The sequence below is a fragment of the Rhodococcus sp. 114MFTsu3.1 genome (genome assembly GCF_000383555.1).
Taxonomy (GTDB): domain Bacteria; phylum Actinomycetota; class Actinomycetes; order Mycobacteriales; family Mycobacteriaceae; genus Rhodococcoides; species Rhodococcoides fascians_E.
Genome location: NZ_KB911554.1, coordinates 57,672 through 115,342 on the forward strand (window position 1 = coordinate 57,672; position 57,671 = coordinate 115,342).

Below are 57,671 nucleotides of genomic sequence, written 5' to 3' on the forward strand. Positions count from 1 at the left end.
CGACCACGACGGTCATCGGGTCACCGGCGTCGTGAGAGTTCCGTTCGCCAGGAACTGGTCCAGGTTCTGCAGCGTCAGCGCTTCCATGGCTGCGCGTGTTTCCACCGTTCCACTGCCGACGTGAGGCAGCAGGACCACGTTGTCGAGGCCGAGAAGCTTCTCCGGTACCGACGGTTCGTCGGCGAAGACGTCGAGCCCGGCGCCTGCCAGCCTGCCGTCGGCGAGCCGTTCCACCAACGCGTCCTGGTCGACGACGCTTCCCCGGGCGACGTTGACGAGGTATCCCTGGGGGCCCAGTGCGTCGAGCACGTCACTGTCCACGAGATGCTTGGTGCCCGAACCTCCCGAGGCAGCGACGATCAGGATGTCCACGCTCCCGGCAAGCCCTGCGGCCGTGGGCGAGTACGTGTACGGGGAGTCGGCGATCTCGTTGCGGTTGTGGTAGCCGATGGAGCAGCGGAACCCGGTGAGCCTGTCCGCGATTGCGCTTCCGATGCGGCCGAGACCGATGATTCCCACTCGCTTTCCGGTGACCTGCGACGTCAGCGGCGAGTTGCCCTCGGCGGCCCAGCGGCCTGCGCGGACGTAACGGTCGTTGAACGACACCTGCCGGAGTGCGTCGATCACGAGGCCCACCGCGAGGTCGGCGACGCAGTCGGTCAGGACATCGGGGGTGTTGCTGACCACGACACCGCGCGCGGAGGCAGCGTCGACGTCGGTGGTGTCGTACCCGACGCCGAAGTGCACGATCGCACCCAGGTTCGGAAGCTGCTCGATGAGTGTCGCGTCCACTCCCGTTCGGCCGGACGTGACCGCTGCGGTGATCGACTCGCCGTGCCGAGCCAGGAACTCGTCACGCTCGGCCGCATCGGGGAGCACGAGGGCGTCGTAGTCGCCGGCGAGGGTGTCCATCAGAGACGGCTTGAGCGGCCCGACCCGAAGCACCCGTCCGGATTTCTTCGAATCACTCTGCACCGCAGATGATTCCGTGGCTCCAACCGTTGCCATAACTCAGCTCCTCACAGGACTCGCCGCGTGCGCGTTTTCCAGTACGCTATGCCGCTTTTCGGATACCTGTCCAACACGTAAATAACATGGATTGATACTCAAACGGCATTGTCGACGTACTTACTACACCCTATCTCCTGCTGCTCGATGCCGTCCGACCAGGTCAGACGCATCGTACTGTGATTCACACCTCTCGATTCGACTCGATGTGACCCACAAAACTCCCTGGTTACGGCCGATTGTCGTGTTGACGCCGATATGCGCCACTCCTACCGTGTGTCTACCGTCACAGATATGCGCTGCACCCGGTGCAGTCGCACTCCCCATCCACTTGGAGGTCACCATGAGCCCTGCACGAGCAGTGCAGCAGGGACGGACCACGCGCAGCGCGATCATCATCGCTGGCGCACTGAGCTTTTCGATGATCGCGAGCGGTTGCACGGTGGCGAACTCCGGCAGCGGTACCGCCGCGAGCGCGGACACCCTCCGCATCGTCCTGCAGGAAGAGCCGCCGACCCTCGAAGCGTGCGACGTCTCCCTCACATCGGTCGGAGTCGTCACGCGGTCCAACATCACCGAACCCCTGATGGAACGGAACCCGAGCGAGGGAACACTCGAGCCGAAGCTGGCCGACTCCTGGACCCAGGTGTCGGACCGTGAATGGACCTTCCAGCTGCACCCCGGCGTCACCTTCAGCGACGGCAGCCCGTTCGAGGCGGAGGACGCAGCGCACTCGATCGATCGAGCTGTGAACTCGGACCTCGGATGCAACGTCGAGGGATACGTCTTCGGCGACGCCGACCTGGACGTGAAGATCATCGATCCACTGACCGTCAGCGTCGCGGCACCGAGTGCGGACCCGATCCTTCCGCTGAAGCTTTCGTTCGTCGAAATGGTGCCGAGGACCTACAGCCTCACCGAACGCGTGCGGGAGCCGATCGGCACCGGACCGTTCGCGATCGACAACTGGGATTACGGTCAGCGTCTGTCGCTCGTCCGCAACGAGACGTACTGGGGCGACAAGCCGGACTACGCCCGCGCGACGTACCAGTGGCGAAGCGAGGGCAGCGTCCGCGCGTCGATGGTGTCCAACGGGGAAGCCGAGATCGCCACCTCGCTCGGACCGGAGGACGGTGCAGGAGACCTCGGAGTCGCCTACCCGAACAACGAGACGACCGCGGTCCGCATCCAGCTCGAGGAGACTCCGCTCGACGACATGCGGGTACGTCAGGCGATCAACTACGCGATCAACCGCGAGGGAATCGTCGACGCCCTGTTCCAGGGGCTCGGAAAGCCTGCGGCACAGCTGGTCTCGGACGGAGTGATCGGATACAACGACGAACTCTCACCGTGGCCGTACGACCCCGCCCGCGCCCAGGAGCTGATCGACGAAGCGCGTGCGGACGGCGTACCCGTCGACACCCCGATCCGGCTCATCGGCCGTACCGGTCAGTTCCCGAAGGTCAACGAAACCCTCGAGGTCGTGCAGTACGCCCTGTCTCAGCTGGGGATGAACGTGTCGATCGAGATGACGGACTCCGCCGGAACAGCGGAGTACCAGGAACGCCCGTTCCCCAAGGTCGGCCCGTACCTCCTGGTCATTCAGCACGGAAATCAAGCAGGCGACGCCGCGTTCACCGCCGACCAGTACCTCATGAGCGAAGGGTTCCAGAGCGCAGGCGGAACACCGGAGTTCGACGAGCGCGTCCGTCAGGCCGCTGTTCTCACCGGCGACGCTCGGCAGGACGCATACGCACAGCTGTTCGCGGAGGAGCCGAAGGAGATCATGCAGATGGCGTTCATCGCCCACATGGAAGGTGTTCTCGCCAAGGCGGATTCCGTCGACTACACCCCCAACTCGGCCACTGTCGACGAGATGCATCTCGCCGCGATGACCCGCGCCGACTCACCCGAAACGGACTAGAGGCCCATCATGTTCAGATTTCTGCGACGAAGGATCTACACCAGCCTGGTTCCGCTGATCGTCGTGCTTCTCGGTGTATTCCTCCTGGCCCGTCTCACCGGCGACCCGACGAGTCTCTACCTGCCGGAGTCCGCCACCCAGGCCCAGCGTGAGGCGTTCCGGGCGTCGAACGGGCTCGACCAGCCGCTCCTGACGCAGCTGTTCGATTACCTCAGCGGCGTCGTCCACCTCGACTTCGGTGACTCGCTGCGTACCGGTGAAGCCGCGTCGACGATGGCCCTTCGCGCGTTCCCCGCCACGCTGCAGTTGGCGTTCATGACGATGTTCCTGGCGATCGTCGGTGCCATCGTCATCGGGTGCTGGGCGGCGTACCGACCCAACTCCCTCGCCGACCGGATCTCGAGCCTGCTGTCCATGACGGCGGCGAGCATCCCCGATTTCTGGTTCGCGATCATGGGCGTCTGGCTCTTCGCCGTGACCTTCGGAGTGCTCCCGACGTCGGGAACCGGTGCAGGCATGCTGTCGTGGATCCTGCCGATCGCGACACTGCTCATCCGCCCACTGGGTGTACTGACGCAGGTCGTGCGAGGCGCGATGGTGGCCGCGCTGTCCGCGCCGTACGTCAGGCTGGCACGCAGCAAGGGCGCAAGCGACATCCGAGTGGTCACCCACCATGCACTGCGCAACGCAGCGGCACCGGCGCTGACCGTTGCAGGTGACCTCATGGTCGGTCTGGTCAACGGAGCAGTCGTCGTCGAGGCGATCTTCGGATGGCCCGGTATCGGCAAGCTCATGATCGACGCCATCCTGCAGCGTGATTTCGCGGTCCTGCAGGCGGCCGTGCTGTTGACCGCCATCAGCATCTTCGTGCTCAACATCGTCATCGACGCCTGCTACGCACTGCTCGACGCCCGTGTCCGCGACAAGGCGAAGGTCTAGGAGCCACCATGTCACTCGATTTCGAAGCCCCGAAAACGTCCGAGCCGGAGGATGTTCCGGATCCGACGCCGGCGTCGCGCACCAGCTCCGCGCCGCTGTGGAAGCTCCTTCTCCGCGACCGCGTCGCGACCGTCGCAGCAGGCATTCTGGTCCTGGTCTTCCTGACGGCGATCTTCGGCCCGATGCTCGTCGGCGACGCCGCCACCGCGCAGGACCTGAACCGCTCCAACCTGGCACCGTTCTCCCTCGACACCGGCTGGATGAACATCCTCGGGACCGATCCACTCGGCCGCAGCATGCTCGCTCGTCTGATCGTCGCGTGCCAGACCACGCTGTCGGTGGCGATCCCGGCGGTCATCCTGTCCGCCATCATCGGCTCGATCATCGGAATGTGGGCCGGCTACCACCGCGGGTGGCGTGAGACGACGGCGATGCGCGTCGCCGACGTCATCATGAGCTTCCCGTCGCTGCTGATGGCCGTCGTCGTGCTGTACGTCTTCTCCCCGAGCGCCGCGAACATCGTTCTGGTTCTTGCCATCACCCGCATTCCGATCTACCTGCGTACCGCCCGTGCCGAATCCGCGGAACTGCAGAGCCGGTTGTTCGTCGACGCCGCCCGTACCTTCGGTGCGTCGAGCGGGTCGGTCATTCGTCGGCACGTCGCACCGATCCTGTTGCCGACGCTGCTGACCGTCGCCACCTTGGACTTCTGCTTCGTCATGCTGGCGGAATCGTCACTGAGCTTCCTGGGCATCGGAATTCAGCCACCCGACGTCAGCTGGGGTCTCATGGTCGCGCAGGGCCGCACGTACCTGCAGACCGCCTGGTGGCTGTCGTTCTTCCCCGGCCTCGCCATCGTCATCACCACGGTGTCGGCCACCGTGCTCGCAGCCTGGGCACGCATCGCCACCGATCCCGCTCAGCGCTGGCGTCTGACCGTCCCGCGCTCGGCCAAGTCCCGCCTTCTCCCCGTCCGAAAGGTCGTCTCATGAGTGCACCTGCCCCAGCACGCCCGGACACCGACCGCATCGCCATGGACGTGCGAGACCTGACGGTCGATCTACGCACCCCCTCGGGCGTCATTCGCGCGGTCGACCACGTCACGTTCAGTGCGCGGCGTGGTGAAACCCTGGCTCTGCTCGGTGAATCCGGTTGCGGTAAGTCGATGACGGCACAGGCCGTCGTCGGCCTCCTCGAACCGATCGCCGACGTCACCGACGGTTCCGTGGAGATCGACAGCTCGGATCTCGGCAAGGTCGACCTGGTGTCCGCGAAGTCCAAGGTGCGACGCCACATCGCCGCAACGGAGCTGGCGATCGTCTTCCAGGACGCCCTCACCGCACTCAATCCGGTGTACACCGTCGGCACCCAGCTGGCCGAGCCGTTCCGCATCCACCGCGGACTGAGTGCGAAAGAAGCCAAAGTGGAGGCCATCTCGCTGATGCGCCGCGTCGGGATTCCGCAGCCGGAGTCGAGAGCGGACTCCTATCCCCACCAGTTCTCCGGTGGTATGCGTCAGCGTTTGCTCATCGCGATGGCCGTGGCCCTCAGCCCGTCGGTGCTGCTGGCCGACGAGCCGACCACGGCTCTGGACGTGACGGTGCAGGCACAGATCATGACCCTCCTCCGCGAGCTACGGACCGAACACGACATGGCCGTCGTGCTCATCACGCACGACCTCGCACTCGTCGCCGAGGAAGCCGACCGAGTGGCGATCATGTACGCGGGCAACGTCGTCGAGACGGGCCTGGTGTCCGAGGTGTTCGCCGATCCTCGCCACCCGTATACCAAGGGACTTCTCGATTCCGTTCCCGTACACGCGGTGCGCGGAGAGGACCTCAAGTCCATCGGTGGCACTCCGCCGGATCTGCACTCCGTGCCCGACGGATGCGTCTATCAAGCTCGATGCCCGCTCGCCCGGGACATCTGCATCGACCGACGCCCGTCCCTCGAACCCGTCGGAGACGGCCGATTCTCCGCCTGCCACTTTTCGAACGAGGTGTCTCATGTCTGAAACAGCCCGAGCAGAACAGCTTCTGACGGTCCGCGGATTGAACAAGACGTTCAAGGTGAGCGGAGGTGATCTCCGCGCACTCGATGCCATCGATCTGGATCTGCGTCGAGGCGAGACCCTCGGACTCGTCGGCGAATCCGGTTGCGGTAAGTCGACACTCGCCCGGACGCTGATGATGCTGGAGCGGCCGGACTCCGGAACCGTCGACTTCGACGGTGTCGACCCGTTCTCGCTGAAAGGCAAGGATCTCCTGGGGTTTCGCCGACGCGTCCAGATGGTGTTCCAGGACCCGTACGGTTCCCTCAACTCACGAATGACGGCCGCGGACATCATCAGCGAGCCGTGGCGGAGCCACAAGACCCTGTACAAGACTCGCCGGGATCGGTCCGCGAGAGTCCGAGAGCTGCTGCACCTGGTCGGTCTACGCCCGAGCGACGAGCACCGCTTCCCGCAGGAGTTCTCCGGCGGCCAGCGTCAGCGTCTCGGCATCGCTCGCGCACTGGCACTGAACCCCGACGTGATCATCTGCGACGAGCCGGTGTCGGCATTGGACCTCTCGGTGCAGGCACAGGTACTCAACCTGCTCAACGATCTGCAGAAGCAACTCGGGATCTCCTACGTGTTCATCTCGCACGATCTGTCGGTCGTCCGACACGTCGCCGACCGGGTGGCCGTCATGTACCTGGGCCGCATCGTCGAATCCGGGGCCACCGACGCCGTCTTCGACAGGCCGAGCCACCCCTACTCCGCTGCACTGATGTCCGCAGCGCCCAAGCTCGACGCTGCGTCACGCGGAGAGCGCATCCTGCTGAAGGGCGAGGTCCCGTCTCCGCTGAACCCACCGTCGGGATGCCGGTTCCGCACCCGCTGCTGGAAGGCGACCGAACTGTGCAGCTCGGACGCACCACCGGTTGCCCGCGACCGCAACGAAGTCGACCACATGGCCGAATGCCATTACCCACTCGTCGAGAACGATCTGGGCCTCGTCGCGGCCGGAACATGAGAGGTGTGCGGTGATCGGTGATCTGCCGCTGTCCGGGTTCGCCGTGGTGGCGTGCGCGATCCTGTTCGCGTCGTGCATGCAGGCGTCGATCGGATTCGGCATGGGAATGCTCGCGGCGCCGATCGTCGCGATCGTCGACCCGGGCCTCGTGCCCGGGACCCTGATCATGCTGGCGATTCTGGTCAGCACCATGGTGTTGATCAAGGAGGGAACGTCACTGGATCTCTCCGGCGCCAGCTGGGCGCTCGCCGGCCGGGTTCCCGGCACGATTCTCGGGGCGTTGCTGTTGGTGGCACTGCCGGAGCGTGGATTGGCGTTGATGCTCGCGGGTGTTGTTCTCCTCGGAATCGCGCTGACGTCGTTCGGATGGATTCCCCTGCCGCGCAGGCGGAATCTGATGGTGGCGGGAGCTGCTTCGGGCCTGCTGGGCACCGCCACGTCGATCGGCGGTCCGCCCATGGCGCTGGTGTGGCAGCGCAACACGGGTGCCAAGCTCCGCAGCACCATGAGCGCGTTCTTCCTCGTCGGATCCGTCATGTCGTTGGTCGCTCTCGCAGCCGCCGGGGCGGTGGACGGCCACACGGCCTGGCTGTTCGTTCTGCTCGCGCCGGCCACGATCCTCGGCTACGTACTGTCTCGTTTCGTCAACCGACTGATGGACCGGAGGCGGCTGAGACTCACCGCCATCGCGGTGTCGACCATCGGTGCTGTCGTCCTGATCGGACAGCAGCTCGCCACCCTGTGAGTGTCAACTACTCACCAACTGGGTAGTTACGGGACATGAGCGAACCCCGACACCGCGCCCTGATCGTCGGTGCCACCGGAATCTCCGGTCAAGCACTATGCCGCGAGACCCTCGCGAAAGGCTGGACCACCTACGGGCTCAGCCGCAGCGGAAAGACCCCCGTCGACGGCGTCACGCCCGTGGCGGCCGACCTGCTCGACACCGCAAGCCTGACCGACGCTCTCGCCGAGGTGAACCCCGACATCGTCTTCTTCACGGCATGGATGAAGAAGGACTCCGAGAAAGAGAACATCGAGGTCAACTCGGCCACACTGCGTAACGTCCTCGACGTGCTCGGGCCGTCCGGAACGGTGAAACACGTCGCGCTGATGACCGGCCTCAAGCACTACCTCGGGCCGTTCGACGCCTACGGCGAAGCCGTGATGGCCGAGACCCCGTTCCACGAGTCGGAAGAGCGACTCGACACACCCAACTTCTACTACGCCCAGGAAGACGAATTGTTCGCCGGAGCGGACAAGTACGACTTCACGTGGAGTGTGCACCGTGCGCACACGATCTCCGGCTTCGCCGTCGGCAACGCGATGAACATGGTGCTCACCCTGTCCGTCTACGCCTCGATCTGCGCCGAGTTGGGCACCCCCTTCGTCTTTCCCGGGTCGGACACCCAGTGGAACGGCCTGACCGACCTCACCGACGCGGACCTGCTCGCCGAACAGATGGTGTGGGCATCGTCGAACGACAACGGTAGGAACGAAGCGTTCAACATCGCCAACGGCGACGTGTTCCGCTGGCGCTGGATGTGGCCGCAGTTCGCGGAGATGTTCGGTGTCGAGCCCGAAGGGTACGACGGCGAACCGCGCCCGCTCGAACCTCGGATGGCGGATGCCGCCGAGACGTGGGCACGTATCGCCGCGACGCACGATCTGGTCGAACCCGACGTCACGAAGCTCGCCTCCTGGTGGCACACCGACGGCGATCTCGGTCGCGACATGGAATGCCTCACCGACATGAACAAGTCCAAGAAAGCCGGATTCCTCGGCTTCCGATCGACACCCGACGGCATCGCATCGGTGGTGCAGCGCTACCGCGACGCCCGACTGATCCCCTGACCTACACCCCTTCGGTCAGGTCCCTGACCTCTGCGTACCGTGCGCGGATCGACGGCGTCGGATCGGCCTCGTAGGTGCGGGCGGGCGCCGACTCCCATTGCGGCGGCTCGGGAGTCTGCGCCAACGCCCATGCAGCTTGGCGGGCGGCGCCGTCCGCGACGTACTCGCCCGGCTCCGGAACCACTACGGGCATACCGAGAATGGCAGGCGCCAGCTCACGCAGTGCTGCCGACTTGGCACCGCCGCCGACGAGCAGGACTCGCGTGGTCTCGATTCCGGCATCCCGGAGTGCGTCGATGCCGTCGGCGAGCCCGCACAGCAGGCCCTCGACGGCTGCGCGGGCCAGGTGACCCGGCGTCGAATTACCCAGGCGCAGACCGTGAACGGCCCCGGACGCGGCCGGCCGGTTGGGAGTCCGCTCGCCTTCGAGGTACGGAACGAGAACGAGGCCGTCACTCGGCGTCGCCAATGCGAGCCGGGACAGTTCTGCATGGTCGACGCCCAGCAGCGACGCCGTCGCGTCGAGCACTCTGGCTGCGTTCAACGTGCAGACCAACGGCAGCTGACGTCCGGTCGCGTCGGCGAAACCGGCGATGATTCCCGACGGGTCGGCCGCGGCGACGTCGGTCACCGCCGAGACGACACCCGACGTGCCGACCGATACCACCACGTCGCCTGGGCGAGCAGCCAATCCGAGTGCGGCTGCCGCATTGTCACCGGTACCGGGACCGATCACCACACCGCCTGCCGTCTCGCCGATACGCTCGAACGGCGTTGCAACTCGGGGCAATCGGGGGGTGCGGCCGCGGAATCCCAGTTCCAGCAAATCGTGTCGGTACTGTCCGGTCGCCGCCGAGAAGTACCCGGTACCGCTGGCGTCGCCGCGGTCCGTGGCGAGCGCGTCCAGACCCGGGGCGCCGGCAAGCTGCCAACTCAGCCAGTCGTGCGGAAGACACACCGCTGCAGTGCGATCTGCGTTCTCCGGTTCGTTGTCCGCAAGCCACCGAAGCTTCGTCACCGTGATCGACGCCAGCGGAACCACGCCGACCGCGTCGGCCCACCCCTGCGCGCCCAACTCGTTCACCAGGTCGGCACCCGACGGCGCCGACCGTGTGTCGTTCCACAGAAGGGCAGGCCGAACGACGTCGCCCGACGAGTCCAGACAGACCATCCCGTGCTGCTGAGCGCCGACGGACACGGCGTCGACGTCCTCCAGTCCACCCGCGTCGGCGACAGCGGTGTCGAGCGCCTTCTTCCATTCGGCCGGGTCGATTTCGGTTCCGGACGGGTGCGACGCCCGCCCACTACGAACGAGCTCTCCCGAATCCGCATCGCGTACAAAGACTTTGCACGATTGAGTGGACGAGTCGATACCTGCGACGAGAGCCAAGATCGAAGATCCTTCCAGCGCGAGAAACGGTTCAGTCGACTCTACCGGCCCGGACGAACGACGCAGCCGATTCCGTAGGTAGGAGTTCTCGACACTCGCGAAACTGGGATACCTTCGTCAGCTATGCGTGACACCGAGGACTCCGAGGCCTTTCGTCTGACCGTGGCGAAGGCCGCACTCGACCTGTTCTCCGTCCGCGGATACGACGCCACCTCGGTGGACGACATCGCCGAGGCGTCGGGCATCTCGCGTCGTACGTTCTTCCGTCAGTTCAAAGGCAAGGACGACGTCATCTTCGTCGACCACGAGATCCTCCTCGCTCAGGCCGCCGCGTTCCTCGACGCCGAACACGACGATCCCTGGGTTGCCGTCTGCGACGCCGCCCAGCTCGTCTTCGATCGTTTCACCGACTGGAAGGAGTACGCCCGACTCCGCTACCAGGTGGTTCACCAGAATCCGGCGCTCCGCGACCGAGAGATCGTGACCGTGTTCAAGTACGAGCGATTGTTCGTCGACTACCTGCGCAGCGCCGCCCCCGACCACTCGCACCTCGAAACGATCCAGTTCTGCGCGACGGTCACAGCCACCCACAACTACGTACTCCGGCGCATGATTCGCGACGGCATCGACACCGCGCCCGGCGACCTGCGCGCCGCCTTGAGCACGGTGCGCGAGGGATACGGGTCCTCGGCAAGAGGGGCAGGCACCGACTCTGCCGACTCCGAGGGCCGATCCGACGACGTCGTGGTGGCCGTGTTCCGGCGGGGAACATCGACCGAGGCCGTCGTCGACGCACTCGGGGAGCACCTGGACGGGTGACATCTCGGCTTGTCGGGCGAGCGGAACCTGGCACCCAGTGCCAGGAAACCTTGCTCGAATGTCCAAGTCTGCCGTAGTCTCGACTCATACGTGGCACTGAGTGCCTACCGATCTATGCCGTAGGAGTTGCACCATGGCCGGTAATCCGGACTTCGACCTCTTCCGCCTTCCGGAGGAGCACGACGAGCTGCGCGCAGCCATCCGCGCGCTGTCCGAGAAGGAAATCGCCCCGCACGCGAAGGCGGTCGACGAGGATTCTCGCTTCCCGGAGGAGGCGCTGACGGCTCTCAACAACTCCGGCTTCAACGCCATCCACGTCCCCGAGGAATACGAAGGCCAGGGAGCGGACTCGGTTGCCACCTGCATTGTTATCGAAGAGGTCGCCCGCGTCTGCGGTTCCTCGTCGCTGATCCCCGCAGTGAACAAGCTCGGCACCATGGGCCTGATCCTCAACGGCTCCGACGAGCTGAAGAAGCAGGTCCTGCCGTCGCTCGCCGGCGGCGCCATGGCGTCCTACGCCCTGTCCGAGCGTGAGGCGGGTTCCGACGCCGCCAGCATGCGGACTCGCGCCGCAGCCGACGGTGACGACTGGATCCTCAACGGATCGAAGTGTTGGATCACCAACGGCGGCAAGTCCGACTGGTACACAGTCATGGCCGTCACCGACCCCGACAAGGGCGCCAACGGCATCAGCTCGTTCATCGTGCACAAGGACGACGAGGGCTTCGTCGTCGGCCCGAAGGAGAAGAAGCTCGGCATCAAGGGATCGCCGACGGCGGAGCTCTACTTCGAGAACTGCAAGATCCCCGGCGACCGCATCATCGGCGAGCCCGGCACCGGCTTCAAGACTGCGCTGCAGACTCTCGATCACACGCGTCCCACGATCGGCGCTCAGGCTGTCGGCCTCGCACAGGGTGCACTCGACGCTGCGATCGAATACACGAAGGACCGCAAGCAGTTCGGCCAGTCCATCTCGAGCTTCCAGGCCGTGCAGTTCATGCTGGCCGACATGGCGATGAAGGTCGAAGCAGCGCGCCTCATGGTCTACACCTCGGCTGCCCGCGCCGAGCGCGGCGAGAAGAACCTCGGATTCATCTCCGCCGCATCGAAGTGCTTCGCGTCCGACGTCGCGATGGAGGTCACCACCGACGCCGTTCAGCTGTTCGGCGGCGCCGGATACACCACCGACTTCCCGGTCGAACGCATGATGCGCGACGCCAAGATCACGCAGATCTACGAGGGCACCAACCAGATCCAGCGTGTCGTCATGTCCCGGGCGCTGCTGAAATGAGCACCATCGAACTGGTAGGAGTCATCGGCGGCGGCACCATGGGTGCCGGTATCGCCGAGGTCGCTGCGCGTGCGGGCTCGTCGGTCATCGTTCTCGAGACCAGCCAGGCAGCCGCCGACGCAGCCGAGGCACGCCTGGACAAGTCCTTCGCTCGCGCAGTCAAATCCGGACGCATCGAGGCCGACGCAGCCGAGAAAGCCCGTGCGGCAATCTCGTTGACGCTGGACATCGAGGACTTCGCGGACCGTGACCTGGTCGTCGAAGCCGCACCGGAGATCGAGTCGCTCAAGCTGGAGCTGTTCGGCAAGCTCGATTCCATCGTCAAGCCCGAGGGCATCCTCGCGACCAACACGTCGTCGATCCCGGTCATCAAGATGGCGAACGCCACGAAGCGGCCGGGCCAGGTCGTCGGCGTGCACTTCTTCAATCCCGTTCCGGTGCTCCCGCTCGTGGAGATCGTCGTGAGCCTGGTGACCAGCGAAGACACCGTCGCCGCCGTGACCGAGTACGCGGGGAACACGCTGGGCAAGAAGACGATTCGCTCCGGAGACCGGGCCGGGTTCATCGTCAACGCTCTGCTCATCCCGTACCTGGTGTCCGCGATCAGGATGTTCGAATCCGGCTTCGCCAGCGCCGAGGACATCGACGAGGGCATGGTCAACGGGTGCGCCCACCCGATGGGACCCTTGCGCCTGACCGATACGGTCGGTCTCGACGTCACCCTGGCCGTCGCGGAATCGCTGTACGCAGAGTTCGGCGAGACCCACTACGCACCGCCTCCGCTGCTTCGACGCAAGGTCGAAGCCGGGCAGCTCGGCCGCAAGACCGGTCAAGGCTTCTACACCTACTGATCCACCGCTCCAACGGGGCACGACTGCGCCACTGTGGCTTTCTGACAGCCCTGCACAACGCTCAGACGGTTGCTGTGGCGCAGTCATGCGTTTGCGACGCATGACTGCAGGGAAAGCAGCGGGAGTACTGAATCGAGACACCGGTTCGCATTCACACTCCACGTTTGGGAGACGCATTCACCGTGACGGACCAATACACATTCACCGATCCTGTGACGCAGTACCGTCAGGAGGGGTACCCCGAGCAGCATCAGGATCCGCCGGGTCTGGCCTCGGATCTGGAACCGAAGGCCGATCACGGCGAGGACACCTACCGTGGCACGAACAGGCTGGCGGGACGCAAAGCCCTTGTCACCGGTGCCGATTCGGGCATCGGACGCGCTGCGGCCATTGCCATCGCGCGTGAGGGCGCGGATGTCGTGCTCAACTATCTGCCGTCCGAGGAGAAGGATGCGCAGGAAGTCGCGCAGCTGATTCGCGACGCCGGACGCACTGCAGTACTCGCGCCTGCCGATCTGACCGACGAGCAGGGTGCCCGCGGGATAGTCCGGACAGCCGTCGAGGAACTGGGTGGGCTGGACCTGCTCGTCACGGTGGCTGGGAAGCAGCAGTTCGTCGAGGATCTGGCCGACCTGACCTCCGAGCAGTTCGATGCGACGTTCAAGACCAACGTCTACGCACTGTTCTGGACCATTCAGGAGGCTGTTCCGCACATGCCGCCGGGATCGACCATCGTCAACACCAGTTCCATCCAGGCGTACACCCCCTCGCCCGGCCTGGTGGATTACGCCACGACCAAGATGGCCATCAACACGATGAGCAAGGCCCTCGCGCAGCAGTTGGCGCCCAAGGGAATTCGAGTGAACGTTGTGGCGCCGGGCCCGTTCTGGACGCCGTTGCAGGCGTCGGGCGGGCAGCCGACGTCGGCTCTGCCGGAGTTCGGCAAGGAGACCCCGATCGGCCGCGCCGGTCAGCCCGCCGAACTCGCCGGGGCCTACGTCTACCTGTCGTCCGCGGAATCGGGCTACGTGACGGGTGAGACCCTCAACGTCAACGGCGGAATGCCGACGCCGTAGAGCGGAGGGGAGGTCTGCCGGGTAGGCAGACCTCCCACGGCCGCTAGTCCTTCGGGCCGCCGGCGGCGTAGACGACCTGACCGGAGATGAATCCTGCGCCCTCGCTCACGAAGAACGACGCGAGGTGTGCGATGTCGTCGGGGTTGCCGACTCGGTTGACCGGAATCTGTGACGCTGCAGCGGCTTTGAAGTCCTCGAACGGCACGCCGACGCGTTCGGCCGTGGCAGCCGTCATCTCGGTCTCGATGAAACCGGGAGCGATGGCGTTGGCGGTGACGCCGAACTTGCCGAGCTCGATGGCCAGGGTCTTGGTGAACCCTTGCATGCCTGCCTTGGCGGCCGAATAGTTGGCCTGCCCGCGGTTACCGAGAGCGGAGGTACTGGACAGGTTGACGATGCGACCCCACTTCGCGTCGATCATGTGCTTCTGAACTGCACGGGTCATCAGGAACGAACCACGCAGGTGCACGCCCAGTACGGAGTCCCAGTCCTCGACGGTCATCTTGAACAGCAGGTTGTCGCGCGTGATTCCGGCGTTGTTGATCAGCACGGTCGGTGCGCCGAACTCGGTGGCGATGCGGTCCACCGCGGTCTTGACCGACTCCTCGTCGGCGACGTTCGCACCGATGGCAACAGCCTGCCCGCCCGCAGACTGGATCGCTCCGACGGTATCGGAACATGCTGCCTCGTCGAGGTCGACGACGGCGACGCCGAATCCGTCCTTGGCCAGGCGTTTCGCTACCGCCGCGCCGATTCCCCGTGCTGCTCCGGTCACCACTGCGGTCTTGACTGCATCACTCACGTGCGTCTCCCTGAAGTTGCGATGGATGAAACCTCTGTCACCTGTTCTACCAACAACCGAGTGACCGCTCAGTAAGCGGCCACCGCGCCGTCGAGGGCCTGCTGCATACCGTCGGACACGGTGCGCGTGATGTGCAACGGCTTCTCCGGCAGATCGGTGATCGGAGTGTCGATGTACACGCTCGCCGATTTGAGCTTCTGCGGGTCGCCGTAGCTCAGCCCGATGCAGATCAGAACCGGCTCGACGCCGAGCGCACGAACGCGCGAGACGATGTGGCCGATGCCGCTGCCCACCTTCTGCACCTTCGTCGGATCCTCGAGGTTGCAGGTTCCTTCGGGGAAGATCGCCAAGTCGTCACCGCGTCGCACCCGCTCGGCACTGACGTCCATCATGCGGTTGCCTGCCGCGCTGACGGCCCGCATTCCGTGATTCTTCCCGCGGAACACCGGTATTCCGCCCATCATGTCGATCCGCCTGCGCTGCTTGGGTTCCTGGAACAGCTCGTCCTTGGCCAGCACCCGTGTCCGTCCGATGACCGGGCGCAGCGGCGACGCCCATGCCGTCGCGGCGACGGTGTACGGGTCCGTCTCCGACAGGTGGTTGACGGCAATGATCAGGCGCGTGTCGTCGTAGACGAGGCGACGCAGTTCCTCCCGCGCGCCCTCGGGGTAGCTCACGCGCGGCTTGAAGCGCCTTGCCAGCGTTGCGTAGGCCAATCTCGCGACCTGACGGTTCTGCTGGTGGCGCAGATAGAAGTCGTAAACAGTGGTGTCGTTCTCCAGAATTACCGCGGGTCGATCCATGGAGGGAAGCTTAGCTACCCGAAGATCGGAAACCGACGCTTCGTCGCGAGGTCGTCCATTCCGCTCTGGATGAGCGCGCGCACTTCCTCGTATTTCGCGTCGACGTAGTCCTCGTCCTCGCACCGCGTCGGGTCGTGGTCGACGGTGATCGCCGGCATGAACCTGGTGCGGATCTTCGCCGGAAGCGGAATCTGAGGGAGCGCCGCGGGGGCGATGATCCACGGCAGAGACAGTGCTATCGGGAACACCTTGAGCCGTGCGATCCGGTCGAGTCCCAGCACTCGCGCGAGCCTGTCACCTCGAACGAGCACGGGCATCGCGTCGGCCCCGCCGACCGTCGCGACCGGGACGATCGGAACGCCCATGCGGATCGCCATCTTGACGAAACCCGTTCGCCCGCCGAGGGTTGCGACATCGCGTTCGCTCCACGGCCGCAGCGAGTCCACTTCGCCGCCCGGCCAGACGATGACGTCGCGGCCCTCGGCCAGGGCGGTCGCCATGGAGTCCGGGGCGGCCGGAAGCACACCCATCGCGCGAAACACCGTTCCGATGACGGGGAAAGCCATCAGCGCGTCGTGCGCTGTGCCGTGCAGAGTCCGCTTCTCGCCGAAGCGTCGCCACCACTGGGCACCGACAGTCCACGCGTCCCACACGAACGGTGCTCCGGTGTGAACTCCGACGACGAGCACCGGAGGGTCGGGGATGTTGTCCCATCCGTCGATCTCCATCCGGAACCATTTGTCGGTGACGAACCGCCAGAACCGCACCTGCCGATCCATCGCAGCCGTGTTCTGGTCGTCCAGGTCCCAGTCCCCCGCCCGTTCGGCGACGTATCCCCCCAATCCCCCTTCTTGCCGGTTGCGGCGGTGCTTCATCTTCACCCGTGCCGCCGCGGCCTGCCGCTGAGCTTGCTCCTGCAGTTCCTCACTCCGGTGATCTGCATCACTCATACCCGAACCGTACTCCACCTCGTCAAGAACTAATGTCCACACAAAACGCGGATCGGGAGGTTGTACCAACGGCCATCGCATGGGCGTCGTATCCCTACGCCGAGCACGTGGTCGTCGTGACCGGCGGCGGCTCGGGTATCGGCCGAGCCGTCGCTGTCGCGTTCCTGGAACAGGGTGCGACGGTATGCGTCCTCGGCCGGTCCGACGCCACACTGCGGGAGACCGTCGCCGGCTGGGGAGACCGAGCATCGGCGTGGGTCGTCGACGTGACGCAACGCGACGAGGTCGACCGCGTCGTGGCGAACATCGTTGCGCGACAAGGCCGAATCGACGTCGTCGTCAACAACGCGGGACTCAGCGAACCCACGGTCATCGACGACATCGACCACTCGGCGTGGGACCGGATGCGGGCGGTGAATCTCGACGCGCTCATCCACGTCGCACGAGCCACGGTTCCCCACCTCGAACGATCGGGAGGCAACTTGATCGCGATGTCGTCGGTCGCCGGCCTGGGCGGCGACTGGGGCCAGTTCGCGTACAACGCGACGAAGGGCGGCGTGAACACCTTGGTGCAGAGCCTCGCTCTGGATCTGGGACGACGTGGGATCAGGGTGAACGCCATCGCCCCCGCGTTCACGGCGACCCAACAGACGAAGTCCCGCCTCGACGACCCCACATTCCGCGGCGCACTGATGGACCGCATCGCCCTCGACCGCGTCGGCGAGCCGGAAGACATTGCGCGCGTGGCACTCTTCCTCGCCTCACCCGACGCCGCCTACATGACGGGCGTGATCGTCCCGGTCGACGGCGGCACCACTGCATCCGTCGGGACTCCCCGGCCGCCGGCCTGACGATCGACTCGTCCGCAATCGAGCACAGGTTGTGTGAACGATCTCCCAGCGGGTATCTCAGGCCCAGGCAACCCGAAGGGACTACTCGTCATGGCCAAGAACAAGACCGCGCCCGGTCCGCGTTGGATCAAGACCGCAGAGAACCGCACCGGAATCATCCTGGTGATGTCCGGCATCGTCGCTGCCGCGTTGTTCATCACCGCACTCGCAGGTGGCTTCGAGGGATGGGTATGGATCGCCGGTATCGCAACGATCGTGCTGGTGGCGTCCGGCGTCCTTCTACTACGCGCCGGCGCGAAGCGCGCCACGGCGGCTCGGCCCGTCCTCTACCATCCCGACTCTCCCGACGTGGTGCTCGACATCGATCCCGACACCGGTGAACGGACACCGCACAAGGACTGATTCACCCGAACGAACCACAGCGCCGTCCGCGAACCGCGGATGGCGTTGTGTGCTGTGTCCGGATGTCCCATCCACCGCCTCGACGAAACGGTCGAAAGTGTCGGAGATATTGTCTTAACATTCGCACATGGACTGGTGTAGTCTTCAAGCACCATAGTGACACAGCACACACGACGGCCTCGCACCCGACCGTCCCGAACCGAAGAAGGACACAACCAATGTCCGCATCCACCACGCCTGACCTGACTCCCGCACTCGCCCAGCGAGTACATCGGCATCACGTTGTCATCATCGGCTCCGGGTTCGGCGGTCTCTTCGCGGCGAAACAACTGCGCAAGGCCAACGTCGACGTCACGCTGATCGCGAAGACCACACACCACCTCTTCCAGCCACTGCTGTACCAGGTAGCCACCGGCATCCTCTCCGAAGGAGAGATCGCCCCCTCGACCCGCATGATCCTCAAGGACCAGCACAACGCCTCGGTCATCCTCGGCGAGGTCAACGCCATCGACCTCGAGAAGCGAGTCGTCACCTCCCAGTTCCTCGAGCGCATCACCGAAACCAGCTACGACAGCATCATCGTCGCCGCAGGCGCCGGCCAGTCCTACTTCGGCAACGACCACTTCGCCGAATACGCACCGGGCATGAAAACCATCGACGACGCCCTCGAGCTCCGCGGCCGCATCCTCGGAGCCTTCGACCAGGCCGAACTCGCCACGGACCCGGCCGAGATCGAGAAGCTGCTGACCTTCGTCGTCGTCGGCGCCGGACCTACCGGCGTCGAAATGGCAGGCCAGATCGCCGAACTCGCGAACAAGACCCTCGACGGCACCTTCCGGCACATCGACTCGCGATCAGCGAGGATCATCCTGCTCGACGCCGCACCCAAGGTTCTGCCCCCGTTCGCCGACTCCCTCGGTCAGGCGGCCGCGAAACGGCTCACCACGATGGGCGTCGACATCCAGCTCGGCGCGATGGTCACCGACCTCGACGCCAACGGCTTGACCGTCAAGGACAGTGACGGAACCGTCCGACGCATCGCCTCGCGCACCAAGGTCTGGTCTGCGGGTGTCGCCGCGAGCCCACTCGGCAAGACCCTCGCCGCACAGTCGGGCGCCGAGATCGACCGCGCAGGCCGCGTCCTGGTGAACAAGGACCTCACCCTCCCCGGCCACCCCGAAGTGTTCGTCGTCGGCGACATGATGGCACTGGACAAGCTCCCCGGCGTCGCACAGGTCGCGATCCAGGGCGGCCGCTACGCGGCACGCGTGATCGAAGACGGCGTCGAAGCAGTGCGCGCGGGCAAGCAGATACCCGAGCGCAAGGACTTCAAGTATTTCGACAAGGGCTCGATGGCGACGGTGTCCCGCTTCTCCGCCGTCGCGCAGGTCGGCCCCATCAAGATCACCGGCTTCATCGCCTGGGTCATGTGGCTGCTGGTGCACCTGCTCTACATCGTCGGCTTCCGCAGCCGCCTCACCACCGTCATCTCCTGGCTGACCGCGTTCTTCTCCCGCGGACGAGGCCAGCTCGCGATGACCGAGCAGCAAGTCGACGCCAGGCGCGCGATGTTCTACTTCACCGCACCGGAAACCCCAGGAAGCGACGCCCCGGTCACTGAACCGGAGCCAGAATCCGCCACGCGCCCACTGCAAGACAGCCGGACGTAACCAGCAGGAACAGGCCCACCCAGACGATTCCCGGTAGGAACGTCAGGCGAGCCAACTGATCGGCGTCGGAATCGCGTGCCCGTCCTCGACTGCGTGAGCGTTGCAGTTCGAGGACGGGCCGTGGTCCGGCGATCAGCAAGAACAGGGTGATGAAGTACGCGGCGGCCACCTGCTGCTCGCCGGTTCCCCACCAGGACACCGCGAACAGCGCCGCACCGACCACGACCAACGACAACGCTCCGTAGACGTTGCGGATCATCGACAGCATCAGTGCGATCGAGACGATTCCGATCCACAGCACCGCCGACGCGCGCTGCGTGCCCAGTACGAACGCCGCCCCGAGGCCGAGCAGCGACGGCCCGACATATCCCGCGAAGGTCATCGCGATGACCCCGAGGCCCGTCGGCTTGCCCTTCGAAATCGCGACGCCCGACGTATCCGAGTGCAATCGCAGTCCCACCAGTTGCCTGCCGGTGACCAGAGCAACGAACAGATGAGCACCCTCGTGGGCGATCGTCACGACATTGCGCGCAACCCTCCACGTCTGCGGAATCAACACGATCGCCAGAGCGACCAGCGCTGCTACTTGGACGATCCAGACGGGTGGATCAGGACTCACCGCGGAAATGCGGTCCCAGAATTCGGTCACTCTTCATTATGCGGCTCCGCCGCCAGTGACCCCCGCGTGCGGCTCCGCCGTCAGTGACCCCCGCGTGCGGCTCCGCCGCCAGTGACCCCCGCACGACCACAAAGACCTTTGTGTCCATTGGTTTCCTATGCGTGACGGCGATCACGACGGTGGGTCAAGATGAACGGGCGATGACGAACCGACCGAATCCGATGACGCGTAGACGCGCACTGACCGCTATGGCTTTGTTGCCGATAGCGCTGTCGGCCGGCTGCGCTCTGGCCGCGGACCCGCCGCCGTCGGATCTCCGCATGCTCATCCCCAACACTCCGGGCGGCGGATACGACGTCACCGCTCGCACGGTCGCACGCATCTGCGAGAACCACGAGCTGAGCGGGCCCATCGAGAAGTTCAACGTAGTCGGCGGCGGCGGATCGGTTGCGCTCGCGAGGGTGATGCGTGAAAGCGGAAACGTGTCGCTTCTCGGCATGGTCGGAGTCGGCGTGGTGGGTGCGGCACACGTAGACAGGTCACCGTGGGGTCTGTCGGACACGACGGCGCTCGCGCGGCTCGTCGACGAACCGGAAGCGCTCATCGTTCGATCGAGCGCGCCGCTGCAGACCGTCGAACAGTTCGTCGACCGTTGGCACGCCGACCCCGCCACTCTCACCGTCGGGGTCGGTTCGGCGGTCGGCGGTCCGGACTACGTCTTCGCGTTGGAACTGGCCCGAGCTGTCGGCCTCGACACCAGAGACCTCCACATCGTCGAATACGACGGTGCAGGGGATCTTCTGACGGCGGCGATCGACGGCAGTGTCGATGTCGCCATCGCGGGGGCCGGTGAGTACATCGACCAGATCAGCGCAGGGTCGCTCCGCGTGCTCGCTGCGTCGAATCCGTCCGGCGACACACCGACTCTCATCGATTCCGGCATCGATCTCGTGTTCACCAACTGGCGCGGGTTCGTTGCTCCACCGGACATCCCCGATCAAGTCCGCGCCGACCTGATCGACATGCTCGCCCGCATGCGCGATACCGACGATTGGCACCGCGCAACCGTCGAGCACGGCTGGATCGACTCGTTCCTCGCCGGTGACCGATTCTCCGAATTTCTTGCAGCCGAGGATGTTCGGATGAAGAGCACCCTCGGCGAACTGGGTGTGCCTCGGTAACGAGGAAACCCTGCCCCTCCCCGGCCCGACGCCGGCCGATGAACACTGCCATGCGGACACTCCGCTGCGCCCGAAAAATACGGAAGGACTTCTCGTGGACGACTGGGTCCAAACCCTTTCCACAACGGCACTGCTGTCCATAGCCGTCGTCGCCATCGTGGTTCTGCTGCTGTTGATCATCAAGGTCAAGCTGCATCCTCTTCTTGCTCTCGTGATCGTTTCCATCGCAACAGCTTTCGCGGCTCGGATTCCGATCTCGGAGATACAGGACGTGCTGATCGACGGGTTCGGCACGACGCTCGGCGAAGTCGCACTGCTCGTCGGACTCGGCGCGATGTTCGGTCGTCTCGCGGAGATCAGCGGCGGCGCACAATCATTGTCCGACGCCTTGATTCGACGATTCGGCGACAAACGTGCACCGCTCGCGCTCGGCGTCGCATCACTGTTGTTCGGCTTTCCGATCTTTTTCGACGCAGCGTTCATGGTAATGCTGCCCATCATCTTCAGCGTCTCCCGCAAGCTCGGCGGTAGCGTGCTGCTCTATGCACTGCCCGCCGCGGCAGCACTCTCGACCATGCATGTCTTCCTCCCGCCGCACCCGGGCGCGGTGGCGTCGACCATTCTTCTCGGCGGCGACGTCGGCCTGACCATTCTCATCGGCATAGTCGTCGCGGTCCCCACCTGGTTCATTGCAGGGCACCTGTACGGAACGTTCATCGGCAAGCGAATCAACCTGCCGGTCCCCGATCTACTGAGCGGCGGACCACAGGTGGAGACCGTGGAGAATCCGCCGAAGCCGAGCACCATCGTCGCCCTCCTGATGCTCCCGCTGCTGCTGATCTTCGCCAACACCGCCGTCACCACCGCCGCGCGGACGGGCAGTCTGGACGAGAACTCGCCGTGGGTCACCATCCCTCAGGTCATCGGATCGACGCCGGTCGCACTACTCATCACCGTTCTCGTGTCCATCTACGTGCTCGCGCTACGACGCGGACGCACCGCGACATTCGTCGAAGATCTGCTCGACAACGCCCTCAAACCGATCGCACCCGTCGTCCTCATCACCGGTGCAGGCGGCATGTTCGGCGCAGTGCTATTGGCAAGCGGCATCGGCGACGCCCTGGCCGAGACCCTGCGCGACCTGGGTCTCCCGTTGATTCTTTCCACGTTCATCGTCGCCGCGATTCTGCGGATCGCACTCGGAACCGCAACGGTTGCGATCACCACGTCCGCAGGACTGCTCGGCGCATCGATCATGGCCGCAGGATTGAACCCGGTCCAGACCGTCGCGATGATCCTGGCCCTGGCTGCAGGTTCGTCGATCTTCCCGCACGTGAACGATGCGAGCTTCTGGCTCATCGGCAAGTTGCTCGGAATGGACGTTCCGACGACCTTCAAGACGTGGAGTGTCATCAAGACGCTCATCTCACTGGTCGGATTCGCGCTGTCCTGCGTCGTGTTCGTACTCGCATCCGTCTGAGCCGACCGCCATCATGAAGAGCATGACTCGACGACGACCCGGTGCCAGGAGCCTGGCGCAGCAGGTCCTGCTGTTGCAGTTGGTCGTCGTCGCGGTCGTGCTCGTCGCCGTCGCCGGGGTCTCGGTCCACCAATCGGGAACGGAGTTCCGCGACAGCCAGGGCGGACGCATGGTTGCGGTAGCAGAAAATCTCGCCTCCACACCCGTCGTGCGTGAGCAGCTGGACTCACTCGAGGCCGACCGCGTGCTGGCCCCGGAAGTCGACAGGGCCGTGGATCTCTCGGGTGCCACTCTGGCGGACATCGTCCTACCCAGTGGCCGAATCATTGCGTCGTCGACGCCGGATCGCGTCGGGCAGCGCGACGAACTGGACGGCGACGCCGCCAGCGGTCGGGCGTGGAGTGGTGACGTCGACATCGACGGCCGACGCGCGATCGCAGGCCACGTACCCGTTCTTTCTCCGAACGGTGACGTCCGTGCCGTTGTGGCGGTCAGCTCGTCGTACCCGTCGACGTGGCATCTCATCGGCGAGGCCGGGGCGCCGCTGCTCCTGTATCTCGGAATCGGTGCCGGCCTCGGCCTGGCCGGCTCGTTGCTGTTGGCGAGGCGGATCAAGATGCACACACGAGGACTGGAGATCGCCGAGATCGCAAGCCTGGCCGATCACCGAGAAGCGCTGCTGCACAACATTCGCGAAGGTGTGGTCGCGGTGAACCCGGACGGGGTCATCACGGTCTTCAACGACAGTGCAGCCGAACTCCTCGGCTCGAGCGGAACCGCCGCAGTGGGGCGCACCGTCGACGACGTGATAATCGAACCGGCGGTGCGTGAATACCTCATGGACGAACAGGACAGCGGCGACGTCGTACTCGCCACTGCGTCGAAGGTTCTGGTTCTGAGTCGCCGTAAAGCATCGAGCCGGGGACACCGCATCGGGACGGTCACCACGATGCGCGACAGTACCGAGTTGGCCAGGTTGCAGAGCCAACTCTCCTCGCACAAATCCGTCACCGACACGCTGCGCGCGCAGACCCACGAGTTCGCCAACCAGCTGCACACCATTTCCGGACTCAATCAACTGGGTGACCATTCCGCGGTAACGGATTTCGTCGGCGCCCTCACTCGCCGGCGCGCCGAGATCAGCGACGCCGTCACGCACGCCGTGTCCGACCCCGCGGTCGCAGCGCTTCTCATTGCCAAGACTTCCCTCGCCGCCGAGACGGGGATCGTTCTCGAACTAGAACCCGATTCTCACCTTTCGGCTCTGGACCCGATGCTCGCGACCGACATCATCACCGTCCTGGGCAACCTCGTCGACAACGCCGTCGAAGCGTCGACCTCGGTCCACGGCGCCAGGGTCACGGTACTCATCGACGATTCCGACGGCATCGAAATCGAGGTGTCCGATTCCGGCCCAGGCGTTCCCGTGAGCATGCACGACGAGATCTTTGCACGCGGCGTGACATCCAAACCCGACACTCCTGGCGGTCGCGGTATCGGCCTCGCGCTGGTACGAATCGTCAGTACCCAACACGGAGGCACGGCGGTGGTCGACGACTCACCGACCACCGGCGGGGCGCGGTTCACGGTGTTCATTCCAACCGAAGTCGATAGGATCGACACCGATGGTTGACCAGTCCCCGCCGCGCAAGGTGCTCGTCGTCGACGACGACTTCATGGTCGCCGAAATACACCGTCGCTTCGTCGACGCCACTCCTGGCTTCAGGACCGTTCGAATCGTCCATACCGCCGCCGATGCCGTGGCAGCAGTTCGCGAGCTCGAACCAGATCTCGTACTGCTCGACGTCTACCTCCCGGACACGTCGGGACTCACTGCGCTGCAGCAGCTTCGGGGTGAAGGCTACGACGTCGCCGTCATAGTCGTCACAGCGGCGCTGGAACTCGATGCCGTCGGCAAAGCTTTGCACGGCGGTGCGTCCGACTACCTCGTCAAACCGTTCGAGTATCCGCAGCTCGTGGAGAAACTGGACAACTATCTGCGCAGGGCTCGCGCGCTGGCAGATCCGACCACGATGGACCAGTCGACCATCGACTCCTTGTTCGGCGTAGCACGACCGGCCGAGCCCGTCGTACTACCGAAGGGTCTGAGTCAGGAAACTGGACAGCTCGTGCTCGAGGCCGTTCGAAACGGCCGTGAAGTATCGGCGACCGAGTGCGCCGAGCTCGCGGGTCTGTCGAGGGTCAGTGCTCGGCGCTACCTCGAACACTATTCGTCCGTTGGTGTCCTGACCGTTCGCCTGGAGTACGGGCGCGCAGGCCGCCCAGTGCATCGGTATCGCACGACGACTCAGCCCTGAAGCGCATCCGAGACGATCTCCAGCACCTCCGGTGCGTACGGCACGGAAGAGTGGCCCACGGGCTGAGGCAACGTGATGTTCCGAACACTCGCCCCTGGTCCTGCAGTGAGAAACGTCGACTCCCACGGGGTGACGGTTGTGTCGCCGGTAGAGGCGACGACCGTGTAGTCGACGCCCGGTTCGGTGTCACCACCTGCGTCGAGCGCCTCGAGGAACGGTGATCCTCGCGTCTGATCCACTGCAGCCTGGCCGAGGACGGAGCCGAGGTTCGGGTCGGGCGCCAGGTCCGTTCGGCTACCGAGGGTGGTTCCGTGATTGGAACCCGAAAGACTCACCACCGAACCTACTTTCGGCGCTCCGTCGCCGAACCGGAGATACTGTCGAGCCACCAGTGCACCCTGCGAATGACCGACGATGTCGACTTTCTCTGCCCCGGTCCGTTCCAGGACACCGTCGACGAAGACGCTCAGCTCGTGTGCGGACCGGGCCACAGAAGCGACTCCACGTCGCTGCAGAAGTCCGGCCGCGCTCGTCGCCTCCTCCCCGTAGTTCAGAGCGAACACGCAGTAGCCCTGCGCCTTCAGTGCCGGTGACAACGACGCGAAGGTTCCGTACGCAGTGCTGTACGTGCCGTGCACCAGCACAACGGGTTCCGGATGTTCCTCGGACGGAACGCAGCCGAAGTCGTTGGACCCCGCCGGTGCGGCGTCGGGATGCAGCTGGGCGTACAGCAACGCTTCGTTCCGCGTCGACGCCTCGGGTCCGACACCGACGGTCTCCGTCGTGACGTCCGGAGAAGGGGCCGCTCCCGCGATCCCGGCAGTGCCCGCGCCGAACACGAACGCCAGAACGACGATCGCCGACGCTCCGATGCGGGTCCCTCCACTCATGTTCGTGCTCACACCGGCCGCAGCAGCGATCGACGCCGAGGTGGGAGAGGCTCGGGAGTCTTGTCCGCGAGCAGTTTCAGCGCGCGCCTGATGTCGAGCCGGGTCTGCGACGGTTCGATGACGGCATCGATGTACCCACGCTCGGCAGCGGTGTACGGCGTCGCGACGTACTCGTTGTAGAAATCGATGAAGTCCTGACGCACCCGCGGGCCGTCCTCGCCCGCTGCCTCGATCTCCCGGCGCTTCAGCAACCCGACGGCACCCTCGGCACCCATGACCGCGATCCGTGCCGTCGGCCAGGCGAAGTTCAGATCGGCACCGAGGTTCTTCGAACCCATGACTGCGTACCCGCCTCCGTAGGCTTTTCGGATGACGACGGTCACTTTCGGTACGGTCGATTCGATCACTGCGGCAAGCAGTTTGGCGCCCCGATAGATGACGCCGGCTCGCTCCTGTTCCAAGCCGGGCAGATAGCCGGGGATGTCGACGAGGAACACGATCGGGATGGCGTAGGCGTCGCAGATGTAGATGAAGCGCGCTGCCTTCTCCGAACTGGCGATGTCCAGTGCTCCACTGAGATACGTCGGTTGGTTCGCGACGACGCCGACGGTTCTGCCGTCCACTCGGGTGAACGCAGTGATGACGTTGGGTGCGTACAGCGCACCGACCTCGAGAAACTCGCCGTCGTCGAAGACCTTCATCATGACGTCGTGCATGTCGTAAGCGGTGTTGTCCGAGTCCGGCAGAAAGGAATCGAGGCTCAGATCCGATTCCGTCACAGTCGGTTCCAGACCGGGGTTCACGACGGGTGCGCCCTCGTGGCAGTTGCTCGGCAGGTAGCCCAGGAGCGTCTTCACCCACACGAACGCGTCGGCCTCGGAATCGGCGACGTGATGCACCGTGCCGTAGCTGGCCTGCTTCCTCGCGCCACCGAGGTCTTCCGCCGAGATATCCTCCCCGGTGACCGCTTTCAGAACGTCCGGTCCGGTGACGAACATGTACGACTGGTCCTGGACTGCGACGACGAAGTCGGTGCACGCCGGCGAATACGCGGCACCACCAGCACACTTGCCGAGCATGATGGAGATCTGCGGAGCCAATCCGGACAGCAACCGCTGGCGGCGCCCGATCTCGGAGTAGAAAGCCAACGACGTGACGGCGTCCTGCACCCGGGCGCCACCGGAATCGTTGATACCGATGATCGGACACGCCGTCTTCGCGGCCAACTCCATCATCGCAACGACCTTGCGGCCGAACATCTCTCCGAGCGAGCCACCGAACACGGTGTTGTCGTGCGAATACACGACAACCGGCCTGCCCCCGACAGTTCCGCGGCCGGTGACGACGCCGTCGCCGTACGGATTCTTCGGGCTGCCCGGAGCCCGCATCAATGCGCCGTACTCGATGAAACTCCCCGGGTCGAGGAGCGCGTCGATGCGATCTCGCGGACCGGGTAAACCGGCAGCGGCTCTCTTGGCGATCGCCCTCTCGCTACCTGGACTGTGCGCCCGGTCGAGTTTCTCGGCGAGGCTGGACAGTTTCTCGGCTGTCGTGTTCAGTGCGAACTCCCGTGTTCGGTACGGCCCCAGGGTGCAAGCGAGCGGGGATCAGGACGCCTTCTGTGCCTTCTCCGCCTTGGCCGCATCACGAGCCAGCGAACGGTCGCGCATCTCCTCGAACTTCGTCGCCTGCTTCTCGAGGTCGTCGAGGAACACAGCGAGTTCCTCACGCTTGTTCTCGCCTTCGCCGGTGAAGTCCTCGCGCTCGAACACTCGCCACTTGCGCAGTACCGGCCACACGACCTCTTCGAGGTGCTGGCGCAGGTCGTAGATGCCGTGCTTGGCCATCAACACACCGTTGCGGCGGAAGTTCGGCATCCCAGCGCCGGGCATCTGGAAGTTCGTCACGATGTCCGACACCGCGTTCAACGTCTGATCCGGCGCGATGTCCATCGCGGCGCCGCAGATGTTCCGGTAGAAGATCATGTGCAGGTTCTCGTCCGCCGCGATGCGCTGCAGCATGCGGTCGGCAATGGGGTCCTCGCAGACCTTACCGGTGTTGCGATGCGACACGCGCGTCGCCAGCTCCTGGAACGTCACGTAGGACACCGAATGCAGCAGCCCCGTGTGCGAACCGGCGGGAGAGGCGAACCCGTTGGTCATGTGGATCATGCGAGCCTCTTCGAGCGCGACGGGATCCACGCCTCGGCTGACGACCAGGTAATCACGCATGACGATGCCGTGACGGTTCTCCTCGGCGGTCCACCGGCCGACCCAGGTACCCCAGGCGCCGTCCTGCGAAAAGTTCTCGGCGATCTCGCGGTGATACGACGGCAGATTGTCCTCGGTGAGCAAGTTGGTGACCATCGCGGCCTGGGCCACGTCCGACAGCCTGCTTTGCTCCGGGTCGTAGTCGACGCCGCCCAACTCCGCGAAATTGCGGCCCTCGTCCCACGGCACGTAATCGTGGGGATGCCACTCCTTCGCCATCGACAGATGCCGGTTCACGTTGTCTTCCGCAACCGGAACCAGCTCCTGCAGCAGCTCCAGCTGTGTCAGTTCCCTGACCATGGACATGCCTCCTCGAATCGAATACCTACGAGAGCGTAGGTGTGCTCGACCGGTCGAAACGTCAGCTGCCGGAAATTCTGTTAGATGTAGCAAGCCTGCCCGTGGGGACTTTGGGCAGGCTCACACCGTCGTGCCGGCGCCACCCGACACCGCCACCCCGTCTGCGCGACTTGGCACCCTTTTTATCGACCTGCCACGCCTGTTCAGCTTTGAACGAGCATGCGGACTTCGCAAAAAGGGTGGCAGGTGCCCCCGGGTCATTCCGCAGGCTCCACTCCCAGCCAACCCCGGGTCATTCCGCAGGCTCCACTCCCAGCCAACCCCGGGTCATTCCGCAGGCTCCACTCCCAGCCTCAGCGGGAGGATTCGGCCCATCGCCCCCATCTCCGAACCCAAGCCCTGGGGATCGGCCACGCTGGCGAGGCCGACGTCGAGACTGCCCGACCACTCGCGCGCCACCTGAGCGTCGAGCGCGCTCAGCCGCGCGAGCAGCGGTGGGTGTTGATCCGGCGGGCATGCGGCCCTCAGGGTTTCGAACAACGACCGGAGTCGACGCTGCACCTGGGTCGAACCGCGGCTGAAGTGTCGGATCTCGTCGGTAGCGACTGCGACGTAATCACCCCATGTCCGACGCGTTCCTCGGACGCGGGTGAGCGCAGAGTCCTCGGCTTCTGCGTGCACTCGCGGTGCGAGTGTCATCAGCAGGTCCTCCAGGTGATCCATTGCCTGTACCGCACGTCCTGGGTCGTTGATGGCCGGGGACAAGGCTTTCAACGCGATGTCGACGATGGCCTGCAGGGCGGCAGCAGGGCTGACCGTCGGGCTGTGCGTGTCTCCGAAGACGAGGGCCGCCATGAGCTTGTGCGGCCGAACCCGCAGTTGCGGTCCTTCGACGCGGAACAGGACGGCGTCCTGGGCGACGAATTCGCCGATGGTCGGCATCAGCTGCACGGTCACTCCCCAGGACGATGCCATGCGTTGGATGCCGGCCAGGTTCACCGCCAGCAGCACTCGTCCGTCCGGTGAGAGTTGCGTCAACCTCACCGTCGACGTCTCCTCGGGCGAGGACGCTCCATCGTCCGGCTCCGGCACCACTGCACTGTTTGCCGATGTCGTCGGGGCTGATTCCCTGACTGCCGGATACATTCGAACGATCGAGGTTCTGCCCTGGGCAGCGAGCCAGCGCAGTAACCGGGACGAGTTCAGGATCATCCCGACCCGGGCCACCAGCCCGATGAACAGGAACGCACTGACGAACGACAGCAGAATCGCGATCGACGTCGACAGTACCGGCGACGACGACTGACCGGACAGCGCGATGTCCGAGGCGATGACGATGGCGAACACGAAGGTGGACAGGAACATTCCGATGGACCATCGCATGATGGCTTCCTGTTGAAGCATCGGAACCACACGCACCGAGATCTGTGACGCGCCGAACTGCATGGCCAGGGTTATGGCCGTGAACACCAGACCGGTGAGGGTGATCATTCCTCCCGCGATGACGGCCAGAAGTGTTGCCGTCGCACCGATGTCGAGACTCGAATCGACCGTGACGTTTCCGTCGCTGCCCGCGAGTTCGGCGTCGACGACGACGAGAACGAGTGCGAGGATCAGAAAGAACAGCACCAGCAGGGTCGGAAGGCGCCACACCGGAGGCCTGCGCAGACGTCGGCGCGTGCTGCGCCACCGGATCGTCGCCAACACTCGGTTCGGCAACGGAGGTTTCGGCGCCTGGGGCGTCGCCGCGACAGGCAGTTCCTGCACCGGGGCGATGTCCACCGGGGCGATGTTCACCGGGACTCCGAAGCGGCCGGACAGTGCCTCCTGCACAACGATCTTCGCGTGGATCATCGGCTCACGGAATCGCTTCTCACGCGACCACGCTTTGGCTTGTTTGCTCGGCTTGTCCGCGTACCTCCACCGCGCCCAGGGAGAACCCGGCCGCCCGAGCCTCGACGCGCCGACGATCAACAACGGCACGAAGAACAACCCGACGAGTCCCGTCCACAGTTTGCCCTTGAGCAACGTGACCGCGGCGAGCGCCAACTGGAACGCGAGCCCGCCGAGCACGAGAGCGAGCGTGACCAACGAACGATCCTGCTGATAGGCGTCGAAGTCGCCGGCGAAACCGATCGGATGCACCCCCAGCAGGTACAGCCCGGTGATGGCGACCGCAACGAAGACCGCGTCGATCGACGCTCGACCTTCCTCCGCCCAGTACACGTCACGCAGATGCAGGATCAGTGCGAACTCGTCGAGCATCAATGCGCTACCGACGCCGAAGACGCTCGCGAGGATGCAGTTGGCGACCGGGGTGTGGTAGTTCGCGATCGCGACCAGCGAGAAACCCGAGATCAGCACCATGATCAGCCCGAACATCACGTGGTGGATGTGCATCCCACCGGGGGTGACGTTGCCCGGCCACCAGGAGACCTCGGCCCGAATCATGCGAACGCTGAAGCGGATGAACAGGAAGGCCAGCAGAAACGACACGAGCAGGAAGAACAGCGGTAATCGACCGTTGTCGACGATCGTCTCGGTGAACCACCTGCTCATGGCCAGCCAGCCTATAGCCGGGCAGGTGAACTACGTGGTGAGAGCTAGAAAACCCACCCGCGGAGGGCGAGAAAGCGGAGAGCGCCGGTGGCTGCGCTCACGGCGATGACCGCGACTATCTGGACCAGAGCGGACGAGCCGGGGAACAGCACGTGCACCGCGGCGAGTGCGGCAGTACCGAGTGCCAACCCAACGAGCGCGAGGCCGCCTGCTTCCCACTGAGTCTGGAACCAGCCGACACGCTCCGCGGCGTGGAAGGTGTGGCGACGATGCAGTTCGTTGGCCAACACGGTGCTGGCGGCGATACCGACGATGTTGGCGACGAACGACCCGAACGTCGCGAGAGCCACGAACAGCGCGGCGTACAGGGCATTGCTGGACGCGCCGACGACAACGAATCTGACGAATTGCGCGGTGGCCGATTCACCGAGAAACCTGGCCTTGAGCCGCGGCCCGCAGGTATCGACTCCGGTATGCGTGTCGACCCTGCTGCTCATGAATCCATACAACCGCAGACCTACGACATTCGGTCCCGCACTATGGCCTATGTCACCGTAGAAGGGCCCGAATTACTTGGAACGGTTGTTCTTCTCCGCCTTGGCGCGCTTGCCACGCGTGAGATCGAAGTTGAACAGATCAGGCTTCACGGACGCCAGGAACAGCATCGCGCACCCGAAAACAACCAAGACGATCGTCAGAACGACCACGACGATTCCGATGAACGCGCCGATACTTTCCATAACTGCCTACCTCCCGTGTCGCCCCTTACCGTACTGGGCAGCCGAAGTGCGGGTCGAATCCACCCCGAATCGGACATCCGTGGCCGACGCCCTGCCGCCCTCTCACCCTTCTCCACCCAGTTCGGCGGCTCGCGCGATGGCGCGTCGAATCCGGAAGTACGTGCCGCAGCGGCACACGTTCTCGATGCGGTCGATGTCCTCGTCGGTCGGCTCGGGAGTACGACGAAGCAAAGCGACCGCGGCCATGATCTGCCCCGGCTGGCAGTAACCGCACTGGGCTACGTCCTCGTCCAGCCAGGCCTGCTGAACCGGATGCAGGCGGTCGCCGTCGGCCAGACCTTCGATGGTGGTGACCTCGCGGCCCTCGGCCTCGGCCAGCGGCGTGACACACGGCAGGATCTCCTCGCCGTCGAGGTGGCTCGTGCACGCGTGGCACACCCCGATACCGCACCCGTACTTCGGTCCCCTGATGCCCAGCTTGTCCCGCAGCGCCCACAGCAACGCAAGATCGCCCGGGGCATCGACGGACACCGGTCGACCGTTCACCACGAAGTCGGTCATGAGCGAGAGTCCGTCATACAGGTGCACCTTCCGTGGCAGCGGTAGTCATCGGGGGAACGGTTCGAAGTCGACGGCGAACCGCAGGGGAAACGACGTGATGTCACGTCCGGTGGCCTTCTCGTAGGCGTTCGCGACGGCCCCGACGGCGGGAGGCACCCCCAGCTCGCCTGCACCTCCAGGCTCGCCGCCACCGTCGACGACGACCACCTGAACGTCCAGCGGCGAATCCCGCTGCCTGGCGTAGTGGAACTGCGAGAAGCTGCCCTCCAACGGAAGCCCGGCCTCGATGTGCAGGCCCGCGGACAGTGTCGTCGAGATGGCGTCGGTGAGGCCACCGAGCATCTGCGCCTCCAATCCGAGCGGATTGATCACCGTACCCACGTCCACAGCGATCACCGCACGCCGGACGCGTGGCCGCTCCGGATCCACCGCATCGATCTCCACCACGACCGCCGCGCACGACCGGTACTCGGCATGGAACCCGATTCCCCGAGCCACTCCTGCGGGTAGTGGGTCACCCCACCCGCTGGAGGACGCGGCGGCGTCGAGCACCGCTCTGTGGCGTGGATCCTCGAGGTGTGCGCGACGGAACTCGACCGGGTCGATGCCCAGTCGCGCCGCGACCCGGTCGACGACGATTTCCGCGGCGCCTCGACTGGTGGCGGAGAACACCGATCGCCAACTGCCGGTGTTCATCGGCAGGTCCACTTCACGCAGTGACTCCTGCACCCCGCCGAATCGGTAGGGGGTGACCACGGTCCGCGCGTACACCGACCGTCCCGATCCACCGCTTCCGGCGGTCAACGCCTCACCGAACCCGTGCGAGAAGTCCGTTGCAACAGAAGCGGTTCGATGATCGAACGACGATACCGTCCGACCGTCGGTGCGGACGGCGAACCTGTGGTGGGACGCGGCACGGGCCCTGCCGTGACGCATGTCGTCGACCCTCGTCCACATCAACCGAACCGGCCTGCCCATGGCCTTCGAGATTCGAGCGGCCTCCAACGGCGCGTCGAAGAACAGTCTGCGACCGAACGATCCACCCCCGGAAACCACGTGCACGGTCACACTCGGCACGGGCAGGCCGAGCGCGCGGGCGATGGTCTGCTTCGCGATGATCGGCGTCTGCATCGAGGCCCAGACCTCGGCCGAATCCGAACGCACATCTGCTACAGCAGAATTGGTTTCCATCGGTGCATGGGACACGAACGCGAAATCGAAACGGGCCTCGAGATCACCTGCCGTGTCGAACGGTTCGACGGCGCCGTGCAGCCGAGCTCGGATGGACTCGTCGTTCTCGTCGTCGACGGTGCCTGCCGTCCACGTGACCTGCGCCGCCGCGGCGGCGTCGATGGCCTGGCCGAAGGTCTCGGCCATGATCGCGACACCCGTCGGGATCACGGCGACGTCGACCACACCGGGAAGGCCTCGCAGGCTCGCTTCGTCGACGCCGTCCACGCGGGCGCCGATCGTCGGGGGACGCTTGACGACAACGGGAAGTGCGCCCGGCACGTCGAGATCGAGAGCGTACTCGTGCGCCCCCGTCACCATGGCGCGTGCGTCGAGCCTGCCTGTGCCGGCGAGACTCTTCTGCGGCTTGGGCGGACCGGAGACGACACGCAGCAACGGGTCGGCGGCGGCCACGGCAACGGATCCGATCCCCATCGACCGACCGTCCCGAGCGGTGAGAACACCCTCGCGTAGCGAAATCGCGTCGGGAAGCACCGTCCACGCCGCCGCGGCCGCCGCGATCAGACGTGCTCGCACACCCGCTGCCGCGTGACGCACCGGCCAGTACATCGATCGGATCGAGTTGGAACTGCCGGTCATCTGGCCGAACAGCAGTTCGGGCCGGGCATCGGCAAGGGACGCGCGCACGGCCGAAACGGGTACGTCGAGCTCGTCGGCGACGAGCATCGCCAGCGACGTCGTCAGACCCTGCCCCACCTCGGCGCGAGGAAGGACAAGACCGACGGTGCCGTCGGCGCGTACGTCCAGAACGATCAGCAGATGCTCCGTCGGCTTGCCCGCCGCGATGAAGACGTCACCCAGATCCATGCTGTCACCGAGACCCGTCGCATCCTGGGCCGAGGCGGACGGTGACACCGCAACGGTGAGCGTCGGAGCGATGAGCAGAGTCGTCAGAAACGCTCGCCTACTCCACACCGACTCCCCCTTCTCGTCACGCATGCCTGAGCGGTCACACCGAAACGCGTGTTGCCGCTTTGAGTTCCGCAGTAATGTCGCGGGAGCTGGGAAGGGACGACGGGTCGACCCACTGCGCGCTATCCCACAGCCCTGAACGCTGGAAAGCCTTGGGGCAGTGCGCGAATATCTCTTCTACCTCGACGACCACACCGAGCTTGGGCCGTGCCTCCTCGCCCTCGAGCAGGTCGAGGATCTCGGGCGCCACCGTCAGCGTGGCGCGGCCGTTGACCCGGAGTGTGTGCGATGCACCAGGCACCACGAACAGCATTCCGACGTGCGGGTTGGCGAGGACGTTGCGGAAGTTGTCCACTCGCCGGTTGCCCGGACGATCTCCGATCACGAACGTCCGGTCGTCGAGATGCAGCAGAGCGCCGCGCGCATCTCCCCGCGGACTGACGTCGCAGTTGCCGTCGGCATCCGACGTCGCGAAGAGCAGGAAGCGGGCGTCGTCCAGGAACGCCCGGACCCCGGGGGTGACCACGTGCCCGACCTTGGTTCGTACGAGTTCCGACGGCTCGCCGACGAGGTCTTCGAGATCCGGAACCGAGGCGATGGTGGCTGCGAACGCAGCGTCTCGAAGTGCCGACATGCAGTACAGGGTAGCGGGGGAATAGATCGTCTTCGTGGCCGTTACACTCGGCAGCAGTAGTTGACTAAGCAACTAAATTCAGCCGGCGGAAAACCAGCCGACTGCATCGTCGAGGAGCCCACCATGCCCGCTGTCACGGTCGACAACATCCTTGCCCTCCCCCGCATCCCCCTTCCCGACGCCACGGCGGTGGCCCGGCCGGTCAAGACCGTCACCACGGCGCCCACAGGGTTCGAGGGTGAAGGGTTCCCGGTTCGTCGGGCGTTCGCGGGTATCGACCTTTCTTCGCTCGATCCGTTCATTCACATGGACCAGATGGGCGAGGTGAATTACGCGCCCGGTGAGCCGAAGGGAACTCCGTGGCACCCGCACCGTGGTTTCGAGACGGTGACGTACATGATCGACGGGATCATGGAACACAAGGATTCCCACGGCGGTGGCGGAACCATCGGCGGCGGCGACACCCAGTGGATGACGGCCGGTGCGGGCATCCTGCACATCGAAGCGCCGCCGGAGCACCTGGTGATGTCCGGTGGACTGTTCCACGGGGTGCAGTTGTGGGTGAACCTTCCGCGAGCGAACAAACTGGCGACTCCGCGGTACCAGGACATCACGGGCAACAAGGTCGCACTGTTGTCCAGCAGTGACGGCGGAGCGCTGATCCGCGTGATCGCCGGTGACGTGGCAGGACACCCGGGTCCGGGATCGACGTACACCCCGATCGCGCTCACGCACATCACGGTCGCACCGGGCGCAGCACTGTCCCTCCCGTGGAACCCGGAGTTCAACGCACTGGCTTACGTGCTGGCCGGTTCGGGCACCGTCGGCGGGGACGGATCCGTCGGGAGTGCATCGGCAGGCAGGCCGATCCGCATGGGCCAGACCGCGCTGTTCGGCAGGGGCGACGTCATCGACCTCGCCGCCGATCCGCGTGGAGAGTCGATGGAGATCTTCGTGCTCGGCGGCAAGCCGATCCGTGAGCCCGTCGCGATGGCCGGACCGTTCGTCATGAACACCAAGTCCGAGGTCGTGCAGGCGTTCGAGGACTACCAGGCCGGGCGACTGGGCGCACCGACCGAGTAAAGGATCGTCAATTGCGGGCGGGCGGCGCCAGTCGTCGTACCGCCCGCATCGGGATCTCCAGCCAGGTAGGCCGGTTACGCGCTTCGTACACCGCTTCGTAGGCGGCTTTGTCCAACTCGTACGCACCCAGCAGTGCCTCGGTGGCGCGCGGATCCTCCCCGGTCACCGAGGCATACCCCTCGCAGAACGCAGCGGAGTTCTGCTCCACCCACCTCGACGCAACTGCCTCGTCCAGCCCGGCTCCGTCCGGCCCGGCACCATCCACGAGCAGATGGTGTGCGGCGTAGTCGAAGGACCGCAGCATGCCCGCGACGTCCCGCAACGGACTGTCCGGCCGTCGACGTTCCTCCAGCGACTTGGACGGTTCCCCCTCGAAATCGATCAGCAGCCACGTCAGCGGTGTCCGCAGTACCTGACCGAGATGAAGGTCGCCGTGGATGCGTTGCACCGTCGTCTCACCCGAGCGAGCGCGAGCGATCAGTTCACGGGCTGCAGGCAGGCACTCGGCCAACTCCGGCACCACCAGCGCCGCCGCCTCGACCCGCTCGGTGATCTCCTGTACCACCTCGGCTGCCGGACGCCTCGACGTTCCCAACTCCGTCGCCAGATCCGCGTGGACGTGCGCAACGGCCTTGCCCAGTTCGAACGACTCCACCGCGAATCCGTCGGACTCGCCCCCGGCGATCAGATCCGCGACGGACGCAAGGGCAGTCGTCCACCCCTCGGCCGAGTCGACGACGAAATCCTGCGCCATCCCCAGCATCGACAGATCGCCGAACTCTTCCGTCTGAATCCACCCACGCAGCGGCGCGACGTTGCCGCAGCCGGCTTCCGCCAGCGCTCGATGCAGCTCGATATCGGGGTTCACACCCGGTGAAATACGACGAAAAAGCTTGAGCAGCAGCACTTCGCCGAGCACAACCGACGTATTGGACTGTTCTGCACCCAGTACTCGACCGGCCAACCCGGAATCCACCGAATCGTCGGCGAGCGTCTCGAATTCGATGCGCCCGATCGACGCCGAGTCCGCAAGCGCGTCACCGTACAGCGGGATGATCGCCGGATCCCGCAAACCGTCGTACACGACGACGTCGTAATCCGGAAGCGGAAGTTGCCAGGCAGCCACCTCGTCGGGGGCGCTGCTGCGAAACCCCAACGGAACCTGATACCGCTGCACCTGTGGACTCTGCGCGAGCGGAGCGTCGAGCCCGATGTCCACCAGCAGATGCTCGGCCGTCACGTCGGAACGGGCGCCGATGCGCACGCGTTCGACGATGTCGAGGGAAACGACCGGTGTGCCCTTCGCGGCGAACCAACGCTGCTGCGGAATCCAGGTGAGCAGTGCCGTCTCGAGATCCACCGTGGTCACGCCCGTCGACTCGATCATGAAAAGTGTGCCGCCTTCGCTCGGTATGCCCGAAGTTCGATGTGCCCCGCAGTCCGATGTGCACCGCAGTTCGATGTGCACCGCAGTTCGATGCACCCGAACCCTATCGACCCTTACCCAGCGTCGCATTCGCTCACACATGGCCCCTTTCGTCGCGCGAAAGTTATGCGAGGACAGTTCCGAGGTTCGAGCGCGCTCCGTAGAGTGGTCTCATGTCCGCTCCACGACGTAGTCCGCACCAACCCTCGATCCCGCACATCGACATCCATCGCGCCGGTGATCGCCTGAAAACCCGTGTGGCATGGCTGGACTCGAAACATTCCTTCTCCTTCGGCCAGCACTACGACCCGGACAACACCCACCACGGCCTGCTGCTCGTCAACAACGACGACATCGTCTCTCCCGGGCAAGGATTCGACAGCCACCCACACAAGGACATGGAGATCGTGACCTGGGTGACAAAAGGGTCACTGGTTCACCAGGATTCGATCGGACACTCCGGCGTCATCTATCCCGGTCTGGCGCAACGGATGAGCGCAGGCCGCGGCATAATGCATTCCGAGAAGAACGATTCCTGGCGCATCAGCGGTGACACCCACCAGGAGCCGGTCAGATTCGTCCAGATGTGGGTTGTTCCGGACACGCCCGGTCTCGATCCCGGTTACGAGCAACTCGAGGTGCACGACGAATTGTTACGCGGCGGATTGGTACCCGTCGCATCCGGAATGAAGAAGCACGACGGCCACGCCGCGATCAGAATCAATCAGAAGGCGGCAGCACTGCACGTCGCTCGCCTACAACCCGAACGGCCCATCACACTCCCCGAAGCCCCGTTCCTCCACGTCTTCGTCGCACAGGGCACCGTGCAGGTCGAGGGAGTCGGGGAACTGTACGAAGGGGACGCCATACGGATGAGCGATTCCGGTGGGCAGCGCATCCAGTCGTACGAACACGCGGAAATCCTGGTCTGGGAAATGCACTCCCGCCTCGGCTTCTGACACGCTGCCTTCGACACCATTCACGCAACCACAACGGGGGGACACCACATGACCTATCCGCCACCTGGAGACCAGCAACCCGGCAATCAGCCATCGGGTGACTACCCGCGACCGCCCGGTGACTACCCGCCACCGCCCGGCAACTACCCACCACCGGCGAGCGGATATCCCCCGCCACCCGGCAACTACCCGACGGGTGAGTATCAGCCCGGGGGCTACCAGTCGGGTGGCTACCAGCAGCCCGGGCAGTACCCGCCGTCGACGCCGAAGAACACTCTGGGCACGATGGCGCTCGTCGCGGCGATCATCGGCGTACTGACGTTCTGGTCGGTCGTCGGCGGGATCATTCTCGGCCTGCTTGCGGTGGCGTTGGGGTTCGTGGCGAGATCGCGAGTGAAGAAGGGCGCCGCGACCAACGGAACCGTGTCGTTGGTCGCGATCATTCTGGGTTTCGTCGCCGCAGCGCTGTCCGTTGCGCTGATCGCCTTCGGTGTCAGCTGGTTCAGCAACGTCGGCGGGCAGGAGTTCGTCGACTGCATGAACGACGCAGGCAGCAGCCAGTCCGCCAAGGACCAGTGCAGCGACAGATTCCAGCAGAACATCGAGGACCGATACCGCTAGCGAGTCCCTCCGCACGTCGGTTCCCCTGCCGGGTGCTCACGTGCGGAGGGAACCGATGTCCACGACCTGATTGCCGCCCCGATGCTTCGCCTCGTACATCGCGACGTCGGCCCGACGCATCAACCCGGTGACGGTCCGAACCGGGTCGGATTCGGTGGGCCTGACATGTGCGAGCCCGACACTGACCGTCAGAGGGCATGCGTCCTGCGGTGAGTGCAGTCGACTGCGCAACCACTCGGCGATCGATCTGGCCTGTTCCAGACCCACCTTGGCGACCACGGCGAACTCCTCACCGCCGGTACGCGCAACGAGCAGATCGTCGACGCGGAGCCGCCGGGCGATGAGCTGCAACGCCACGTCGCCCGCCTGGTGGCCGAACCGGTCGTTGATCGACTTGAACCGGTCGACGTCGATGACCATCACGGACACGTCGGGTGCAGCACCGAGGAACTGAGCGACCTTCTCGTCGAGCCCGCGCCGGTTCTGCAGCCCGGTCAACGGGTCGGTTCTGGCGCCGTCGGCGTCGATCCGAAGACTGAGCAACACCGATTGCAGAAACACCGGCGCCGCGAACATCACCGGCAGCAACACCACCAGCTGCGATACCGCCAGACCGTGGTCCAAGTGCGGGGTCGTCATGATCAGCACGAACATCAGCGCGACGGTGCACGCCGACCATCCGAGATGCATCAACAGCACCCGCGGACTGTGAAAGATCTGCACGTAGACACCGGTGGCGGCCAACAGCGCGCATCCGGGAAACGACATCTGGATCGAGCCGTAGGACAGCAACGCGAGAGTGGTCCCGACGTCGGCGTAGATCACGAACATCAGCGAGCGGTGCTCGTGCGGCCACGGCCCGCGAATCCAGAGCAGCCCCAAGGCGAACGACGAGACGGTTCCACCGATGATCACGGCATCGGCCACCGTCGAGGTGGGAGGAACCGCAGTGAGGTACGTCGTGATGGCGGCGAGGCCGAAACACAAACAGCTCAAACCGACGCCCACCCGGTACGCAGTGAGTGCACCGTGCCCGTCGAAGTAATGGACCATCCAGTCGTAGCTGTAGGACTGACGCCACCATCTGCGCAGAAACGTCACCAGCACGTCTCCTTTGCGCCCGAATATGGAACCAACTCCGCGGTCCGGTTGCGAGAGATGGTAACCGCTCGGGCTCAACCACGAAGATCGCGGTGCTCGAAGGCGACGACCCCGGCCACGAGGCCGACTGCCGACACGGCAACGAGCCACATTAGTGGCACCACCTCGACGGCACCGCCGGGAAGATGCGGCAGGTGCGTGAACGGAGACAGATCGAGCACCAGCTGGGGAAGACCGACCACCGTTCCCACCTGCCCCAGCATCACGAACACAGCCAACAGACCCCAGACGGCCGCCGAGAACCGAGGGACGAACCCGAACAGAACGATGCCCGACGCCGTCAGGACCCACACTGCGGGCAGTTGGCTCACCGCCCCGGCGAGCACTCCCGGCAGCACTGACCGGACGTCGACCACCGACATCCCGTACGGAACCCCTGCCGCGAAGCCGACGACCGTCATCGCGACGGCCGGGCCACCGAGCGCGAACACGAGTGTGCTCACCAGCCACCGAGTGCGCCCGACACTCCCGGCCAGTACCACCTCCGTGATCGACGACTCCTCGTCGGCGTGCACGCGCAACACCGACGAGATGGACATGGCCGCCGCACCGATTCCGAGGATGCTCAGGGCCGTCGCCAGGAACGAGTCGACCAGAGAGGACCCACCGAACTTGCTCAGCGCGTCGCCGATTGCCGCGCTTTCACCCAGCTGGCCCTGCACGCTGTCCGCGGCACTGCCCAGCACGGCCGCGATCACCGCGAGTCCGACGGTCCACGCCAGCAGGGTGCCGCGTTGCGCGCGCCACGCCAAGCCGAACACACCCTGCATCGACGTTGACGGCTTGCCGTCGCGCACCGCCACCAGACCGGCGCCCAGGTCACGCCGAAGTGCCAGCGCGAACGCGAGCCCGGCTGCGACCGTCGCCGCTGCAGCTGGAAGCACCAGTACCCACCACCGTTCGTCGGCGAACGGTCGTAGCTGTGACGACCACCCGATCGGCGACAGCCACGACAGCGTCCCGGAAGACCCTGAAGTTCCTGATGTTCCCGCATCACCGACGGCCCGCAGCACGAACGCCGCCGCCAGCACCGAGATCGCATAACCGCGCGCCGCACGCGCGTTGGACCCGACCTGCGCGGCAACGGCAGCGACCCCGACGAACACGACGCCCACCGCGGCGATCGACAGCCCGAACGCGACGCTGCCGCCCACCGGGAATCCCGAGGCCGCGAGCGCTGTCGCGGCGATCGCCGCCGTCAGCACCACACCCGTCGTCGCCAAGGCCATCGCCGCGCACAGCCCGGCGCGTCGGCCGATCGCCGTCGAACCCACCAGCTCGGTGCGGCCTGTGTCTTCTTCCGCCCGGGTGTGCCGGACGACCGTCAGCAGCGCTGCGAGAGGGACGAGCGTCAACAGAATTCCGGAGCGCCAGGTCACCAGCGCGCCCAGATCGTCGCCGAAGATCGGTCCGACCAACGCCAGCTCGGCGGGTGTGTGTGCGGTTGCCTCGTAGAACGCCTGCCGATCTGCCGCCGTCGGGTAGAGGCCTTCGAAACTGACGGCGTAGAGCAACGGCACCAAGCCGATGGCCAGCACCCACAGCGGCAGGATCACCCGGTCGCGTCGGGCGAACAACCGGAGCAGCGCCGCCGTCCCGTTCACGACTGCGCCGCGTAGTACTTCAGGAACAGGTCCTCCAGCGTGGGCGGCGAGCTGACGATGCTGGTGATCCCCAGCGCAGCCAGCCTCGTCATCAACTCCGGCAGTTCAGCGGACGTCACCCGGCAGGTCAGGCGGTGCCTGTCGACCTCGATCACCCCGGGCACACCGGCATTGGGCAGACCAGCATCGGGCAGGGTCTCGACGACGACGGTGACCGTCGTGTGCGTCAGATGCCTCATGTCCTTCAGCGATCCCGTGTCGACCGTTCTGCCCTCACGGATGATCGTCACTCGCTCGCACAGCTTCTCGACCTCCGACAGGATGTGCGAGGACAGCAGCACCGTCGCGCCGCGGGCCGACGCGTCGGCGACGCATTCGGCGAAGACCTGCTCCATGAGCGGGTCCAGACCGGATGTGGGCTCGTCGAGCAGAAGCAGTTCTGCGTTCGACGAGAACGCCGAGACGAGCGCGACCTTCTGGCGGTTTCCCTTGGAGTACGTGCGGGTCTTCTTCGTCGGATCGAGCGAGAACCGCTCCAGCAGGTCCGCACGTCGCCGTGGATCGAGGCCACCGCGCATCCGCGCGAGGACGTCGATCACCTCACCACCGGTCAACGACGGCCACAGCGTGACGTCCCCCGGAACGTACGCCAGGCGGCGATGCAACTCCACCGAGTCGGCCCAGGGGTCCTTCCCGAACACCGACACCTCCCCGGAGGTGGCACGAACGAGCCCCAGCAACACGCGGATGGTGGTCGATTTTCCCGCACCGTTCGGTCCGAGAAAGCCGTGCACTTCGCCCTGCTCGACACTCAGATCCAGGCCCGCCAGGGCGAGCGACGCGCCGAAGGTCTTCCGCAGTTCCCTGACGTGCACCACCATGGACGAGCTCCTGCCTCTGCAGTCACGACTCGAAGGCCACTTTCTGGCGATGAGTGTAAAGATGGAATGCATGACAGTTGTGGATTCTGGACAGGCGAACTCTGGTATCGACCTCAGCTACACGGACGCGGGCACTCGCGCGCAGGACGATCTGTTCGTTCACGTCAACGGCAAATGGCTGGACGAGTACGCCATTCCTGCGGACCGGGCCGTCGACGGCGCGTTTCGGACGCTGTACGACAAGGCGGAAGAGGACGTACGCACGATCATCCAGGAGAGCGCGGCGTCGCACCCCCCGGTCGGAACCGACGCACAGAAGATCGGTGACCTCTACTCGAGTTTCCTCGATGCCGACGCCGTCGAGGAAGCCGGCCTGACGCCCATCGCCGACGAGCTCGCTGCCGTCGCCGATGCGGGTGACCTGGTCACCCTCGCCGAGGTACTCGGTTCGTTGCAGCGCACCGGGATCGGCGGCGCCATCGGCCACTACGTCGACACCGACGCCAAGGATTCCTCCCGATACCTCGTGCATTTCTCGCAGTCCGGCATCGGTCTGCCCGACGAGTCGTACTACCGCGAGGAGGGGTACGCCGACATCCGCGACGCCTACGTCGCGCACATCGAGAAGATGTTCTCGATCGCCGGGCTCTCCTACGACGCCCGGAAGGTCGTCGACCTCGAGAAGAAGCTCGCCGCGGGCCACTGGGACGTCGTCGCGCGTCGTGACGCGGAGAAGAGCTACAACCTGGTCGACTTCGACACTCTCGTGAAGAACGAACCCGGATTCAACTGGACCGCATGGATTTCCGGACTCGGCGGTACCACGGAGCAGTTCGCCGAGATCGTCGTGCGGCAGCCTCCGTTCCTGTCCACGTTCACCGGACTGTGGGTGTCCGAGGACATCGAGGACTGGAAAGCGTGGCTCGCCTGGCGCATCGTGCACGGCCGTGCGCCGTACCTGACTGCCGCGCTGGTCGACGAGAACTTCGCGTTCTACGGAAAGAAGCTGAGCGGCACCGAGGAGAACCGGGAGCGCTGGAAGCGCGGTGTCTCGCTGGTGCAGGACCTGCTCGGCGAGTCCGTCGGCAAGCTCTACGTCGAGCGTCACTTCCCCGCGGATGCCAAGGCGCGCATGGAGGTTCTCGTCGCGAATCTGCGTGAGGCCTACCGTCGCAACATCACCGATCTCGAGTGGATGAGCCCGGAGACCAGGCAGAAGGCACTGGACAAGCTCGAGAAGTTCACCCCGAAGATCGGGTACCCGGATCGCTGGCGCGACTACTCCGCCGTGGAGATCGACGCGAGCGACCTGGTGGGCAACTACCGACGCGGATACGTCGCCGAATACCAACGTGATCTGGACAAGCTCGGCGGCGAGGTGGATCGCGACGAGTGGTTCATGACGCCGCAGACCGTGAACGCGTACTATAACCCCGGCCTCAACGAAATCGTCTTTCCCGCAGCGATTCTCCAGCCCCCGTTCTTCGACTCCGGTGCCGACGACGCCGCGAACTACGGTGGAATCGGAGCCGTCATCGGCCACGAGATCGGCCACGGTTTCGACGACCAGGGCGCCAAGTACGACGGCGACGGCAACCTCGTGGACTGGTGGACCGATTCGGACAGAACCGAATTCGGCAAGCGCACCACCGCACTGATCGACCAGTACAACCAGTTCGAACCGAAAGCGCTCCCCGGCCACAAGGTCAACGGCGAGTTCACGATCGGTGAGAACATCGGCGACCTCGGTGGCCTGTCCATCGCTGTCGCCGCGTACAAGATCGCGCTGGACGGCAAGGACGCTCCGGTGCTCGACGGGCTGACCGGTCTGCAGCGAGTGTTCTTCGGCTGGTCGCAGGTATGGCGAACGAAGGCACGCGACGAGGAGGCGATTCGCAGGCTTGCGGTCGATCCGCACTCGCCGCCCGAGTTCCGCTGCAACGGCGTAGTGCGCAATCTGGACAGTTTTCACGAAGCGTTCGATGTGAAGCCGGGCGATGCGTTGTACTTGGATCCACAGGAGCGGGTCAGGATCTGGTAACCACGTGAGTGGAAATGTAGTGCCTTCGGGTCGCTCCGCAGGCTCCGCTCCTGCCCCCTGGCCTACATTTCCACTCACAACGGAGGGGGACGACGTGAAGAACAGAATCAGGTGGATCGCAGCACACGGTCTCGTGCGGTACGGGGCCAAGAAGGCCGCCAAGGCCGGTGACCTGCAGGCCAAGCTGGTCGTCGATCCGGAGACCCGCGCGAATCCGCGGCAAGTGTTCGAGAAGATTCGCGCCACCGGTCCCCTCGTCAAGACGCGAATCTCCAACATCACGGTCACCCACCGCGTGGTCCACGATCTGCTGCGCTCGGACGATCTCCGAGTCACCGAGATCGGCGCCAGCCTGCCGAGTCCGCTTCGGTGGATCGAGAAGCGAACCAGGTCCAAGGCTCTTCATCCGCTGAAACCGCCCTCCCTGCTGTCGGTCGAACCGCCCGAGCACACCCGGTACCGAAAGCTCGTGACCTCGGTGTTCACCCCTCGTGCGGTCGCCCGTATGCGAGAGATGGTGCAGGAGAAGGCCGACAGTCTGCTCAGCGAGCTCGCCGCGGCAGGTCCACAGGTGGACATCGTGCACGAGTACTGCGCGCAGCTGCCCGTCGCCGTCATCAGCACCATCCTCGGAGTCCCCGACAAGGACCGGCAACGGGTGCTCGAATTCGGGGAGATGGCCGCCCCGAGCCTGGACATCGGGCTGTCCTGGGAGCAGTTCAACCGCGTCGAGGACGGCCTGGCGCAGTTCGACGCCTGGCTTGCCGGCCACCTCGCGGAACTGCGCCGCAACCCCGGCGACGACCTGATGAGCCAGCTGATCAGGGCCGAGGAGGACGGCGTCGGACTCGACGACGAAGAACTGCGGGCAACGGCAGGCCTCGTACTCGCGGCGGGCTTCGAAACGACCGTGAACCTACTCGGCAGCGGGATCCGGCTCCTGCTCGACAACCCGAACCAACTCGAAATTCTGCGCAACGACCCGTCGCACTGGCCGACGGCCGTGGACGAGATGCTTCGCCTCGAATCACCCGTTCAGCTGACCGCACGGATGGCAAAGCACGACGTAACGATCGAAGGAGTGCCGGTCTCGGAAGGCGCGCTGGTGATTCTCGTCCTCGCCGGCGCGAACCGAGACCCCGATGTCTTCGACGACCCGTACCGCTTCGACGTCACCCGAGCCAACGCAGGTAAGCATCTGTCGTTCTCCGGCGGCAGGCACTACTGCCTCGGCGCGTCCTTGGCGAAGGCGGAAACCGAAGTCGGCCTGAAGACCCTCTTCGACAAATTCCCTCACCTGCGGCTCGCAGGTGAGGGAGTTCGCCGCGACACCCGAGTCCTGCACGGCTGGGCGTCGCTGCCGGTGGATCTGGGGCAGCCCGCTACAGCCGATCACCCGTCGTAGCGGAGAAGAAGAACACCTCGTCGAGCTTCGGGACGAGCAGAACGGTCTCGGCCAACCCGACGGACAACCGGCGGTCGACGCGTACCGACACCCGGCCGGACTGCGTGCTCCAGTCCGAACCGAGCGGTGGAGCGCCGTACAGGAACGACTCGGCGCCCAGCTCCTCGATCAGTTCGACCGCCACCGCAACAGCTCCAACACCCTTCCCGACGAGATCCCACGACTCCGGCCGGATTCCGACCGTCACGCGGGGATCCTGCGTGGGAGCGGGGATGCGCACGTCGCCGACCACGGCGGCGCCGTCGACGACCGGGGCGTCGATCAGGTTCATCCCGGGCGAGCCGATGAACGACGCGACGAACGTGTTGACGGGGTTGTCGTACAGCTCCCGCGGCGACGCGATCTGCTGCAACTTGCCTGCCTGCAGCACCGCGACTCGGTCACCCATCGTCATGGCCTCGACCTGATCGTGCGTCACGTACACCGTCGTGGTGCCGAGCCGCTTCTGCAATCCGGCGATCTGCGCCCGGGTACTGACGCGCAGTTTGGCGTCGAGGTTGGACAGCGGCTCGTCCATGCAGAACACCTTGGGCTGCCGGACGATCGCACGGCCCATCGCCACCCGCTGACGCTGACCACCCGACAGCTTGCCGGGTTTACGGTTCAGCAGGGGCTCGAGTTCCAGCATCCTCGCCGCATCGAGCACACGAGCAGCTGTGTCCGCCTTGCTCATTCCCGCGTTGCGAAGCGCGAAACCCATGTTGTCCCCGACGGTCATGTTGGGGTACAGCGCGTAGTTCTGGAACACCATCGCCACGTCCCGCTCACGAGGAGCGAGCGACGTGACGTCGACGCCGCCGATGTCGATGTGGCCGCTCTCGACCGACTCCAGACCGGCCAGCATCCGCAGGCTCGTCGATTTGCCGCACCCCGACGGGCCGACGAGAACGATGAATTCACCGTCGGCGATATCGAGTTCGAGCGAGTCGACGGCCAGCGTGTCCGCCCCCGGGTAGCGGTGCGATACGCCCGCGTAGTGAACCCCTGCCATTACGACGGGAGGTTCGGGGTGATCTGGCGGTCGATGATCTGCTGCAGCTGATCCTGAACACCGGCGAACGTCGTTGCGACATCGGCATTCTGCAGTGCGATCTGCTCGAGGCCCGTACCGATGATCTTGTCACCACCGGGAACGAAGACACGTGCGTAGTCCTGCGACCGCGTCCGAGCGAGCTGGTCGACGGCCGTCTTGGCGTTCGGGTTGGCGGCGAGGAACTCGATCTCGCTCGGATCCTCCTGCGCGGACTTACGGACCGGCATGTACCCGGTGTTCTGCGAGAAGTACGACGTACTCGCTGCATTGGTGAAGAAGTCGATGAACTTCAGCGCATTGACCTTGCGCTCCTCCGAGATCTTCGACGGGATGGCGAGGCCGGCTCCACCCGTCGGGCAGCCCGGTTGTCCGTCGGCTGCAGGCAGGAATGCCGTGCCGAAGTCGAACGCCGCGTTCTGGGTGATGCCGGACAGGTCGCCGGTGGACGCGATCGTCGACGCGATGATTCCCGCACCGAAGTCGTTGGCGATGTCGTTGGAGACGGCCGCGTACTTCTTGGTGTGGATCATGTCCTTGAGGAACTGGCCGGCGGCAAGGGTGTTGGGGTCGTCGAACTTCAGGGTGAAGCCGTCGGAGTACGCACCGCCGAACGTCCAGATGGGGCCCTCGAATGTCCACCCCAGGTAGTCCACCGCATTGCCCCAGCCGTGGGCCAGCTTGCCACCCCCGACGACGGCTTGGATGCGCGGGCCCCACTCGTCGAATTCCTGCCAGCTGGCCGGTCCGCGATCCGGAAGTCCCGCCTGCGCCCAGACGTCCTTGTTGTAGTAGAACAGCGGGGTCGAGCGTGCGTACGGCAGCGCCCAGTGGTTGCCGTTCCAGTTGTAGTCCGCAAGAAGAGAATCGACGTAGTCGCTGGAATCCACACCCGCGGCGGAGAAGTGTTGATCGAGCGGCTCGATAGCGCCGGTGAGCGCGAAGTTGAACCACCACACGTCGGAGAGGACCACCACGTCGGGGACGTCGTTGCCGGACAGCGAGGCGTTGAACTTCTGCGCCACTTCCTCGTAGTTCTTGCCACCATCGATGAGATTGACCGTCAGACCGGGGTTCTCGGCCTGGAAGCGGGAGATGAGCTCGCGCTCGAACTCCTGCGACTTGCCGGGGTGGCTGGACCAGAAGTTGATGGTGTTCGCGTCGCCCGATCCTTCGGATCCGGACGAGCTGGTTCCCGGGCTGCTGCACGCAGCCAGGGCGGCGGCAGCGGCCGCTGCACCGGTGAGCGTGAGGAATCCGCGGCGATTGATGTTGGCCATGTGTTTCTTTCTCCTGACGAGGTAGAGCGAATCAACCTTTGACCGCACCGGAGGTGAGGCCTTTGATCATGTGGCGTTGCAGGGCAAGGAAAACGACGAGAATCGGAAGGATGGTCAGGATGGTCGCCGCCATCACTGCGCCCCAGTTGGTGTATCCCTCACTGTTCTGCAGCAGCGTCAGGCCCACCGGTAGCGGTGCGACGGACGAATCGTCGGACATCAGGAACGGCCAGAGGTACTCGTTCCACTCGTTCACGATCGTGATGATCGCGAACGCCACCATGGTCGGTCCGGAAAGTGGGAGCACCACCCGGAACAGCAGCCGGAAAGGGCCTGCTCCGTCCATTCGTGCCGCTTCGATGATCTCGGCGGGCAGCGACAGAAAGTGATTGCGCATCAGGAAGGTCCCGAAGGCGACGCCGGCAAGCGGGATAATGATGCCCTGGAACGTGTTTCGCCATCCCAACTCGGAGATCAGCGAGTAGTTGGAGATGACGGTGATCTGATTGGGCACCATGAGGGCGGCGATGATCACCAGGAACACGATGTTCTTGCCGGGGAAGCGCAGGAACACCAAGCCGTATGCACTGAGAACGCCGAGAACGAACTTGATCGATGCCACGATACTGGTGATGATCACCGAGTTGCGCAGGTACGTGAAGAACGGAACCTCCGTCGTCGCCTCGGTGTAGTTCTCCGGCCGGAAGGAACCCGGCCACCAGGTGACGGGTTGGACGTAGATGTCGCCGCGTTCCTTGAACGAGGTGACGAGGATCCAGAACAGCGGCAGCCCGATCATCAACAGCACGAGAACCATTGCAATGTAACCGAACACCGTCGACAGGCTGCGCTGACGCTGTGGATCCTTCGGTGCGCTACGAGGCGCCTGGGAGGTGTCGGGTTTCGATGTCACGGTCATCGCTGATCGTCTCGATCCATGATGCGAACCTGCACGAGCGTGACGATCAGGAGGATCACGAACATGATCGTCGCGACCGTCGCACCGTAACCCGCTCGGAAGTTGCGGAAAGTCTCCTCGTACACCTGGAAGACCATCGTCGTGGTGCCGTTGCCGAGCGGCCCACCTCGGGTCATGACGTTGATGATGTCGAAGACCTGCAGCGAGTTCAGGAGCACGGTGATGGACAGGAAGAACGTCGTCGGACGCAGTTGCGGCAGCAGAACTTTGCGAAACGTCGTCCACTTCGACGCGCGGTCGATCTCGGCGGCCTCCATCAACTCCTTGCGTGTCCCCTGCAGCGCGGCGAGGTAGATGACGAAGGTGTAGCCGAGGTTCTTCCACAGGTAGGTCACCGTGATCATGAACAGTGCCCACGTGGGGTCCTGATAGAAGTCCGGTGACGAGAATCCGATGCGCTGCAGCAGATCCTGCACCAGGCCGAAGTTGGGGTCGAACACGAACTGGAAGGCGATACCGATCGCCGCGCCGGAGATCACGAACGGCGCGAACACGGCAGACCGAACGAAATTGCGGCCCCGTAGCTTTCGGTCCAGAAGTATGGCCAGCACCAGGCCGAGTACCAGTGAACCGACGACGGCGGCAATGGTGAAGATGACGGTGTTGGACACGATGGTCCACGTGTCGTCCCGCGAGAACCATTCTCGATAGTTCGCGAATCCGATGAACGTCGACGTAGGCGAGGACAGATTCCAGTCGTAGAAGCTGAACTGGAAATTCTCGACGAGCGGCCGGTAGGTGAACACCACCAGCAGGGCCAGGTTGGGCCCCAGCAGAATCAGGAAGAGTGCGTAATCACTCCACGGTCTGCCGAAGAACGATTTCCGGCGTGCTGTGGGCAGCACTCGTTCCGTTGTAGTACTCACTGCGGGGACTGTGCTCACCTACCGAGAACGGTTGGTGAACGAATCCCTAACTCAGTCGGTCGTCGAAAAGAAAACAACCCACTGTGGGGGGCTAACGGTTCCAGTCCCCCAGGCCGTCGGAGCCGCTGAGGGTGCCGCCTGCCGTGCCGGTGACGACGACGGGGTCACCCTTCTGCGAGTTCTCGAAGAACCACTTGCCGTCCTCGGTGCTGACGTTGAGGCAGCCGTGGCTGACGTTCTCGTAGCCCTGGGAATCCACCGACCATGGTGCTGCGTGGACGAAGATGCCGCTGTACGAAATACGTGTGGCGTACTCGACGTAGGTGCGGTATCCCTCGGGGGAATCCACCGGCACTCCGTAGGTCGAGGAGTCCATGTACATCTCGCGGACACGTTCGCCGACGATGTAGGTGCCGTTCGGTGTCTCGTGACCGGGCTTGCCGAACGAGGTGGGCATGGTCCTGACGACCTCACCGTTGCGGGTGACGGTGATGGTCTTGGTGGCGTCGTCGGCTGTGGTGATCACCGAGTCGCCGGTGGAGAAGTCCGCGCGTGAACCGCCGGCCTCGACGGTCACCTGGGTGTGCGCCGGGTAGAACTCGTTGGGCAACCACCGCACCTGGGTGTCGTTGATCCAGTAGAAGTGGCCGTCGACGGATGGGCTCGTGGTGACCCGAATGGCGGCCTCGGCGGCGCCGCGGTCCGCAATGGCCTCGTTGAACCGAATGGCGATGGGCTGCGCGACTCCGACGACCTCGCCGTTGGGCGTGATCGACGGATCGGAGAAGTTGGCGGGCGCGAGGCGCTGGATCTGCGGTTCAGGAACAACAGGAAGAACCTGATCGGATGATCCGACGCCGGGGATTTCGGGGCCGCCGGGCCACAACGGCGCTGCGGTGGCGGGCGATACCAGGGTGGCCGCACCGACGGCCGCGATCACCGCTGTCAGAGAGATGCGTGTGACAGTTCGACGAAATGCCATGAGTATTCCGATCCATCCTTCTGTGCTGTGCAGGCTTCTGCTGGGCGCCCGTGCTGTGCCGGCGCGCGACGTCCTCGCCGCAATTAACACACACCCGTACCACCGAGTGCCAATCGTCGCGGTGACTGCACGGTCATTCTGCAGGCTGACCGAGGAGTCCCGCTTTCTTCGCCGCCGACCGTACTTGAAATGCAGATACGACGAACAGGACGCCGAACAGTACCGCGAATACGCCGATCAACCACACGATGCTCAGAATGCCGCTGACCGGGGAGAACACCAGTACGAGGCCGAACAGGAGCTCGACGATGCCGGCGAACAGAAGCATTCCCCAGTGAGATGCGCCCGGCGATGTGCCTGCGACCTTTCGCAGGCGGATGGATCCGGCTATTTCGAGAATTCCACCCATGATCGCCCAGATACCGATGACGAAAACAGCTGCGAGTGCGGTGATGCCCGGCCAGACGAACGCCACGATTCCGGCGACGAGCGAGACGACGCCGCCGAGCAGCCACCACACCCATCCGGATTCGACGCGGCGCGACTGGACGGCTCGGATGATCGCGGAGATGCCGTCGACGATCGCGTAGGCACCGAAGACGACGACGAGTGCCCAGACGGTGACGCCGGGCCACACGAGGGCCACGATGCCGAAGATCACGGCGACGATGCCCCTGAGCAGCACCGCCCACCACAGGTCCTTGCCGATCCTCAGCAACGCATCGGCTCCGTCGCGTTCAGAGAATTCGTAGCGTCCCGAAGGCTCGGTGGTCACGTCGGTTCTCCCTCGTTCATCGCGGTACATAACGGTTGTCGACGCCTCACGGCATCGAGGTCCAGGTGGTGGACCCGTCGGAAACACAGATCTGGCCGGTGCTGAGGTTGACGGCGAATCCGGCGCCCGCCTGGCAGCTGACGCCTTCGGCAACTGTTCCGACGAACGTCTGTCCCCTCGTCAGCGACAACGCAAACGCGAGAGCGCCTGGATCGGGAGAGACGATCGACACGGAGTCCCCGCCGATCGACACGGCGCCGACGGTGCCCGCCGTCGTTTCCGCGGCGGCCACCCCACCGGACCGGGCGACGGACAGCGCGGATCCGCCCGCGTCGGCGCGGGCGAAGGACACTGCGTCGAGTGCGTGTGCGAGAGCGCGGGAGAACTCGTCGACGGTCGATCCGCACGCAGCGGTGCCGTCCACGACGACGGTGTCGACGCCGGGTCGCGCTGTGCACGACAACTCGGCGGCCGACGCGTGCGACGGCGACACGAGAGCCACCGCTGCTCCAGCGAGTACGCAGCCCGTGAGCAGCGCTGTCGATCGGTATCGCCCGTATCCGCCGAACCCTGCCACCGGAGCACCTTTCTGTGAGCGTGATCGGAGATCGTATGTTTGGATTGTGCCACTACGGGGGACCATCTAGCGGGTCTATCCGACCCGTCAGTTCTCCGTCGAGCCACCGGCGGCTCACACAATGCCGCCTCCGACGCCTGTACGAATCGTTGCCCCTGGTCACCGCGGCCCGGGGCCTGTTCTCTCGTATGGGGACGGAACGGCTTCCGCGGATGGGGGTCGAAGTGTTCGACAAGCAAGCGCCGATCGAGCGCGCTGTGGTGGTTGTGCCGGTTCACAACGAGGAAGCACTTCTGGACTCGTGCCTGTCTGCGCTGGTCAGGTCGTGTGAGCAGGTCGACATCGACGTCGACCTCGTCGTGGTTCTCGATTCCTGCACCGACACGTCCGCCGATATCGCCGCGACGTGGGCCGACAAGGTCGACGCGACCGTCCTCACCGTCGCGCGACGCAACGTCGGAGCAGCCCGCGCAGCCGGTTTCCTGTCGGCCACCGGACCAGCAGGCCGAGCACAGGACAACACCTGGTTCGCGACGACCGATGCCGACAGCACCGTCGGACTGGAGTGGATCTCCTCGCACCTCGCTCACGCAGCGCAGGGTGCGCATGCCGTGGCGGGGACCGTCGTCACCGAGCTGGATTCGCCCGCGTTGACTCTGGTGTACGACGCCGGCTACCGCCACACGTCCGGCCATCGCCACGTGCACGGCACCAATCTCGGACTGCGCGCAGATTTGTACTGGACCGTCGGCGGATTCGGCGCACTGACCACCGGCGAGGACGTCGACCTGATGGCTCGCGTCGAACGCGCGGGCGTACCGGTTCTGTACTCGTGCGATTCGCCCGTGCTGACGTCGTCGAGGCGCTCCGGCCGGGCACCCGACGGGTTTGCCGCTCACCTGCAGGATCTCGAATTGGCCATCGCCCGATGACGGTCGACGTTAGCTCGCTCGTCGAGCGTCTCAAGCGATTCGTCGCCGATGAGGCACCTGGAATGCCGCTCCCCGGTTCGGGTTTCACCGACACTCGCTGGTTGACGCTCGCCGGGCTCGGCCGCGAGGACACGGTCCTAGGGCGTCTGGCCGAGGGCCACGCCGACGCAGTGGCCATTCTCGCCGAACTGGGCGGCCCGGCTCCGAGCCGCGGGCAGATCTGGGGTGTCTGGGCGGCGGAACCACCGTCGCCGGTGCTCGAGGCGGCGCAGGGCAAGAACGGGTGGAAGCTCACCGGCGTCAAACCGTGGTGCTCGGGCGCTCATATCGTCACGAATGCCCTCGTCACCGCCCGCGTCGGAGATCGATCGCGGTTGTTCGCCGTCGACATGACCCAGGACTGGTGCTCGCCGATTCCCAACACGTGGCACGCCGTCGGGATGTCTCGAAGCGATTCCGGGACAGTGCGTTTCGACGGTGCGCACGCCGTTCCCGTCGGCGAAGTCGGATCGTACGTCGAACGCCCGGGCTTCTGGCACGGTGGGCTCGGCGTGGCAGCGGTGTGGTTCGGCAGTGCCTGCGCTGTCGCCGACACGTTGCACGCGGCAGCGCAGTCGAGCTCCGATCCGCACACCATGGCTCATCTCGGCGCCGTGGCGGCATCGCTCGGTGCCGCGTCGGCCGCGTTGACCACCGCCGCTGCGGAGATCGACGCCGATCCGACCGACTCCGAGGCCCGCGGCAGCACCAGGGCACGGACCGTCCGCGCGATCGTCGAGAGCGCCGCTACCGACACCATCGACCGCGTGGGCCGCGCGCTGGGCGCCGCCCCGCTGTGCGCGAACGGTGAGCATGCACGCCGCGTCGCCGATCTGACCGTTTTTCTACGCCAGAGCCATGCCGAGCGCGATCTCGCAGCGCTGGGCCAGGAGATCGCGAAGGAAGAGTCGCCATGGTAGCCGCCGCCGAACACACCGACACGCAGGAAACCAGAACGTTCGACACCGTCGACCCGGGCACACCGCTCGAGGTGTGGCAGCAGTGGACACCGTCGTTCCCGCCACTCGATCTCGGTCGATGCCGCGAGATGATCGTCGTCGCGCCCCATCCCGACGACGAAGTGCTCGGTGTCGGTGGCCTGATGTCGCTCGCCGCCGCGTCGGGCATCCGGGTGTCCGTCGTGGCCGTCACCGACGGCGGCGCGTCGCATCCCGGGTCTCCGACGATGTCCGAGGCGCAACTGATCGACGAGCGGCCGCGTGAAGCGAGGCGCGCTCTGACCGAACTCGGTCTCGACGTCGACCCGATCCGGCTCGGCTTTCCCGACGGCGACGTCGCCGCGCACGAGGACGAGCTCGCGCGGGCGCTCACCGAGCTGTTGTCCGGTGGACAGGGCACCTGGTGCCTGACGCCGTGGCGCGGCGATCGTCATCCCGATCACGAGGCGACGGCGCGGGCATGCCTGACGGCGTCGAGACGCGTCGGGATCGCGGTGCTCGAGTACCCGGTGTGGATGTGGCACTGGGCGTGGCCGGATCATCCCGAGGTTCCCTGGGGTCGCGCGCTGGGGATCACTCTGGACGATCGCACTGCCCAGGCGAAAAAAGCCGCGGCACACCGGTTCACGTCTCAGATCCAGGATCTGTCGGACGATCCCGCCGACCGGGCGGTACTTCCGCCGCACATTCTGGCGCGTTTGCTTCGATCCGAGGAGGTGGTGTTCGCATGACGGACGGCACTCTGCAGAAGGACTATTTCGACGACGTCTACGACGGCAACGTCGATCCGTTCCGGCTGGGCGACAACTGGTACGAGGAGCGTAAATACGCTCTGACGTTGGCTGCGCTGACCGAACCGCGATATCGCCGCGCGCTCGAACCGGGCTGTTCCGTCGGAATACTGACCGAGAAGCTGTCCAGCCGCTGCGACGACCTGACGTCCACCGACATCGTCGCCTCGGCGCTGGAGACCACCAGGGCTCGTCTCGACGCGCGCACCGGCGAGTCCAGCGGCCGGGTGCAGCTGCGCGAATGGTCGCTCACGGACTCGTGGGACGAGTTCGACGAGATCGGCCCGTTCGATCTGATCGTGCTCAGCGAGGTCGGGTACTACCTCGGCCCTGCTGACCTACGCGCTGCCCTGGGCCAGGCGGTGGCGCATCTCGAGCCGGGAGGCACGCTCCTCGCGGTGCACTGGCGACACCTCGTCGCAGACTATCCACAGACCGGTGACCAGGTGCACGACGCCATCGGAGCCACCGACGGACTGGTCCGTATGGGCGGTTACGTCGACGAAGATGTGATACTCGAAGTGTTCGCTGCGGAGTCGTCCGCACGGAGCGAGTCGGCGGAGCCGACCGGAAGACCGGAATCGGTCGCACGACGTGAGGGTTTGATATGAGTGGGACTGAGATGAGCGACAGAATGACCAGCGGTGAGACCGCGACGCGCACCTATCGCGGCGGCGCACTCGAGGATCTGCTCGGACCGGACAGTCTGCACACCGACTTCGCCCCCATCGTCGACCTGATGACCCGTGAGGTGATCGGTTACGAAGCCATCGTCATGGGACCCGAGGATTCGGCGTTCCGCGAGCCTGCGGCCCTCGCGTCCGCGGCGCGGGCGATGGACATGACCGTCGACCTCGACCTCGTTCGCTGGGCCGGCGCCGTCGAGGGTGCCGCACGCCTCGATTCGCTTCAGGGTCTGCCGCTGTTCATCGCCATCGACCCGGACACACTGCCGTACCTCCCCGACCGCGGAGACGTCGACGCAGGTTCCGCCGTCCTGCAGCTGGACGAGACCTCACTGATTCGTCGACCCGCGCAGTTGCTGCGCGCGGTGGCCGATGTCCGCAAGCTCGGATGGGCAATCGCCGTCGATCATGTCGGTGTGAAGCCGGAATCGCTGGCACTGCTGCCGCTCCTCGAACCCGACGTGGTCAAACTCGATCGCAGCTTGATCACCCAGCGTCCGAGCCGGTTCACCGCCCGAGTCGTCAACGCCGTCGCCGCGTACACCGAACGCACGGGCGCGATCGTCATGGCGGAAGGAATCGACACCGAGGACGCCGTCGGGACCGCCATCGCGCTGGGCGCACGCGTCGGGCAGGGCCGGTTCTTCACCGAGCAGAACCCCGTTCCGGTGGAGCCGTCGAAGCGACTGTCACCGTTGGATTTCCGCACGTCACCCGAGCGCGGCTCGCTTCCACGTTCCTCGCCGTACCAACTGGCCGCGGCGGGACGCGATTCCAAGCCGTCGACCAAGCGTCTTCTGGTGGAGGTCAGCAAGGGGCTGGAGTCCATTGCCGGCCAGAGCCTGCAGACCGCCGTCATCCTCGGCTCGTTCGAGAGCCGGGAACATTTCACGCCGCTGACCGCGCGTCGCTGGGAGGTCATGGCGACGAGGGCAGCCCTCGTCGGCGCACTCGCCGCGGGCATCGATCCCGAGCCCGCGCCGCGCGTGCGCGGAGCAGACCTCGACCCCGACGACCCGGTACGGCTCGAATGGGTGGTGGTGGTGCTGTCGCCGCACTTCTCGGCGGTACTGGCGGCCAAGGACATGGGAGATACCGGACCGGACATGAACCGGCGATTCTCCTACGTCCTGAGCCACGACCCGCAGCTGACGGTCGACTGCGCGCGAAGT

The 57,671-nt window shown here is 65.2% G+C and carries 55 protein-coding genes (2 of these 55 cut by a window edge); 28 read left to right on the top strand and 27 right to left on the bottom strand.

What is annotated here, in order from left to right:
- Both H292_RS0118610 and H292_RS0118615 read right to left on the bottom strand, forming a co-directional pair.
- On the bottom strand, positions 1 to 16 hold the 5' portion of the coding sequence (locus H292_RS0118610; RefSeq protein WP_020112372.1) for a universal stress protein. 380 nt of this gene lie to the left of the window's left edge; only the first 16 of its 396 coding nucleotides appear in the window; its start codon is at positions 14 to 16; its stop codon lies beyond the left edge, outside the window.
- Complete coding sequence (locus H292_RS0118615) at positions 13 to 1,008, bottom strand: 2-hydroxyacid dehydrogenase (protein WP_027498917.1); 996 nt, start codon at positions 1,006 to 1,008, stop codon at positions 13 to 15. The genes H292_RS0118610 and H292_RS0118615 overlap by 4 nt, the downstream gene beginning before the upstream one ends.
- Before the next feature lie 343 nt (positions 1,009 to 1,351).
- Between H292_RS0118615 and H292_RS0118620 the strand changes: the two genes are divergently transcribed.
- Genes H292_RS0118620 through H292_RS0118650 form a run of 7 tightly spaced genes read left to right on the top strand, consistent with a single transcriptional unit; the run spans position 1,352 to position 8,742 of the window.
- The gene (locus H292_RS0118620) at positions 1,352 to 2,932 is read left to right on the top strand and encodes an ABC transporter substrate-binding protein (protein ID WP_037188753.1); all 1,581 of its coding nucleotides are present in this window, start codon (positions 1,352 to 1,354) and stop codon (positions 2,930 to 2,932) included.
- A 9-nt stretch (positions 2,933 to 2,941) separates the two neighbouring features.
- Positions 2,942 to 3,871 (top strand): ABC transporter permease, encoded by a 930-nt coding sequence (locus H292_RS0118625; RefSeq protein ID WP_020112376.1) that lies wholly within the window; start codon positions 2,942 to 2,944, stop codon positions 3,869 to 3,871.
- 8 nt (positions 3,872 to 3,879) lie between these two features.
- A complete protein-coding gene (locus H292_RS0118630) occupies positions 3,880 to 4,863 on the top strand; it encodes an ABC transporter permease (RefSeq protein ID WP_019666861.1) in 984 nt (327 codons plus the stop codon).
- Positions 4,860 to 5,885, top strand: coding sequence for an ABC transporter ATP-binding protein (locus tag H292_RS0118635; RefSeq protein ID WP_020112377.1), 1,026 nt, complete (start codon positions 4,860 to 4,862; stop codon positions 5,883 to 5,885). The genes H292_RS0118630 and H292_RS0118635 overlap by 4 nt, the downstream gene beginning before the upstream one ends.
- Positions 5,878 to 6,888 (top strand): ABC transporter ATP-binding protein, encoded by a 1,011-nt coding sequence (locus H292_RS0118640; RefSeq protein WP_020112378.1) that lies wholly within the window; start codon positions 5,878 to 5,880, stop codon positions 6,886 to 6,888. Before H292_RS0118635 ends, H292_RS0118640 begins: the two co-directional genes overlap by 8 nt.
- Before the next feature lie 28 nt (positions 6,889 to 6,916).
- Positions 6,917 to 7,633: a sulfite exporter TauE/SafE family protein gene (locus H292_RS0118645; RefSeq protein WP_026348092.1), complete on the top strand. Its 717-nt coding sequence runs from the start codon at positions 6,917 to 6,919 to the stop codon at positions 7,631 to 7,633.
- Between the two features lie 35 nt (positions 7,634 to 7,668).
- Positions 7,669 to 8,742 carry an SDR family oxidoreductase gene (locus H292_RS0118650; RefSeq protein ID WP_020112379.1) on the top strand — a complete coding sequence of 358 codons (1,074 nt, stop codon included), beginning with the start codon at positions 7,669 to 7,671 and terminating at the stop codon, positions 8,740 to 8,742.
- A 1-nt stretch (position 8,743) separates the two neighbouring features.
- Here H292_RS0118650 and xylB read toward each other — a convergent pair whose 3' ends face one another.
- Complete coding sequence (gene xylB / locus H292_RS0118655; RefSeq protein WP_020112380.1) at positions 8,744 to 10,132, bottom strand: xylulokinase; 1,389 nt, start codon at positions 10,130 to 10,132, stop codon at positions 8,744 to 8,746.
- A 123-nt stretch (positions 10,133 to 10,255) separates the two neighbouring features.
- Here xylB and H292_RS0118660 point away from each other — a divergent pair, with 123 nt between their 5' ends.
- The 4 genes from H292_RS0118660 (at position 10,256) to H292_RS0118675 (ending at position 14,169) form a co-directional block, all read left to right on the top strand.
- Positions 10,256 to 10,951 carry a TetR family transcriptional regulator gene (locus tag H292_RS0118660; RefSeq protein WP_020112381.1) on the top strand — a complete coding sequence of 232 codons (696 nt, stop codon included), beginning with the start codon at positions 10,256 to 10,258 and terminating at the stop codon, positions 10,949 to 10,951.
- A gap of 133 nt (positions 10,952 to 11,084) precedes the next feature.
- Complete coding sequence (locus tag H292_RS0118665) at positions 11,085 to 12,242, top strand: acyl-CoA dehydrogenase (protein WP_019666868.1); 1,158 nt, start codon at positions 11,085 to 11,087, stop codon at positions 12,240 to 12,242.
- 5 nt (positions 12,243 to 12,247) lie between these two features.
- Positions 12,248 to 13,093, top strand: a complete 846-nt coding sequence (locus H292_RS0118670; protein WP_026348093.1) for a 3-hydroxybutyryl-CoA dehydrogenase — start codon at positions 12,248 to 12,250, stop codon at positions 13,091 to 13,093.
- Between the two features lie 164 nt (positions 13,094 to 13,257).
- The gene (locus H292_RS0118675) at positions 13,258 to 14,169 is read left to right on the top strand and encodes an SDR family oxidoreductase (RefSeq protein ID WP_020112382.1); all 912 of its coding nucleotides are present in this window, start codon (positions 13,258 to 13,260) and stop codon (positions 14,167 to 14,169) included.
- A 43-nt stretch (positions 14,170 to 14,212) separates the two neighbouring features.
- Here the strand turns inward: H292_RS0118675 and fabG are convergent, their stop codons facing one another.
- The 3 genes from fabG to H292_RS0118690 form a co-directional block, all read right to left on the bottom strand.
- Entirely contained in the window at positions 14,213 to 14,971 is a 759-nt protein-coding gene (gene fabG, locus H292_RS0118680) for a 3-oxoacyl-ACP reductase FabG (protein WP_019666871.1), read from the bottom strand.
- A 68-nt stretch (positions 14,972 to 15,039) separates the two neighbouring features.
- Positions 15,040 to 15,774 carry a 1-acyl-sn-glycerol-3-phosphate acyltransferase gene (locus tag H292_RS0118685; RefSeq protein WP_019666872.1) on the bottom strand — a complete coding sequence of 245 codons (735 nt, stop codon included), beginning with the start codon at positions 15,772 to 15,774 and terminating at the stop codon, positions 15,040 to 15,042.
- 14 nt (positions 15,775 to 15,788) lie between these two features.
- Positions 15,789 to 16,724 carry a lysophospholipid acyltransferase family protein gene (locus tag H292_RS0118690; protein ID WP_027498919.1) on the bottom strand — a complete coding sequence of 312 codons (936 nt, stop codon included), beginning with the start codon at positions 16,722 to 16,724 and terminating at the stop codon, positions 15,789 to 15,791.
- Positions 16,725 to 16,756: 32 nt separating this feature from the next.
- On the opposite strand from H292_RS0118690, the gene H292_RS0118695 reads away from it, so the two are divergent.
- From H292_RS0118695 to H292_RS0118705, 3 genes are all read left to right on the top strand, one after another.
- A complete protein-coding gene (locus H292_RS0118695; protein WP_020112384.1) occupies positions 16,757 to 17,575 on the top strand; it encodes an SDR family NAD(P)-dependent oxidoreductase in 819 nt (272 codons plus the stop codon).
- 90 nt (positions 17,576 to 17,665) lie between these two features.
- Positions 17,666 to 17,977: a hypothetical protein gene (locus tag H292_RS0118700; RefSeq protein WP_230594019.1), complete on the top strand. Its 312-nt coding sequence runs from the start codon at positions 17,666 to 17,668 to the stop codon at positions 17,975 to 17,977.
- Between the two features lie 218 nt (positions 17,978 to 18,195).
- A complete protein-coding gene (locus H292_RS0118705) occupies positions 18,196 to 19,647 on the top strand; it encodes an NAD(P)/FAD-dependent oxidoreductase (RefSeq protein WP_020112385.1) in 1,452 nt (483 codons plus the stop codon).
- On the opposite strand, the gene H292_RS0118710 is transcribed toward H292_RS0118705, so the two are convergent.
- Positions 19,592 to 20,296: a M50 family metallopeptidase gene (locus tag H292_RS0118710; protein WP_020112386.1), complete on the bottom strand. Its 705-nt coding sequence runs from the start codon at positions 20,294 to 20,296 to the stop codon at positions 19,592 to 19,594. The two genes, H292_RS0118705 and H292_RS0118710, sit on opposite strands and share 56 nt — an antisense overlap.
- A gap of 170 nt (positions 20,297 to 20,466) precedes the next feature.
- Between H292_RS0118710 and H292_RS0118715 the strand changes: the two genes are divergently transcribed.
- From H292_RS0118715 to H292_RS0118730, 4 genes are all read left to right on the top strand, one after another.
- Positions 20,467 to 21,447 carry a Bug family tripartite tricarboxylate transporter substrate binding protein gene (locus H292_RS0118715; RefSeq protein ID WP_141216231.1) on the top strand — a complete coding sequence of 327 codons (981 nt, stop codon included), beginning with the start codon at positions 20,467 to 20,469 and terminating at the stop codon, positions 21,445 to 21,447.
- Between the two features lie 94 nt (positions 21,448 to 21,541).
- On the top strand, positions 21,542 to 22,927 hold the full coding sequence (locus H292_RS0118720; protein ID WP_020112388.1) for a GntP family permease: 1,386 nt from the start codon (positions 21,542 to 21,544) through the stop codon (positions 22,925 to 22,927).
- Positions 22,928 to 22,940: 13 nt separating this feature from the next.
- Positions 22,941 to 24,560, top strand: a complete 1,620-nt coding sequence (locus H292_RS0118725; protein ID WP_020112389.1) for a sensor histidine kinase — start codon at positions 22,941 to 22,943, stop codon at positions 24,558 to 24,560.
- The gene (locus H292_RS0118730) at positions 24,553 to 25,245 is read left to right on the top strand and encodes a response regulator (protein ID WP_020112390.1); all 693 of its coding nucleotides are present in this window, start codon (positions 24,553 to 24,555) and stop codon (positions 25,243 to 25,245) included. Before H292_RS0118725 ends, H292_RS0118730 begins: the two co-directional genes overlap by 8 nt.
- On the opposite strand, the gene H292_RS0118735 is transcribed toward H292_RS0118730, so the two are convergent.
- The 9 genes from H292_RS0118735 to H292_RS0118775 form a co-directional block, all read right to left on the bottom strand.
- A complete protein-coding gene (locus tag H292_RS0118735) occupies positions 25,236 to 26,135 on the bottom strand; it encodes an esterase/lipase family protein (RefSeq protein WP_231383873.1) in 900 nt (299 codons plus the stop codon). The genes H292_RS0118730 and H292_RS0118735 overlap by 10 nt on opposite strands.
- An 8-nt stretch (positions 26,136 to 26,143) precedes the next feature.
- Positions 26,144 to 27,694 carry an acyl-CoA carboxylase subunit beta gene (locus tag H292_RS0118740; RefSeq protein ID WP_179282745.1) on the bottom strand — a complete coding sequence of 517 codons (1,551 nt, stop codon included), beginning with the start codon at positions 27,692 to 27,694 and terminating at the stop codon, positions 26,144 to 26,146.
- 48 nt (positions 27,695 to 27,742) lie between these two features.
- Positions 27,743 to 28,705 (bottom strand): acyl-ACP desaturase, encoded by a 963-nt coding sequence (locus H292_RS0118745; RefSeq protein ID WP_026348097.1) that lies wholly within the window; start codon positions 28,703 to 28,705, stop codon positions 27,743 to 27,745.
- 327 nt (positions 28,706 to 29,032) lie between these two features.
- Positions 29,033 to 31,264, bottom strand: coding sequence for a DUF2254 family protein (locus tag H292_RS0118750; protein ID WP_020112393.1), 2,232 nt, complete (start codon positions 31,262 to 31,264; stop codon positions 29,033 to 29,035).
- A gap of 44 nt (positions 31,265 to 31,308) precedes the next feature.
- Complete coding sequence (locus H292_RS0118755) at positions 31,309 to 31,761, bottom strand: GtrA family protein (protein ID WP_020112394.1); 453 nt, start codon at positions 31,759 to 31,761, stop codon at positions 31,309 to 31,311.
- A 72-nt stretch (positions 31,762 to 31,833) separates the two neighbouring features.
- Positions 31,834 to 32,004: a hypothetical protein gene (locus tag H292_RS28460; RefSeq protein WP_020112395.1), complete on the bottom strand. Its 171-nt coding sequence runs from the start codon at positions 32,002 to 32,004 to the stop codon at positions 31,834 to 31,836.
- Between the two features lie 102 nt (positions 32,005 to 32,106).
- A complete protein-coding gene (locus H292_RS0118765) occupies positions 32,107 to 32,565 on the bottom strand; it encodes a (2Fe-2S)-binding protein (protein WP_026348098.1) in 459 nt (152 codons plus the stop codon).
- A 45-nt stretch (positions 32,566 to 32,610) separates the two neighbouring features.
- The gene (locus tag H292_RS0118770; protein ID WP_020112396.1) at positions 32,611 to 34,755 is read right to left on the bottom strand and encodes a xanthine dehydrogenase family protein molybdopterin-binding subunit; all 2,145 of its coding nucleotides are present in this window, start codon (positions 34,753 to 34,755) and stop codon (positions 32,611 to 32,613) included.
- Between the two features lie 10 nt (positions 34,756 to 34,765).
- On the bottom strand, positions 34,766 to 35,362 hold the full coding sequence (locus H292_RS0118775; protein WP_020112397.1) for an MSMEG_1061 family FMN-dependent PPOX-type flavoprotein: 597 nt from the start codon (positions 35,360 to 35,362) through the stop codon (positions 34,766 to 34,768).
- A gap of 123 nt (positions 35,363 to 35,485) precedes the next feature.
- Between H292_RS0118775 and H292_RS0118780 the strand changes: the two genes are divergently transcribed.
- Complete coding sequence (locus H292_RS0118780; RefSeq protein ID WP_020112398.1) at positions 35,486 to 36,445, top strand: pirin family protein; 960 nt, start codon at positions 35,486 to 35,488, stop codon at positions 36,443 to 36,445.
- A gap of 7 nt (positions 36,446 to 36,452) precedes the next feature.
- Here H292_RS0118780 and H292_RS0118785 read toward each other — a convergent pair whose 3' ends face one another.
- Positions 36,453 to 37,832: a maltokinase N-terminal cap-like domain-containing protein gene (locus H292_RS0118785; protein WP_027498922.1), complete on the bottom strand. Its 1,380-nt coding sequence runs from the start codon at positions 37,830 to 37,832 to the stop codon at positions 36,453 to 36,455.
- Between the two features lie 212 nt (positions 37,833 to 38,044).
- Here H292_RS0118785 and H292_RS0118790 point away from each other — a divergent pair, with 212 nt between their 5' ends.
- Positions 38,045 to 38,830 (top strand): pirin family protein, encoded by a 786-nt coding sequence (locus H292_RS0118790; RefSeq protein WP_020112400.1) that lies wholly within the window; start codon positions 38,045 to 38,047, stop codon positions 38,828 to 38,830.
- Between the two features lie 48 nt (positions 38,831 to 38,878).
- Complete coding sequence (locus H292_RS28625; RefSeq protein WP_231383874.1) at positions 38,879 to 39,451, top strand: DUF4190 domain-containing protein; 573 nt, start codon at positions 38,879 to 38,881, stop codon at positions 39,449 to 39,451.
- Positions 39,452 to 39,487: 36 nt separating this feature from the next.
- Here the strand turns inward: H292_RS28625 and H292_RS0118800 are convergent, their stop codons facing one another.
- The 3 genes from H292_RS0118800 to H292_RS0118810 form a co-directional block, all read right to left on the bottom strand.
- Positions 39,488 to 40,552 (bottom strand): GGDEF domain-containing protein, encoded by a 1,065-nt coding sequence (locus tag H292_RS0118800; protein ID WP_231383875.1) that lies wholly within the window; start codon positions 40,550 to 40,552, stop codon positions 39,488 to 39,490.
- Between the two features lie 74 nt (positions 40,553 to 40,626).
- Positions 40,627 to 42,216, bottom strand: coding sequence for an ABC transporter permease (locus tag H292_RS0118805; protein ID WP_020112403.1), 1,590 nt, complete (start codon positions 42,214 to 42,216; stop codon positions 40,627 to 40,629).
- Positions 42,213 to 43,097, bottom strand: coding sequence for an ABC transporter ATP-binding protein (locus H292_RS0118810; RefSeq protein ID WP_020112404.1), 885 nt, complete (start codon positions 43,095 to 43,097; stop codon positions 42,213 to 42,215). Before H292_RS0118810 ends, H292_RS0118805 begins: the two co-directional genes overlap by 4 nt.
- 61 nt (positions 43,098 to 43,158) lie before the next feature.
- Here H292_RS0118810 and H292_RS0118815 point away from each other — a divergent pair, with 61 nt between their 5' ends.
- A complete protein-coding gene (locus tag H292_RS0118815; RefSeq protein ID WP_371828337.1) occupies positions 43,159 to 45,138 on the top strand; it encodes a M13 family metallopeptidase in 1,980 nt (659 codons plus the stop codon).
- A 94-nt stretch (positions 45,139 to 45,232) separates the two neighbouring features.
- Positions 45,233 to 46,543: a cytochrome P450 gene (locus H292_RS0118820; protein WP_020112406.1), complete on the top strand. Its 1,311-nt coding sequence runs from the start codon at positions 45,233 to 45,235 to the stop codon at positions 46,541 to 46,543.
- Here the strand turns inward: H292_RS0118820 and H292_RS0118825 are convergent.
- The 7 genes from H292_RS0118825 to H292_RS0118855 form a co-directional block, all read right to left on the bottom strand.
- Entirely contained in the window at positions 46,521 to 47,594 is a 1,074-nt protein-coding gene (locus tag H292_RS0118825) for an ABC transporter ATP-binding protein (protein ID WP_020112407.1), read from the bottom strand. The genes H292_RS0118820 and H292_RS0118825 overlap by 23 nt on opposite strands.
- Positions 47,594 to 48,913 (bottom strand): ABC transporter substrate-binding protein, encoded by a 1,320-nt coding sequence (locus tag H292_RS0118830; RefSeq protein WP_020112408.1) that lies wholly within the window; start codon positions 48,911 to 48,913, stop codon positions 47,594 to 47,596. The genes H292_RS0118825 and H292_RS0118830 overlap by 1 nt, the downstream gene beginning before the upstream one ends.
- Positions 48,914 to 48,944: 31 nt before the next feature.
- Positions 48,945 to 49,832, bottom strand: a complete 888-nt coding sequence (locus H292_RS0118835) for a carbohydrate ABC transporter permease (protein ID WP_020112409.1) — start codon at positions 49,830 to 49,832, stop codon at positions 48,945 to 48,947.
- Positions 49,829 to 50,737 carry a carbohydrate ABC transporter permease gene (locus H292_RS0118840; RefSeq protein ID WP_019666899.1) on the bottom strand — a complete coding sequence of 303 codons (909 nt, stop codon included), beginning with the start codon at positions 50,735 to 50,737 and terminating at the stop codon, positions 49,829 to 49,831. Before H292_RS0118840 ends, H292_RS0118835 begins: the two co-directional genes overlap by 4 nt.
- A 112-nt stretch (positions 50,738 to 50,849) precedes the next feature.
- Positions 50,850 to 51,740 (bottom strand): L,D-transpeptidase, encoded by an 891-nt coding sequence (locus tag H292_RS0118845; RefSeq protein WP_020112410.1) that lies wholly within the window; start codon positions 51,738 to 51,740, stop codon positions 50,850 to 50,852.
- Positions 51,741 to 51,873: 133 nt separating this feature from the next.
- Positions 51,874 to 52,545 (bottom strand): HdeD family acid-resistance protein, encoded by a 672-nt coding sequence (locus H292_RS0118850; protein ID WP_019666901.1) that lies wholly within the window; start codon positions 52,543 to 52,545, stop codon positions 51,874 to 51,876.
- Between the two features lie 16 nt (positions 52,546 to 52,561).
- On the bottom strand, positions 52,562 to 53,092 hold the full coding sequence (locus H292_RS0118855) for a DUF6764 family protein (RefSeq protein ID WP_019666902.1): 531 nt from the start codon (positions 53,090 to 53,092) through the stop codon (positions 52,562 to 52,564).
- A gap of 224 nt (positions 53,093 to 53,316) precedes the next feature.
- On the opposite strand from H292_RS0118855, the gene H292_RS0118860 reads away from it, so the two are divergent.
- The 5 genes in view from H292_RS0118860 to H292_RS0118880 are tightly spaced (at most 11 nt apart) and all read left to right on the top strand, a layout consistent with a single transcriptional unit that may run on beyond the window.
- A complete protein-coding gene (locus H292_RS0118860; protein WP_371828327.1) occupies positions 53,317 to 54,024 on the top strand; it encodes a glycosyltransferase in 708 nt (235 codons plus the stop codon).
- A complete protein-coding gene (locus H292_RS0118865) occupies positions 54,021 to 54,983 on the top strand; it encodes an acyl-CoA/acyl-ACP dehydrogenase (RefSeq protein ID WP_020112411.1) in 963 nt (320 codons plus the stop codon). The genes H292_RS0118860 and H292_RS0118865 overlap by 4 nt, the downstream gene beginning before the upstream one ends.
- The gene (locus H292_RS0118870; protein ID WP_019666905.1) at positions 54,977 to 55,753 is read left to right on the top strand and encodes a PIG-L deacetylase family protein; all 777 of its coding nucleotides are present in this window, start codon (positions 54,977 to 54,979) and stop codon (positions 55,751 to 55,753) included. Before H292_RS0118865 ends, H292_RS0118870 begins: the two co-directional genes overlap by 7 nt.
- A complete protein-coding gene (locus tag H292_RS0118875) occupies positions 55,750 to 56,424 on the top strand; it encodes an SAM-dependent methyltransferase (RefSeq protein WP_020112412.1) in 675 nt (224 codons plus the stop codon). The genes H292_RS0118870 and H292_RS0118875 overlap by 4 nt, the downstream gene beginning before the upstream one ends.
- An 11-nt stretch (positions 56,425 to 56,435) precedes the next feature.
- Positions 56,436 to 57,671 carry the 5' portion of an EAL domain-containing protein gene (locus H292_RS0118880; protein ID WP_020112413.1) on the top strand. The gene runs 39 nt beyond the window's last position, so 1,236 of the gene's 1,275 nt are visible here — the first part of the coding sequence; it begins with the start codon at positions 56,436 to 56,438; its stop codon lies beyond the right edge, outside the window.

Bases quoted from the DNA above. Each gene is read 5' to 3' on its own strand.
- H292_RS0118830 (WP_020112408.1), bottom strand. From the start codon at position 48,913: ATGGCCAACATCAATCGCCGCGGATTCCTCACGCTCACCGGTGCAGCG.
- H292_RS28625 (WP_231383874.1), top strand. From the start codon at position 38,879: ATGACCTATCCGCCACCTGGAGACCAGCAACCCGGCAATCAGCCATCG.
- H292_RS0118815 (WP_371828337.1), top strand. From the start codon at position 43,159: ATGGAATGCATGACAGTTGTGGATTCTGGACAGGCGAACTCTGGTATC.
- H292_RS0118630 (WP_019666861.1), top strand. From the start codon at position 3,880: ATGTCACTCGATTTCGAAGCCCCGAAAACGTCCGAGCCGGAGGATGTT.
- H292_RS0118690 (WP_027498919.1), bottom strand. From the start codon at position 16,724: ATGAGTGATGCAGATCACCGGAGTGAGGAACTGCAGGAGCAAGCTCAG.
- H292_RS0118825 (WP_020112407.1), bottom strand. From the start codon at position 47,594: ATGGCAGGGGTTCACTACGCGGGCGTATCGCACCGCTACCCGGGGGCG.
- H292_RS0118770 (WP_020112396.1), bottom strand. From the start codon at position 34,755: ATGCGTGACGAGAAGGGGGAGTCGGTGTGGAGTAGGCGAGCGTTTCTG.
- H292_RS0118725 (WP_020112389.1), top strand. From the start codon at position 22,941: ATGAAGAGCATGACTCGACGACGACCCGGTGCCAGGAGCCTGGCGCAG.
- H292_RS0118775 (WP_020112397.1), bottom strand. From the start codon at position 35,362: ATGTCGGCACTTCGAGACGCTGCGTTCGCAGCCACCATCGCCTCGGTT.
- H292_RS0118765 (WP_026348098.1), bottom strand. From the start codon at position 32,565: ATGACCGACTTCGTGGTGAACGGTCGACCGGTGTCCGTCGATGCCCCG.
- H292_RS0118785 (WP_027498922.1), bottom strand. From the start codon at position 37,832: ATGATCGAGTCGACGGGCGTGACCACGGTGGATCTCGAGACGGCACTG.
- H292_RS0118650 (WP_020112379.1), top strand. From the start codon at position 7,669: ATGAGCGAACCCCGACACCGCGCCCTGATCGTCGGTGCCACCGGAATC.
- H292_RS0118705 (WP_020112385.1), top strand. From the start codon at position 18,196: ATGTCCGCATCCACCACGCCTGACCTGACTCCCGCACTCGCCCAGCGA.
- H292_RS0118790 (WP_020112400.1), top strand. From the start codon at position 38,045: ATGTCCGCTCCACGACGTAGTCCGCACCAACCCTCGATCCCGCACATC.
- H292_RS0118695 (WP_020112384.1), top strand. From the start codon at position 16,757: ATGTCCACACAAAACGCGGATCGGGAGGTTGTACCAACGGCCATCGCA.
- H292_RS0118850 (WP_019666901.1), bottom strand. From the start codon at position 52,545: ATGTACCGCGATGAACGAGGGAGAACCGACGTGACCACCGAGCCTTCG.
- H292_RS0118750 (WP_020112393.1), bottom strand. From the start codon at position 31,264: ATGAGCAGGTGGTTCACCGAGACGATCGTCGACAACGGTCGATTACCG.
- H292_RS0118745 (WP_026348097.1), bottom strand. From the start codon at position 28,705: ATGGTCAGGGAACTGACACAGCTGGAGCTGCTGCAGGAGCTGGTTCCG.
- H292_RS0118685 (WP_019666872.1), bottom strand. From the start codon at position 15,774: ATGGATCGACCCGCGGTAATTCTGGAGAACGACACCACTGTTTACGAC.
- H292_RS0118780 (WP_020112398.1), top strand. From the start codon at position 35,486: ATGCCCGCTGTCACGGTCGACAACATCCTTGCCCTCCCCCGCATCCCC.
- H292_RS0118755 (WP_020112394.1), bottom strand. From the start codon at position 31,761: ATGAGCAGCAGGGTCGACACGCATACCGGAGTCGATACCTGCGGGCCG.
- H292_RS0118635 (WP_020112377.1), top strand. From the start codon at position 4,860: ATGAGTGCACCTGCCCCAGCACGCCCGGACACCGACCGCATCGCCATG.
- H292_RS0118625 (WP_020112376.1), top strand. From the start codon at position 2,942: ATGTTCAGATTTCTGCGACGAAGGATCTACACCAGCCTGGTTCCGCTG.
- H292_RS0118875 (WP_020112412.1), top strand. From the start codon at position 55,750: ATGACGGACGGCACTCTGCAGAAGGACTATTTCGACGACGTCTACGAC.
- H292_RS28460 (WP_020112395.1), bottom strand. From the start codon at position 32,004: ATGGAAAGTATCGGCGCGTTCATCGGAATCGTCGTGGTCGTTCTGACG.
- H292_RS0118700 (WP_230594019.1), top strand. From the start codon at position 17,666: ATGGCCAAGAACAAGACCGCGCCCGGTCCGCGTTGGATCAAGACCGCA.
- H292_RS0118735 (WP_231383873.1), bottom strand. From the start codon at position 26,135: ATGAGTGGAGGGACCCGCATCGGAGCGTCGGCGATCGTCGTTCTGGCG.
- H292_RS0118730 (WP_020112390.1), top strand. From the start codon at position 24,553: ATGGTTGACCAGTCCCCGCCGCGCAAGGTGCTCGTCGTCGACGACGAC.
- H292_RS0118810 (WP_020112404.1), bottom strand. From the start codon at position 43,097: ATGGTGGTGCACGTCAGGGAACTGCGGAAGACCTTCGGCGCGTCGCTC.
- H292_RS0118620 (WP_037188753.1), top strand. From the start codon at position 1,352: ATGAGCCCTGCACGAGCAGTGCAGCAGGGACGGACCACGCGCAGCGCG.
- H292_RS0118665 (WP_019666868.1), top strand. From the start codon at position 11,085: ATGGCCGGTAATCCGGACTTCGACCTCTTCCGCCTTCCGGAGGAGCAC.
- H292_RS0118835 (WP_020112409.1), bottom strand. From the start codon at position 49,832: ATGACCGTGACATCGAAACCCGACACCTCCCAGGCGCCTCGTAGCGCA.
- H292_RS0118845 (WP_020112410.1), bottom strand. From the start codon at position 51,740: ATGGCATTTCGTCGAACTGTCACACGCATCTCTCTGACAGCGGTGATC.
- H292_RS0118615 (WP_027498917.1), bottom strand. From the start codon at position 1,008: ATGGCAACGGTTGGAGCCACGGAATCATCTGCGGTGCAGAGTGATTCG.
- H292_RS0118870 (WP_019666905.1), top strand. From the start codon at position 54,977: ATGGTAGCCGCCGCCGAACACACCGACACGCAGGAAACCAGAACGTTC.
- H292_RS0118640 (WP_020112378.1), top strand. From the start codon at position 5,878: ATGTCTGAAACAGCCCGAGCAGAACAGCTTCTGACGGTCCGCGGATTG.
- H292_RS0118660 (WP_020112381.1), top strand. From the start codon at position 10,256: ATGCGTGACACCGAGGACTCCGAGGCCTTTCGTCTGACCGTGGCGAAG.
- H292_RS0118715 (WP_141216231.1), top strand. From the start codon at position 20,467: ATGACGAACCGACCGAATCCGATGACGCGTAGACGCGCACTGACCGCT.
- H292_RS0118865 (WP_020112411.1), top strand. From the start codon at position 54,021: ATGACGGTCGACGTTAGCTCGCTCGTCGAGCGTCTCAAGCGATTCGTC.